This window comes from Candidatus Villigracilis proximus (assembly GCF_016717045.1).
Classification (GTDB): domain Bacteria; phylum Chloroflexota; class Anaerolineae; order Anaerolineales; family Villigracilaceae; genus Villigracilis; species Villigracilis proximus.
In genome coordinates this window covers 341,458-382,942 of sequence record NZ_JADJUO010000004.1, presented here as the reverse complement: position 1 = coordinate 382,942, position 41,485 = coordinate 341,458, and the positions used below count along the sequence as shown (strand labels likewise).

Below are 41,485 nucleotides of genomic sequence, written 5' to 3'. Positions count from 1 at the left end.
CCCAACATATGAAGCGAGAGTAAACAAGGTATAAGCAAGAGAGACACGTCTCTTTTCAACTTTATGTGCGGTAGATAATGCTTCTTGAAGTACCAGTAGCCGATTTTCCCCACTGAAATGTGGCGCAAGAATGGCAATTGCTCGAGCGCGATCGCCTTCATATTCAAATTCGCTGCTTTGTGCCGCAGAGAGCACTTCTTGCAGAACTTGTGCTTTCACGTCCTCGCCTAGATATGGCGCGATTTCCGAAAGAGCATACGCTTGTGAGACTTCATCGTGAATCTTTCTTACAGCACTCAGTGCTTCTTGAATGACTTGTATTTTTATTTCTTCGCTGAGGTAAGGAACTAGTGCTGTTAAAGCGCTAACGCGAGTAGGTAGTGCCTTGATGCTTTGAGCAGCCATAAGTGCTTCTTGAAGTGCTAATAGTTTTTCCTCCCCATCAAAGTGCAATGCGAGAGCAGACATAGCTCTTGCACGAGCATATTCATCTTTCATTTCTTTCGTAGCAGCAAACGACTCTTTATACACTTGTGGTTTTAATTCATTGGTGATGTATGGAGTAAGAGAAGATAAGGCACTAATTCGTTCATCTTTACTTTTTCGTATTTCAGAAAATAGCTCTTGAAGCACTTTTGTCTTAAGTTCTTCTGCAAGGTGAGGAGCAAGAGCAAGCAAGACAGGCGCGCGATTAGAAACAGATATCATTTCCTGTGCGACAGAAAGAACTTGTGTTCTTAGTTTGTCGGTAAGATATGGCGCGAAATCAGCTAGGACGCTGGCACGGGCATATTCATGATTGATTTCCAGGATAATGGAAAGTGCATGTTCTTTTATTTTGTTGTTAAAGTGTGGGGGAAGACGCTTCAGTATGTTGGCGCGGTTTGTTTCAGATTCGATTTCATGCGCAGTAGAGAGTATTTCCTGGAGAATTTCTGCTTTTAATTCCTCATTCAGATGTGGCACTATGCCTGATAAGGCGCTAGTCCGCATATATTTATCTTGAATTTTACGCGCAACAACTATCGCTTGTGTTTTGAGCTCTTCATTAAGATGTCGTGCGATATCTGACAAGGCGTTAGCACGTTCATATTCACTTTCGATCTCGCACACAGAAAAAAATATATCCTGAATTGCTACCGCTTTGAACTCACTGCTTAGGCAAGGCAGAAGAGCAACTATTGAGGTTGCACGTCCTGATACATCCTTGATTTTTTGTGCAATAGTAAATGCCTCCTGTGACAATGAAGGTGGTAAATCAGGTATGATCAACATTAGAGATTCTACCTGATCGATAGTATCTGATTTCTGCCGGATTATAGATAGGCATCGAGCGTAACTCCATAATCCTGTGTTTGCCAGCTCAGCCAATAACTCAGGCGGGATATTAGTCGCTAAAGAGTGAATGCTGTTCTCAATCAACATGCATCGAACAGCCAGCATATAGTCCTGCTTGCACTCGGCATACTCCCAAACATGAGTCAAATCATTTATATACCCTGCATATGTTTCTTCTTTTTTGTATCTTCTCTCTGCCCACTTGATGTGTTCGTCCCCTTCCGTAAGCATATTGAGTAGTTTTTTATATTCCCCTGCACCTGCAAGGTGTGCACTAAGGTACAAACGGGGATAATCCTGCTCGACCAGTTTTTCCCATTCGCCCATACATTCTTCTTCAAAGGCAGTCACTATGTGCCTGTGTGCTTCTGTCGTTTGCTCGGCAAGATCCCGCACCAAGTTTTCCCGTCTGGGATCCAGTTTGTCGAAATTTACTTTGCCAGTGATGAAGTCACGAAAACTTAGATGGTATGGTGAGTAGACCTTACTCTTTCCAACTGGCTTTTCGGTAATGAATGAACGCCATGATTGATTTAATAAGGAGTTACTTCACGCGGTGTAGCACTTACGTTTGTCCATTCAATCAATTGCTCAACTGTAATTGATTCCTGCGATGCGGCGAGTGTAGTTAATAGGGGTACATATAAGTTGTTCCAAGTTTCTTCCCCTTTTCCCCTTCCCCTGCGTCCATAGCGCCAATCATCCCAATAATCAGCGTAATATCCAATCAACCCCGTAGGTAAGTTTTCAAGGTCAAGTGGTGCGCGCGATCCATTCTCAATCTCCTTAATGATGTAGTGTAAATACATCCATACACCGAGGCTTTTTTCTTTCAAAGTCTGGATGAAGAATGCTTCGGAATATTCCTTTGAGCGGATCTGCATCGCAACTTCGGAGCGCTGCGCAACCGCACTCAAATAGGTTTGCATATCTAGAAGATTATCCGCACCCTGAGCTTCGAGTTTCACATTCAGTGCTTCAAAGTTTGGCAGTTTGGTATTGACTGGTCTTTGTGAGAGGATGAAGTACACGCCATCAGGCAGTACATTTGGCAAGCCGAAAACATTGCCTTCGGGGAAAGTCCCTGCTTCGTCAAGCGCGTCGCATACGATGACGATCTTCTCGCCGTTGGTCAACGTGCTTGCGGCAAGTCGCAACAGCCGTTCAAGGAAATCGGGAAAGACAGCGAGCTGGGTCAACGTATCGCGGTCTTTGTATGGATCGATCTGATAATGCGTCACAAGCTGCGAACCTAATGACTGTAAAGCGCGCTGCAAGTTTGCGTCCCCAGCAACCTGCTCAGCAAAGAGATGAAGATATCTTCTTTCCTTTACCAGATCTGCCATGAAGGAAGTCTTGCCCACGCCGGCATCTCCGATCAATAGGAATGCGCCTGATTTGCGGCTTGGGTCATTGAGGAAGGCATCCACTTTCGCAGTCAGCCAGTCACGACCGACGAATTCGTCCACCCGCACACGCTGAAACACCCCATCAGGCGGGACATAAAAATCGTTCAGCTTGTCAAAAGAGCCTGTGTAATAAGTGTTGTAGATATTTGAGACGCTGATTTGATTGCCATCGCCAAGGATGACATTCGAGTCTTTGATATCCCCTTCAATTTTGAACATGATTTTTTCGTATTCGCTTGCGATCTTCAACGCGGTTTCAAGTCCGCGAGTGAGCTCTTTTGTCAGCTTTTCGATCTCAGCTTCGAGTCTTGGCAGGCTGTCCAATGCGCGCGAGTCGAATAAGGCTTGAAAGGCTTGCTCGGTTTTGAGTTCGGCTTCAAGCCAGAGTAAGAAGTCTGATGCAGGTTTGGTGGCTCGTTTGCAAAAATCGGAGTGGGTGTCAAAGCCAATCGACTCGCCCCATGCTTGCGCCAGCAATGCCGGATCTGGGTGCTGGGTACGAATCAATAACTTTGAAATTTCGGGAACGGCTGCTTTACTTAGGAAAGATTGATCAAATAGAGACGCAGCATATTCAGGATGTTGACGTGCAAATGCGGCATACGCACGTGCCAATGCTTTTTGGAATGCCATTGTAGCAAGATCGCGCTTCAGCCAAGTCTTGAGACTCTTGACTGGGTCGAGTTGCTCAATAGTGTATGAGATGACAGCGTCTGCAACGCTTAGGAATAAGGTCGACAGCATTGATGTGATTTTTCCTGATAACAAAAACCGTCCACGCGATTTGCGTAGACGGTAGGATGTGTGTTAATATCTCCCTATCGACACGCGCTTCGATCGCGTTGTCTATTTGAAAGCCTCGTGGTTGCTGCCGCGGGGCTGATTTATTTAGTATAAGGCAAGTAAAGGAATTTTGGGGAAAATTAACGTCACAAATACCGGGAAAAAAACAGTCAGATTTTCAATTAAAACGGTGCTTCAATCACACTGAAGCACCATCAAAGTAAATCTTTAATGCACACGAATTAATCCTGTTCACTCGTGCACGTGTCGTTACATCCGCCTGAATTTTGCTACTCGATGCGCACCGTTTACATGCATCTTGGTTGGGTGGGTGGTCGTGAAATATCTTCCGCATCCACACGCACATAGCCGCCGGATTTTAGGTCGGCGAATCCCCGTGAAATTATTGAAATGTCTCACCGTTTTTACGGTCTACCTCCGTGAGCTTTGGCATCTGCGTATCTTGGTTGTAAACCAACCTGGGCGCGGTCGGCACGCGCTGTCCTTTGCGCTCCGCCTTGCGTTGCTCCGCCTTCTCGCGCTTGTCCTCCAGCATTTCCCCAAACTGTGCGCGGATTGAGATCAATACACCTGATGGGAAAGATAACAAACTAAATAAACCTATGGCCCAAATCACTGCCGGGGCACGCGTTTTCGTATACACTTCCAAAATCACATTTACAGACAAAGTGATCACAATGTAGAAAGTATATGTCCCAACTGCCAGCACAAAAGGTGCCTTCTCGTTTTCGTTCTTGTGGTTCTTATTCCATTGCCAAAAACGAATCGCCGTAGATACTGCTGTCACTCCAAGCACCTCAACAGTGAAAGCCGCCAACATCGCGATCCCGTCTGGGAAATTCATATTGTCGCGCGTATGTGTAAACGTCAGATAGGCGGGGATACTTGCCGTTGTATATGGTACAACGGCTGATAAAGCATCCAGCATCGCACGTTCTCCGCCGTTGATCGTATCGGATAACCAGCCAAATGCTCTTTCAAGTATGTTTGATTTCATCACGACCTCTCGTGTAGTAGAATCAAAAAAGGCATAAACGATATCCTTCGCTCGTGCCTCTCTTGTAGTAAGCCGTCATCCCATGCCCGGGATGACGGCTCTTTTATTTAAAAAAAACATCTTCTTGTTGTCTTTGCGCGTTTGTCCCTGCGCACCCTCACCGCATCATCACTCCTGCGCTTTAATTCACGCAGTATACGATCAACGGTTATTCTGTTTTTAAAGTTCTGATATTTTGAGAGTATCAGTAAGGTCTAAAAAATAAGCCCTCTGTAAGGGCTTGTTACTGAAACTCTGACAGTATCAGTATAAAACTAATAAAAGCATTGGTCAAGTGGCCAATGCTTTTATTTCAGGCTTCGTCTAGGATCGTTTTTGCTCATGCCTTTTGTCTTTTCGATATATTCTTCCACTGCCTTTTTCGGTATTAGCAAAGCACGCCCAAATCGGATGCCTTCAATTTTTTCTTGTAAACCAAATGACGAACAGACATAGCAGTAAAGCCCATTTTTCTGGCGGCTTCCTGGGTAGTCATAAACTCTGCAAGATCTGGCATTATATTTTGTATTATGGGGGAGAGGAAACGGCTTTTACGAAGGTTGATCATTCTTATTTGCTCCATGAAATAATCAGAGCCTTCGCAAAAAACACGTTATCAGAGAGGCGGTCCCGACGGGTCTCGAACCCGCGATCTCGGCCTTGACAGGGCCGCATGTTAGCCACTACACCACGGGACCAATTGCTGAGCGGTCGATAGTTTATCATGGTGATACAGTAATGTCAATACGCACCACCAGTGTAAAGTGCTGGATCTGTTGGCGTCTTTCCAGTACGGTCATGTATATATACCCAATCCCCTTCTACTGCCCAATTAAAAATCCAATGTGAATCGCCTACAGATAAATTTATACATCCGTGTGATTGTGGGTAACCAAAACGTGTGCGCCAGTAGGCGCCATGTAAAGCGCGCGCGCCATCGAAGTACATTGTCCACGGCACGTTATCTAAATAATAGAAATCAGCGGGATCATTATTACGCATCGTCTCAGTTTCTTTTTTCTGATAGATCTGAAACGTCCCCGGGGCGCGTCCAGAAAGGTTCGAGTCCACTGGCGATGACAGTTGCAAAAACAAGCTGATTGTTTTCATACACTGCCAGGGTTTGTTCGGCAAGGTCTACATCAATCCAGCGATTAGTAGTGACACCCGCTGGTATTGCTGTATTTATGATGATACGTGCCACTTTGCGGCCTTCCAGCCATTGGTTGGGACCAATCAGATACCATTCTTCATTGTCAACAATTTGCGTATCATAAATACTGACGGTTTCAAATGGATATATTTGCTGTCCGGTTTCGCTTGCGCCATAGCCGGGAGCTTGTAATACTGGAATCTGCTCAAAAGTCCAACCGAAAGATGTACGCGGTGTTGCAGAAAATTCAAGTCCTTGAAAATTTGATATTTCACCAACACGCGCCCCTTTGCCGGGTACCCATCCGCCATTTTGCATGAGATAGTAGATGCCGTTTAGGTCTACGCGATCAATATATGAAATATAAACAAAGCCAGGCGGAAACTGTTGTCCACCGGCCCCCTTTTCACCTGCGCTGCTATAAATTGGCACATAATCATCGTCAAGGTGGAAGTAACTATATGGAAGCTGAGTCAGACTTAGGTCGGGTTTTGAAGCGGGCAGGGGGCGTGGGGAACTGTAATGCCAAGGCGTGCGAGGTCGGTCAAATAGGAAGAAGGCCCCCAGGGCAGGCAATCATCCGGGGCCGACAAATAAATACCCGGCTCGCATATCACACCGCCGCTATCGGGCTCTGCAAACGGAGTCGGCTCCTGTGCATATGCAGCTTGTGGTGTGGATGATAGGATATAGAAAATAAAAAATAGCGTTGTGATTCTTTTCATGCCAAGAATTATAGCACGCGGGCGGCTTACTATTTTGCAAACTATAAGATGCCGAACTTGACACATTGAAAGCCATAATCTAAAATAGTACACGAAATGAAATAAGCGCCTATGTAAGATATTGATCAGGCGTTCAACATCCCTCAGGAGGGCTGGTTTGTCAAAAAATCGTACTCAACAAATGGTGGATCGCTTGCGTGAATTACAGGCATCATCGCCTGACATTGAAGCATCAGCAGTTGTCAGCGTGGATGGCCTTAGTATCGCGTCTGCTCTTCCTCAGGGTGTGGAAGAAGATCGTGTTTCTGCCATGTCTGCCGCCATGCTTTCATTAGGCGAGCGCATTGCAGGTGAATTAGGACGCGGTTCCCTTGAGCAGGTTTACATCAAGGGTTTAAAAGGATATGTTTTGTTAATGTCGGTCGGTGATGAAGCTGTTCTTACCGCACTGGCACGCGAGCAGGCCAAACTTGGTCTTATCTTCCTTGATATGCGTCGCGCCGCCGAAGATTTGGCGAAGTTGATTTAGTGGAGTTGTTATGAGCCCCCTTCAAAAAGCTGGTTTGTATTACCCGAATAAATTTGGCATGATTACCATCAAGTCGTTGGAAGAAGTGATGGGTAAGAATGGTTTGAACGCCATTTTGAATTTAGCAGGTTTGAATCATTACATCGAAAATTATCCTCCCGACAATCTCGACAAGGGTTTTGATTTTGCAGAACTTTCTGCGATCGGTTCTGCGTTGGAAGAAATGTATGGTCCGCGCGGCGGGCGTGGTTTGGCTCTTCGTGCCGGACGCGCCACTTTTTCTGATGCACTGCGGAATTTTGGAGCGTTGGCTGGTGCGGCGGATTTGGCCTTTGTGGTGCTCCCGCTTCAATCCAAACTGAGAATTGGTCTGCCGTCCTTTGCCAAGATCTTCTCCCAGTTGAGTGATCAGCAAACCACTGTGGAAGAAAAAGATACAGAATGGGTATGGACCATCCACAAGTGCCCATGCTGCTGGGGACGCACAGGCGCAGACAAACCCGTTTGTTTCGTCGCCACCGGTTTATTGCAGGAAAGCTTGAAATGGGTTTCCGGCGGTAATGAATTCCGTGTAAACGAATCCAAATGTATCGCACTTGGTGATACCGTTTGTGAATTCATCGTTCAAAAAGAACCAATTTCATAAACATAGCGAAGGTCTGGCGTGACAGACATCAAGTCAAAAATACTCATCATTGAAGACGACCTTGACGTGGCTGAAATGCTGAACGCCTATTTTCGCGTTCAAGGCTATGAAGTTTTCACCGTAAACTGGGGAGAGGACGGTGTGCGTTCCTGTCAAACCGTTCACCCTGATCTTGTTATTCTCGATATTCGTTTGCCCGATATTGATGGCTACGAAGTCGCCCGTCGCTTACGCAGTGACCGCCGCACATCTGAAATCCCAATCATCTTTTTAACTGAGAAACGTGATCGTTCAGACCGCCTGCAAGGCCTGGAAATTGGCGCAGATGATTACATCACCAAGCCTTTTGATGTGCAGGAGTTACGTCTGCGGGTTCGCAATGCGCTAAAACGTTTAAGTCAGGGTTCGTTGACCAATCCGGTCACTGGTTTGCCTGAAGGCGCGCTGGTGGACGAAAGACTTTCTGAAATACTGAACAAAGAGAGTAATTCGGCTGTCTTATTTGTTTCCATCGAAAATATGGATTCTTTCCGTGAAGCATATGGTTTTGTTGCGTCTGACGATGTCTTGCGTGCAATCAGTTTGATGATCGTAAATACAATGCGTGAAGTCAGCCGCCCCGAGGATTTTCTCGGCCATCTTACTGGAACAGATTTTATTATTGTTCTTCCCCCTTCCAATCTTGCAGCACTTGGTGAAAAACTTCGCTCCCGGCTTGCCCAATCCATGGAATATTTCTATCCGATCAAAGATCGGGAACAAATGGCAAAGCGCGTGGACCGTCTAAATACAAAGTTGGCAGAAATTTCCACATTCAAAGGTCAATTTTCAACAGTAGATCAGGCCAAAGCGGAGTTGGTGCGTCTTAAAAATAGGAGTTTGTTTGCGTATTACAGTCGTTACACCAACTTATAACGAAGCGGAGAACCTGCCAAAGCTGGTCTCCGCTTTATTTTCGCTTCCCCTTGATCTGCGCCTGCTGGTTGTTGATGACAATAGCCCCGATGGTACCGGACGTATTGCAGACGACTTTGCAGCCAAGTATCCGGAGCGTGTAAGCGTTTTACATCGTCCAGGGAAAATGGGCTTGCGTTCAGCGTATTTGAACGGCTTTCAACGGGTCATGGAGAGTAATGCACAAGCCATCGTCCAAATGGATGCAGATTTTTCCCACGACCCTTCAGTACTTGTAACCATGGCTGCGTTGATTGAATCCAACGATCTCGTGCTTGGCTCACGCTATATACCGGGCGGCTCAGTCGACGAACGCTGGCCGATGTGGCGCAAGAGTCTTTCAGCTTTTGGGAATTTTTATTCTCGTGCCATATTAAAGCTGCCTCTACATGATGTGACCACCGGATATCGCATGTGGCGGCGCGAAACCTTACTTCAGATGCCTTTGGAGCGTATTCAATCCAGTGGATATGTTTTTCAAGTTGAAATGGCATACCTTGCCTATTGCCTTGATTTTAAGATTGAAGAGACCCCCATTTATTTTCCAGACCGAAAATTTGGGAAATCAAAGATTTCATTCCGAATTCAATCAGAAGCCGCGCTTCGTGTCTGGCAGGTTTGGTGGGGATATCGTGACTTAAGACGTGTGGGACGAGCGGCTAGAGTCTAAATGATGGCTTCCTTCACAAGATCGAGATCCGTCTGCAATGGTTGTTAGTCCAAAGTAGAAATGTTGCCTTAATTTTCAAAAGTAAAAGTATCCACTTTGCACGCGGTGGAGATACTTATATATATTTCTGCTCTTCCAAATTGCCGATTACCGATTGTGACTATACCAATAGACTCATTGATGCAGTCATAATCAAATTATCAAACCAACAAAATGGAGTTCGCCATGCTTGAATATGTCAATCTTGATTTGGCTATGCAGCAAGAAGAGTATAAAAAACGATTAAGGCCGCTGCAACAACGTCTCTATGAACTGGAACATGCAGTCTTCGATGCACAGATTCCGGTCATGATTCTTTTCGAGGGGTGGGCAGCTACTGGCAAGGGACGTTTGATCAGTTTACTTGCGGAGCGATTGGATCCGCGCGGCTTTCGTGTTGTTCCGATCACACCGCCACGCACCGCCGAACTGCGCTATCCATGGATGTGGCGCTTTTGGCTCAAGATTCCTGCACGCGGACAAGTGGTTGCGTTTGATACATCGTGGTATCGCAGGGTGTTGATCGATCGCTTAAATAAAACAATCAAGAAGGAAGAGTTACGCGCCGCGTACCATGACATCGCCGAGTTTGAAGAGATGTTGTCAGCAGATGGGACGGTAATATTAAAATTCTGGCTGCACATCGGCGAAGCAGATCAGCATAAGCGCATCAAGAAATTGCGTAAAGACAAATTGACAGCCTGGCAGGTGGGAGAAGAAGATGTACTGCAAAACAAGCGCTACGAAAAATATGCGGGCTTTGTTGAAGATATGATCGCGCGTACCGATTCGCCTCACGCGCCCTGGACTATCGTCGAAGCAACCGATCGTTATTACATGCGCATCAAGGTGTTTGAAACAATCATCGCTTCGCTTGAAGCGCGCCTTGGGTTGCCCTCATCTTCGAAGGCCAAAGCCAAACACCGCCGTGCAACAAAAGAAATGAAAGGAGCCGTCAATGCTTGAGCGTCTTGATCTTACACAGGCAACTGAACGTGATGAATACGATAATCAGCTCAAGGTTTTACAGGCTGAGTTGCATGAGCTGGCCTTTCAAATCTACGCACAGAAACGCCCTGTGGTGATCGTCTTTGAGGGTATGGATGCGTCAGGCAAGGGTGGCACGATCAAGCGTCTGACCGAACGCATCGATCCGCGCGGCTATGTTGTCTGGCCGATCTCCGCACCGTCGGGTGAGGATAAAGAGCGTCACTACCTTTATCGTTTTTGGCGGCGATTGCCCGAGCAGGGACAGATTGCCATCTTTGATCGTTCCTGGTATGGACGGGTATTGGTTGAGCGCCTTGAAGGATATTGTACCGAGGAAGATTGGCGGCGCGCCTATAGCGAGATCAATCAGTTCGAGCGCCAACTCACAGATTTTGGCACAATCATTTTTAAATTCTGGATGCATATCAGCAAGCAGGAGCAGCTACGTCGCTTTCGCGAACGCGTACGGACAAACTACAAGACCTGGAAGATCACCGATGAAGATTGGCGCAACCGCGGCAAATGGGAGGATTACATCGCTGTTGCAGAGGAGATGCTGCTGAAGACAAGCACGCCCGATTCTCCCTGGACATTGGTGGAAGCCAACGATAAATATTTTGCACGCATCAAGTCCCTGCGTACAGTTGCTGAGAAATTACGGCAAGAGTTGAAGTAAAAAATAACTGAGCATACAGAAGCGCCGATTGCCAATATTTGGCAAAAGTTTTGACACCTTCAGGTCCCACAACTACGATTTCAACATCATAGGCAGTAAATTTTGAATAGTCCTGACGCAACTGCGCCATATGTTTTTGGCAGAACGGTCAAACAAATGTCCGATTAAAAATAAGCAGTATATTTTTACCGCCAATAAAATTTCTGAGATGAAAAGTTTTGCCAGAAAAATCAGATAAACTGAAATCAGGGGCTGGTTGATTAATCGATACGCGAGACATTAGATTTCCTATGAAGAGATGTTTTGAAATAAATATTTTATAGATCGCGATGCTTGAATGTACTGACAGCAGCCATCAATATAATTATCAAATAGATCACCGCATATCCCAACATCAATGGACTGGGCACAGAGGTCGAACTAAAGGGCGAGAATCCCAGCGCCGCAGAGACGGGAGACTGCATTTCAAAAGAAGCGCGCCGCCAGAGTGATTCGCTGGGAATGATCAAACTGGTGATGATCCCCACCTGCACTACAGTTTGATTTTGAATTGCCACACCGATCTGCTCGACCCAGCCGCCGATGAATGCCAACCCATATAAGCCAAACACCACCCCACCAGTTGCAAGTCCGGACATAAAACTGGAGCAAAAAAGTGAGAGGGTCATAATGAGTACAGATTCAAGATAGATCAGCGATAACCCTTTCAAGACATTGGGCGGCACGTACCCTGATTGAGTCCAAATGCTGAGTACAGTCCCGCCCGACATGAGCAGGGAATATAGCCCCAGCAAGATCGCAAAGCCGAGCCACTTGCCGAGCACAACATCAGAACGGCGTACAGGTTTTGTGACAATGGTTTGAATCGTACCGGAGTTGATCTCGCCAGATAATGTATCTGCGCCGAGCAACGCACCCATCGCAGCGGAAAGAAATGTGACTGCATACAAGCCTGCCAATAGCAGCATATTTGTCGCTTCGGTCACGATCATACGGGAGAGCATTTCGTTCGGTCTATCCACTCCATTAAGCCCGTTGATATACACCATGCGGAATCCGATAGTGAAGACTGCTAGAAATATCAAGCCAAGCGCCAGACCGGTCAATACGATTCTTTTCCGAACATTTTCACGGAAGGTCATGCGGGCGATGATCCAGATCTTTTTACGCGGTTGCAGGTCACTTCGATCTCGCTGAGTAAATGTGAGTTGAGAAAGACACTCGTGCCTTGCGCGCGCAGTTCGTGGATGATGTCGCGCACGAGTCTGCGCCCGACGGGATCGAGTCCCGATGTTGGTTCATCGAGGAATACCAGAGCAGGACGGTTTAGCAAGGCTTGCGCAAGTCCGACACGCTGCAACATGCCTTTGGAAAATGTACGCAGTTGTTTATAACGAAAATCTGAAAGCCCCACTTGTTCGAGCAATTCATCACGGCGGAGATTTAAGTTGCGCGAGTCCATGCCTAATAATTCGCCATGCAATTGAAGAAACTCGTGGGCGGTCAACCATTCTTGAAAGCGGAAATGTTCGGGAAGAAATCCGATCCGCGCGAGCGCAGTACGATCTCCAAGCGGTGCGCCGAGCAGCGATCCAGTTCCAGAGGTCGGAGTCACCAGCCCAAGCAGCATCTTAATGGAAGTGGTTTTTCCTGCGCCGTTTGGTCCGAGAAATCCGAATACCTCACCCTGCTCCACTTGCAGGGTGAGGCCTTTTACGGCGGCATATTTGCCAAATTCTTTTCTGAGGTTTTCTGTTTTGATAACGGTTGTCATATTTTGTTTCAGACCTGACAGGTTTCAATTTGTAACGAGTCCATTCGGATTCTGTGAATCAAATTCGCATTGGTCGATTAAGGTTCTGGAGAGACCTGTCAGGTCTTTATAAATTTTTACGGCAATGCGTTGACGAGGTCAAATGCGCGCGAGGCATCTGCGCCTGATCCACTGATGAAGTACACAACACCATCCTTGACCCATAACAATGCAAACTGCGGAGCGTATTCCGAATCGCTTTGAATAAGGGAACCGGTCACACCATCCACGCTGACATCGGAATAAGTGGCGGCATCACGCGGGAGCGGTACCACGAGGGTGGAAGTCCAGTCCACAGTATCTGCGAGCGCGGCAGCTTCTTCGCGGCTCATGCCTGAAAATTCGAGAGCGAGCTGGGCAAGTTCCGCCATATTCACATCGGCAGGGGCTTGAACGACGGGACTAGGGATTTGTCCGAAGACGAGACAATCTGTGTAGCGGGCATTCATCCCGCTTGAATATTCTCCGTTAAATTCATTGCTGTCAGCATTGAATTCCGGGCAGGTTCCAAATGTGGCGCTGACTGAGGCAGGGATGTTCATTGAGATTTCCGCGCCATCCATCGTTTCAGGAAGAACAAGATCGCTGCGTCCGGCTTCATCGAGTAAAGCCTGTATTTTTGCGCGGTCAATATTAATGGTGAAGGCAGACGAGTCGGAAACCATGATGGTAGAAGTGGTCATATCTTTTGGTAGACGCACATCAAACCCGGCGGCTTCGCTGGCTTCGGAAGCATTTGCAACGGTCACGGGTTCAGCCGCTTCTTTTATGATCTTAGTTGAGTCGGACATGAGTTCGCTCATTTTGTTGCCGAGCTTCGTTGCCGGTCAATGATTCCATACCGGACATATCAATCGGCAGGACGGCAACCTGTTGAACACGGAACAGGTTCAACAACTCACTCGCAAGGGCGCGGGTGGTCGGGAATGCCATCAACATGGCGAGCGCGAGAATGGCAACTGCGCCAACGCGCACGACGGGAAATGCGAAAAACTTTTTGAACATGGAAGTCTCCTTTTGTTTTAATAAATGATGAGGGGATTTGCCCCAGGCGGTTTTGACGGATGGAACAGGTTCATTATCTGGAGCGAGAAACGCCAACCGCTTTGCAGCGCGAAGATATTCCGCCTGTATTTGAATCTGGCGCGTTAGACATTCGGCGCATGATTCAAGATGCTGAAGTTGGTCGCGATCCAACTCGCCATCGAGAGCAGCGCGCAGTTCTCCTTCGGTCAAATGTTGTTTCATTCTTCCTCCTGGGCAAGCGCCCGATAACAGGCTTCAAATTCGCGTTCGGCTCTCAGCAGCAACGGTCCGATGGAGGTTGGCGAGAGATGAAGAGCGCTGGCAATTTCTTTGTAAGGCAGACCTGAATAACGCAAGACCAAAAGCTGGGATTGACGTTCGTTCATCTGCGCGAGCGCCTGACGGGCAAGCGCGGATTCCTCTTTTTGCGCAAACATTTCTGTCGGACGGGTTTCGGGCGCATCATCGAGAGCATATTTTCCTGCGGTTATTTCGTAATGCTCGCGGCGTTTGAAACTGCGAATCGAACGCAGCCCGAGATTGGTCGCAACCCGATACAACCAGCCGCCCAGTTGAAAATCTTTCTCTTCAATCGGAAGGCGCTGATACAGCCGCAGAAAAGTTTCCAGCGCAAGATCTTCTGCTTCCGCAGGATCAGCTACCAGTCGCTGCAAGATGCGGTACACATGCACATGTCTGTCTCACTCATATAACCCCACTCAAGTTATAAATGAGACAGACGCGAATCGTATCTATCTTAAAAAAATTACTTGCTTTCACACTTACTCAATTGGAATTTTCACAATCATCTGTTCCAATGGGGAATCGTATCGCTGGATTTGGCGGGGATCGGGTCGCGGGTGTAAGTGTATGCTTCGGTGTTGGCGTCAGTTATAATTTTCAGGTACATGGCGGCGTTATGAGTAGATGGAAAAATATTTACACACCGTACAAATCCCTGCTACTTAACTTCGATCACCCCCAACCTCATTGCCGCGAGCACGGCTTGTGCGCGGTTGGGTTGTTTCATTTTTTCAAGAATGTTTTTTGCATGACTTCGAATCGTTTCTTCGCTTACGCTTAATTGCAGAGCGATCTGGCGATAGGTATTTGGCGTTGCCATCCATTCGAGCACTTCATGTTCGCGCGGCGTCAACGAGATTGACGGTGTATGCTGCGGCTGCATTTTGCCGACAATTTTTTTCATCACATCAGGATGAAGATATGCTTCACCATGCACCACCGCATGAATGGCACGCACCAATTCAGCAGGTTCGATATGCTTAAGCACGTAGCCTTCAATGCCCGCAGCAACCAAATCGAAAACGCGATCATCTACTGCGGTTCCAGTTAACATCATTATTTTTATTCTGGGATTTGATTTTCGTAGCGCGAGCGCCATCTCCTGCCCATCCATTTCAGGCATGATGAGGTCAACGAGCACAATTTCTGGGATCAGGGATTTTGCCGCTTTCAAACCAACTCGTCCATTTTCCGCTTCACCAACCACCTCGATATCTGGTTCCAGACGAAGGACCATTGCCAACCCTTTGCGGACTACAGCATGGTCGTCAACGATGAGGATTCGAATCGGTTCAGGCATGGTGATGTCCAATAATTGGCAGGTGGATGATAATACGCGCGCCAGATCCAGGCTGACTGAGTATCTCGCAATCGCCGCCCAACGAACGCGCGCGTTCCTGCATACCGTGCCGTCCAAAATGCTCGCGGTTGACGCTGCGCGACAATGCGATGAAAGGATCGAAGCCTCTGCCTTCGTCCGAAATATTTAATAGCACCTGATCTTCAGTAACATTTAATGAGAGTCGTGCCAGATTTTCGCCTGAATGACGGGCAGAATTTGCCAATGCTTCCTGCGCCATGCGATAGATCGTCCTTCGTAATCCAGAGGACAGCGAATTGAAGTCGCCACTATTGTTGAAGATAATATTAAACGTCCGTGGGCGGCAGCAGCTATTGATGTAGTTCGTCAGATCTGCCATGAATAGTTCTATGGTCAATGCGGACGGCCACAGGTCAAAGATGGAGCGGCGCACTTCTTCATGAGCGCTGTTGGCGAGGGAGCGTAATTCCATGAGCTCAGTTTTCACATCCGCGGCTTGATGGGGGAGCATGGTGATGCAGGCGTCCAACGAGTAGACAATGCCGAAGAGCGATTGCGCGACGGTATCGTGGATGTCACGCGCAATGCGGTTGCGCTCGGTTTCGACGGCAAGGCTTCGGGCGCGGTCAATGCACAGGATGGTGGTACCAAGCGCCAGCGCGGCTTGATTCGCAACCGTCATCAGGGTACTCTCACGCTCGTTGGTGAGTCCAGATTCTTCGACGAGTAAAATGCCGACGGGGTGTTCCCTCAAATAAAGCGGAAGTACGAACCACTTATTTTGATTGAGCCAGTTATTGAGATCGGTATTTTTTACAAGGGTCTCCCCATTTGTTTTGAAAACAGTACGGTTGAGCAGCGCTTTGAATATTTGTCCGTTCTCGGATTTCAACGGGAGCGCCTGCGTTTTTGGAAATGATTCTTCGGCAGGGTACACCAGCCAGCCGCCGAGTTCCTCGCGTGAAGGATCAACCAATGCGACCACTGCTTTTGAAAACCCGAGATCGGTTGTGACTGCGCCAAGCACACGTTCCTGCACAGAGATGAGATCTGGCGCGGCTTGCAGCAATACGGTGAGGTCGTGGATGATCTCCAGTTGACGGTGCGCGGTTGAGAGATGTTCATGCTTTTGAGAAAGTTCATCCCGCGCGTTGGATAGATCTTCGCGCGCCCGATTAATATCTTTGAGCAATGTAGATGGATAGGCAAAGAGGATCGGGAACAACCAAATCCCCGCGAGCTGTGTCATTAATGCAATATTATCTGAGACTTGTATGGGGTGGAAATAATTACTAAACAAATATAACGGCGTAAATATCAGGGAGGTCAACAATGCTCCGCGCGCTTGAAAGAAAAATGCCCCCGCCAATAATGGGCTGAGGGCATAAAGGTAATATGGGCTGTGTGTGCCGCCGCTAACGGTAAGAATGAACGCGGAGAAGAGCAGGTCAATGCTCATTGTTTGGGAATAATCCAAAACAAGTTGATTCAGGCGGCGGTTGAAAATGGAAATAATTATATTAACAAAAATTGCAATGAGTAGAACGATCCAGGGAGATAAAACGCCCTTATTTTGATTCAATGTTAAAAGAGCGGGGAACAGTGAAGCCCAGCGAAAAACGACAAGAAATAAAAAAATGCGGTTTGTATGAAAAATGGATTTAATACTTTTGATCATGTCGGCTGAGACCTGGGGTTTGAAATTTTCAAGAATGTGATTATATCTGAATAATCGAACATCTCCCCGCGCGGGGGAGATGAAATCCCCTGTGTGCGGGATGGTCAAGTACGCGTCAGATCGGTATCATATTACAGTTCAAAGGAGGCAGTGATGACAGACGTTATTAAAGAAGATCAAGTGTTGGATTGCTCTGGAATGCTTTGTCCTGTGCCTGTGGTGAAAACATCCAAGGCGATGAAAGAACTTCAATCGGGACAGGTTTTGAAAATGGTTGCTACCGACCCTGGCGCCCCCCCAGACATGGAAGCATGGAGCCGTCAGACTGGCAATGAACTACTGCTCTCCACAACAGAAGGCGGAAAGTTCGTCTTCTTCCTCAAAAAGAAATAAAGCAATCTTTCCTTCTACTTTTAATAAAAGAGGTACATATGTCAAAATCTGATCCGAACGCTCCAAAAAGACTGGCGCTGATCGCCAGCAAAGGGACTCTCGACTGGGCTTACCCTCCATTTATTCTTGCCAGTGCGGCTGGCGCCATGGGCTGGGAAGTTGGCATTTTCTTTACTTTCTACGGGCTGACCCTGCTCAAGCCGAAACTGGATATTCATGTCTCTGCATTGGGCAACCCTGCCATGCCGATGAAAATGCCATTTGGCCCTGAAAGTTTTCAGAACATCAACTGGCCCATGCCAAATATTTTGATGGCAAATATGCCCGGCTTTGAAAATGTTGCCACTGGTTTGATGAAGCAGACCTTTGAAAATAAAGGCGTTGCTTCTGTTGAAGAACTGCGTCAAGCTTGTGTGGATATGGATGTGCGCATGATCGGCTGCCAGATGACAATGGATGTCTTTGGTTTCAAGCGCGAGGAATTCATCAAGGAATGCGAGATCGGCGGTGCCGCAACTTTCCTTGAGTTTGCTTCTGAGGCGGATGTTTCGCTGTTTGTGTAATTTTGTAAAACTGTAAAACAAGTAGATAGGTAAACACGAAAGCCTATCTGCTTGTTTTTCTTGTATCTCTGCTAAATTTCAATTCGGAGGGCAGTTATGTGGAAAACGAACAATCCTGATACCAGGAAAATTTTGTACGTTCAAACTCATGGGGAGAAAGACCCCGAACGTACTGCAACACCCTTTTTCCTCGCCACTGCAGGTGCAGCCATGGATAATGAAGTCCTCATTTATTTCACGATGAATGGCCCGCAATGCGTTGCAAAAGATAATGGCACCAAGATCATTATTCCGCGCAAGGGCGGGGATGGAAAAGAGTTGAAGTATTTCATCGATCAGGCTCTGGACATGGGCGTGCGTCTGCTCGTCTGCCAGCCTTCCCTTGACCTGCATGGCTACACCATGGACGATATGATCGAAGGTGTGGAGATGATCGGCGGCGCAGCGTTCAACGATCTGGCTTGCACGGCTGACGCGGTAATTGCTTTTTAAAGCACAAAGGACACTAAGTACACAAAGGTTTAAAAGATCTTCCTTAGTGCTCCTTTGTGACCTTCGTGTTTAATTGTTTTTCAGGAGTTTCCAATGCCTACGACAATCGAAAACTGGAATCCAGGCAAAGCGGAAAACCGTCACCCTGAAGTGACTTATGAAGAAAAGGAACGCCTTTTCCTTGAAGTCAAAAATGATATCCGCTTTAGTGACTTCCTTTATGGATGTTACGAATGCGGCATTTGTGTCGCTACTTGCCCCTCTGCGCGTTTTTATGATTACAGCCCGCGTGTGATCGCACAGGCCATGGCGCGTGAAGATGTTGAGCGCGTGTACGACATCCTCGCCGAGGATATTTGGAACTGCGCGCAATGCTTCTCGTGTGTGCGCTGTCCACGGCAAAATAACCCCGGCGGATTGGTCACCATCCTGCGCGAAGTCTCACTCAAGAATGGTTTGCAGGAAACAAAAGACGCTCTGCAAGGCTACAGCCGCGTGATCTACAAAGTCATGCTCAAAGGCAATCAAGTTTCGCCGGATATGCTCCAGCCTGATTTCTTCCCAGACTGGGGCCCGTGGGTTGGAGAATTCAGCGCGAACATGCAGATCTGGCGCAAAGCCATTCCCATGGACTCGATCCGCGGAGTCACCGACGCGGCCTGGCGTGTGGACCGCAAGACCCTGCTCGAACTTTATACCATCTGGTTTGAATCGGGCAACATGGACATCATCAAGGAACTCGACGAAGCCTTGTACGATCTGTTGACCGAAGTTATGCAGGAAGAGTTAGAGGAGGGGTAGCAAAGGAAATAGTAATTGGTGATTGAGAAAGCAAGTAATTACCTTTGACTTCTGCATTCGCCAATTACTTCCCTATTGGAGAATCGATATGACTGAACACTTAACCACCGTTGAACAGATCCTTGAACGAAAATCTCACCCTGTTGTTCGTGACGCATCCGTTGCGAAGACGGATGACATGCACGACCTTTTGTTTGAACTCGAAGCCAAAGGCGAGATCATCGTTCAGAGAGTCCCTGAGCCGTATGTGGAAATGACCACAAAATATGGCCGCAAGAAAAAGATTCCCATTGAACATACATGGCATCACAAATCCTGCGGACACTGCGGACATATCCCCGGCTACGCATCATCCATCCTCTGGCTTCACCGTCAGTTTGGTTTGGACTATCTCGACCCCACCGACCAAACCTCCTGCACGGGCTGGAATTACTACGCATCCGCCGCATCCAACGCGGCTGGACAAGCCTCGGTGATGGCGCGTAATTTCGCTGCCGCGTATGAGACTGGATACTTCCCGTTGATCCATTGCGGCACAAGTTATGGACATTACAAAGAGATTCGTGAGCAGCTTGTACATCACAAGGAACTGCGTGACGAAGTCCGCCGTATTCTGGGCAAGATGGGCAAACCGCTTGTCATTCCCGAAGAGATCGTCCATTACAGTGAATGGGTTCACGTCATGCGCGACCGAATTGCCGAACGGCAAACTCTCGACATGAGCATGATCACCGCCACCGTCCACCCAGCCTGTCACTATTACAAGATCGTCGCTGAAGACGCGATCTATGACCCCGATATCTACGGCGGACAGCGCACAGCCGTTGTGACAGCCATGCTCGAAACCATCGGCGTGAACGTCGCGGACTATTCCACATGGTTCGATTGCTGTGGATTTGGCTTCCGCCATGTTTTGGTACAGCGTGACTTCACCCGTTCTTTCTCCGTTTTGCGCAAGATCGAAACCATGAAGAACGAAGTCAACCCTGACTTAACCGTCACACACGATACAGGCTGTGTCACATCATTGGATAAGAGTCAGTTCGCCGCCAAAGCACACGACCGCAAAGTGGGCATCCCGGTTCTTTCCGACGCACAAGTTGCCGCCCTTTCCATGGGAGCCCATCCTTTCCGTGTGATCCAATTCCACTGGCATTCCACAGACTGGCGCCCCTTCCTCGATAAGCTTGGCGTCAACTGGCAGAAATATTGGGATGAATTTCAGGGCGATCTCGACCAGATCCGCGCGGGTACAAAATCTGGCATCACCTGGGAAGACGCAGATAAGCCGGTCAATTTGACGGCGAAATAAGAAAAGTAATTAGTAATTAGTAATTGGTTGATTGAATAAAAAATCTCTAATCTCCAATTACTATTTACCAATCACGCAACACTCGGAGGAAACATGACATCTGGAAAAGTATTGATCATCGGCGGTGGGCCATCAGGGCTTGAGGCGGCGCGTTGCGTGGCTGAACTCGGCGGGGAAGCCATTCTCATCGAAAAGCGTGAACGTCTCGGCGGCACACCTGACCGCGAAGGCTATGCCAAGTTGACTCATCACTGGCGCGACGCATCTGAAGCCATGGCCGAAATGGCCCAAGCTGTTACCAACAGCAAAAGTGTGGAAGTGAAGTACAGTGCCGAAGTGAAGGGAAATTTCCGGGAGCGCTGGCAACTTCACCGTTAAGATCGAAGCGGGCGGCGCAGCCGAATCCATCGAAGCGGGCGCGGTCATCGTCGCCACGGGCTTTCAGCATTTTGATCCAGGCCGCGCTACACAATACTACAACTACTATTCTTTTCCTGATGTGATCACATTGACCGATCTCGAAAAGATGTTGAAGGAACACAATGTGGTGCGCCCATCGAACGCCGAAACGCCGAAGAAGATCGCGTTCATTCAATGTGTGGGTTCGCGTGACCGCCAAATTGGAAATGAATATTGTTCGAAGGTTTGCTGCGGCATCGCCAGCAAACAAGCCATTGAGTTGCGCGAACAAATCCCCGATTCAAAAGTGATGATCTTTTATATTGACATGCGCATGTACGGCTATTGGGAAAATGAAATCTACTGGCCTGCGCAGGAAAAATATAAAGTCAATTATGTAAAAGGTCTCGTCAGCGAAGTGCTCAAAAAAGGCGACAAACTTTTGATCCGCGGCGAAGACACCACCATGAGCCGCCCGATGGAAGTGACCATGGATATGGTTGTGCTTTCGGTGGGCATGGAGCCGAGCGCGGGCACGCGTGCCGTGGCGCAGCTCATGGGCATTCAGCAAAACAAATACGGCTTCATCGAATCGGGCGGTGCTGGCGGCCTCGACCCCGTTGCAACATCTCGCGAAGGCATCTTCGTTGCGGGTGCGGCATCCGGCCCCTCCGACCTCGATGACTCCATTGCACAAGCCGGCCTCGCCGCCGCGCGCGCAGTCGCATCCGTCCGCAAAGTAATGGCGTAATGCAACCGCAACAGCCAAGTCACATCCTCAAACAAAGAACGGGGCCCGACGATCCCGTTCTGCAGGAGACGCTGGAAGAAGCGCTCTCTCAAGTTTCTGCGGATGATGTGATTTCCATCGCTGACGAATTATCAGCTCGACATGAACGCCTCTTTCTTAATCTGAAAGCTGATCCAGTCTCGTTGACATCCTCCTTCGCTGACGTCGCTGCCGCTGTCACTCACACGAAAGTGAATGCACGTGCATTGACAAATTATTTTGCACAAGGTGATTATAAAATTTTCAACGAACTGCTGAATGGAGAAGCGCCAGCACCTGTCCGCGTGGCGATATTCGTTGAAAAACTGAACGCACTTGATACACGCCTTGCAATGGAACTTGCCACTGGTCTTTTACATCATACCTCTCCCAAAGATCACTGGTTGTGGACGCGCTGGTTGTGGGATCCAACAACAGCCACTGGCATTCTTCCATTACTTGCTGGCAGCACGCACAACCTGCTCGCAGAAAATTTTGCCGATGGATATGCAAGAGTCGGTTCAGTCACAGCCATGAGCATGAAATTTGCCGAAGGCACAGGCTTATGGACAGACGAGTTGATCAGCGATGAAAAAAGAGCGCCCTTCGCCAACAGCGCATTTCTGGCATGTGCGTATAACGTCTATCTTTTCGGCACAACAAGCTGGAGATTGAGCCGCGAGTTCAATAACTTATTGCCTACTTTGCCAAACATGGCAAGACGGTTACTCGGATTGAAGAAGAGCGAAAGTTAGAAATTAGAGATTAGTAATTAGAGATTAGTAATTGAGTATTCAATCTCTAATCTCCAATTACTACTTACCAATTACCACGAACTAGGAGACCATCCTTCATGGCACCTAAGTTTGAAAAAGTAAAAGCAGTAGAAAAAGAACATGCCGTAGTAGACGGCGTGGATATTTCCGGTCACTGGAACCGCATGTTCGAACAGCGTGTGATCACCGAATACACGCCCGAACTGATCGAAAAGATCGCAGACCTGCCAAACGCGGAATCATTTGCCAACTGCTATCAGTGTGCCAAGTGCGTCTCCGTCTGTCCGGTGGATATTGTCGGCAATTACGGCCCGCGCAAGTTGTATCGCTACGCCCAAACGGGCATGGACTTAACCGAAGCGCCCGAACTTTGGCTCTGCACAACCTGCAAGAACTGCCTGCGCGTCTGTCCCAAAGAAGTGGACATGATCAAGATCATGCCTGCCGCCCGCGAAGAGGCAATTCTGCAAGGCAAATTTGTTCCTGCGGAATTACAACAGGCATTCGAGAACACCGCCAAGAGCGGCAACCCGCTCGGACAACCTCAGCGCAAACGCGACGCGTGGATCCAGTCCGCGGGCGTGCCTGTGCCGATCATCAAAGATTTGGGTCGCAAAGTGAGCGTGCTTTGGTATGTCGGCTCGTATCCGTCCTACCACCCGCGCGGCATTGACGCGGCGGCTGCGGCGGCTCGAATCTTCACCGCTCTCGGCATTGATTTTGCCATCCTCGGCAAAGAAGAAAAAGATGACGCCGACTCCCAGCGCCTGGCTGGAGAAAAGGGTCTCTTTGAGATGATGACCGAGCAGCAACATCGAGACTTTCAATAAATATGAATGGGACGAAATGGTCGTCACAGGTCCGCATGAGTTGAATGCCTTCAAGAACGTGTACCCGAAGTATGGCTTTGAACGCCCCGTCGTTCATTACTCCACTTTCCTTGCGCGTTATCTTGACCAACTCAAACCGTTGCTCAAACATCCAGTCAATAAAAAAATTACCTATCACGACCCATGCTATCTCGGACGTCACAACGGCGAATACGAAGCGCCACGCAAACTGCTCGAAGCCATCCCTGGCGTGGAGTTGGTTGAAATGCAGCGCAACCGCGAGAACGGTTATTGCTGCGGCGGCGGTGGCGGCGGCATGTGGATGGACTCCTTCACCGCCAAGCACACCACCATGCGTCTCTCCGAAAAACGCGCGATGGAAGCCGCGTCAACGGGCGCGAATGTGCTGGCAGTGGCTTGCCCGTTTGAAGTCTCACGCTTCACCGATGCGGTCAAATCCACGGGCAATGAGCATGTGGATGTGCTGGATATTTTGGAGTTGTTGGATAGGTCGATGAGGGGTGAATAGTAATGGGTTGAAGTTAAAGGTTGAGAGTCCCTGTAACTTACCAGCTTGCAACTTACCAATCTGAACCAACCGAAACACAGGAGACTTAATGAACATAGTGTAGCAATAAAACACATCCCCAGCACTGCCGATGACCTGCCTGTCAAAGGCAATAACGTGGACTTTGACTCGGTGGATTTCGTGCTCAACGAATTCGATGAGCAATCCATTGAGCAGGCGGTACTGGTGAAGGAAGCCGTCGGTGGGACGGTGACCGTGGTCGGGGTGGATATGATCGGGGAACTCGATGGGGTTCTCCATTTGGCGCTTGCCAAAGGCGCGGACAAAGCCGTGAAAATAACAGGTGATGACCCTGCTGCCGATTCACATCATGCAAGCCAAATGGCTGTCGGAAGCGATCAAAGGCATGTCGCCAAATATTGTCTTCGCGGGCGTGCAGGCTTCAAACGACCTCGATGGTCAAATCGGACCGATGATTGCGGCACATCTTGATATGCCATATATCGGCGGAGTCAGTTCGGTGGAAGTGGCGGGCGACTCAGCCACGATTAACAAGGAATTTGCTGGCGGAGTTGGTGCGAAGTATTCCGTCAGTTTGCCGATGGTTGTCGGTGTGCAAGCATCCACCAAGCCGCCGCGTTATGCACCCGTGAGCAAAGTCCGTCAGGTAGCGCAGACCGCAACAATTGACAAGGTTGCGCCATCGGGTGATGTCAGTTCGGGATTGACATTCAAGAAGATGGCTCCGCCCGTGGTGACAGGTCATGCCGAGATGATCGAAGGTTCGTCGAAGGAAGTGGCGAAGAAGATCGTCGAGCTGTTGAAGAGCAAGGGATTGGCGTAGAGCAGAGATTAGAGATACGGACGATGGGAGATTGCTTCGCAAGGAAATCGCCATTACTAATCTCAATACTCCACAAGGAGAAAACATGAGTAATGACATATTCGTAATCACCGAACACATGGATGGAAAATTTTCCGATGTGTCGTTTGAAATGGTTGGAAAAGCCAAAGAGTTGGCGTCTGCTTTGGGTGGGCAAGCAGTTGCGGTCGTAGTTGGAGGCGGAGTCTCATCCAATGCATTTGCTTCTGATTCCACAATCCATGTGGATGACGCGGCACTGAGTCAGTTCAATCCCGAAGCGTATGGGAAAGTCATCGAAGCGTTGGTCAAGGAAAAATCTCCGCGGCTGGTGATGTTCGGCTGGACGGCGACGGGCATGGATTTGGCGGCGTGGCTTTCAGCGAAACTTGGCGTGCCGTGCGCGGCGTATGTAAAAAATATCGGCGCGGATTTGACGATGAGTTGTCAGGCATACGGCGGCAAAATGGCTGCGGATGTTGCCGCAGAAGGCGATATGGCAATTGCGGCATGTCTCGCAGGCTCGTTCCCTGTGGAAGCGGGGCAAGGCTCAACGGCTGCAACGACGATTGCGTCACCTGTTGATTTGGGTTCGTTGAAAGTGAAATTCACCGAAGCGATCAAACCTGCTGGCGGCGATGTGGACATTACATCGCAGGTCAAACTGGTTTCGATTGGACGTGGTATCGGCGGCAAGGAAAATGTGGAACTCGCCGAAGAACTCGCGGGAAAAATCGGCGCAACGGTTTCCTGCTCCCGCCCCGTGGTGGATGCGGGCTGGCTGCCGCGCACTCGTCAGGTGGGTAAGTCGGGTCTCAAGGTCAAGCCGAAGTTGTATTTCATGCTCGGTATCTCTGGCGCGCCTGAACATCTCGAAGGCATGAAATCGGCTGAATTAATTATCGCCATCAACACCGATAAGAAAGCGCCGATTTTCAATGTGGCGCATTACGGTGCGACTGCGGATCTGTTTGAGGTTGCGGAAGCGATGTTCGAACTTCTTGTAAATGTCGATAAAGGTACACAAAGGGTTTCGATATTTGGTTCTCGACACCCTTGTGCTCCTTTGTCGAATTTCGTTTTCGCTCGTTTTCGGGAGGGTACGTTGCTCAATACGATTGAAAAAATTATCTTCATTGTGCTGGCGATCACAGCGGCGGGGTTTACGTTTCATGGGTTCAAGGTCATCATCGACTCGATTCGCAAAGGACGACCTGCGCCTGAGTTGAAGAATGTCCCAGCGAGTCTGCTCAAAGCGGGCGTGATGGTTGTATTCCAGCAGACCATTTTCAAAGCGCGTAAAGTTCTCAGCGCCATTCACATGGGACTGTTCTTCGGTCTCATCACCTATGCCGTCGTCAACCTTGTGGATGTGCTCGAAGGACTCATCCCAGGTTTTGATCTGGTCTATGGCGGCAAACATTTGCCCAACGCGCCCACTGGACTCATCAACGCCTTCAATCTCATCGCGGATGTGATGAGCGGATTTTTGTTAATTGCCATCACCACGTTTCTTGTGCGCCGTTTCATCGTCAAAGACAAGGCGCTCACCTTCCGCGATAATGTCCTGTTGAATCCAAAAGTCAAAGCGGGCGGGCAGGCGCGAGATTCGCTTACCGTGGGCGTGTTCGTCATCATGCACGTCAGTGCGCGCCTCATGAGTCAAGCCTTCCGTCTCACCGAAGGCGCTGACCCGTTCATGCCCATCGCAAGTTTTCTCAATTCCATTTTCGGCGCGTCTGAAACGGGCGTGCATGTTGCGTGGTGGATCAGCCTCGGCTGGGTGATGTTCATCATCCCGTATCTTTCACGCAGCAAGCACACGCACTTTTTCATGTCGCCCGTCAATCTCGGTTTGGCGAAACAGAATCCGCGCGGTCAACTCGACCCCGCGATTCCGCTCAAGGTCATCGAAGGTCAAAAGTTTGACCCTGGCGCGAAGGTCATTTACGATCTCGCCTGGACGCGCGTGATGGACGCCTATGCCTGCGTGCAATGCAATCGCTGTCAGGATGTCTGCCCTGCGAATTTTCAGGGGCGTCCGCTCTCGCCTTCGGCATTGGAAGTAAACAAGCGTTATCTTCTCAAGGAAGCGACTTTCGGCTCTCACCCCGACCGATTGCTGGTTCCGCTTACTGAAAGTGTTATCTCCCCTGAGGCTGTTTGGTCTTGCACAACCTGCTATGCCTGTGTCCGCGTGTGTCCCGTCGGCAATGAACCGATGGCAGACATCGTGGATATCCGCCGCCGCATGTTGATTGACGGCTATGAAATTGACAGCGGCGTGCAGAACGCGCTTCAATCTCTCGCCACCAACGGCAACTGGATGAGCAAAGGCAAACGTCTGCGCGGACGCTGGGCGAAGGAGATGGAATTCCCCGTCAAGAACGCGACCGAAGAACCCGTGGAGCATTTGTGGTTTGTCGGCGATACCGCTTCGTTCGATGAACGCGTCATTCCGAATACAAAAATGGTTGCACGGCTCTTCAAGCAAGGCGGCTTGGACTTCGGCATTATGTACCAGAACGAATCCAATTCAGGCAACGATGTCCGCCGCGTGGGTGAAGAAGGTCTGTTCGAGCAGTTGGTCGAGCAGAACATCGCGGCATTTGGCAAAGCGCAATTCAAGCAAATCGTCACCACCGACCCGCACTCGTTCAACACGCTCAAGAACGAGTATCCGCAATTTGGTGGGACGTTTGAAGTGAAGCATTACACCGTGACCTTGCTCAAGTTAATTGAAGAAGGCAAACTCACGATCAAGAATAAACTGTCGAATTACAAAGTCACCTTCCACGACCCGTGCTATCTCGGACGTTACAACGGCGGATTCACCGCTCCGCGCAAGTTGCTCGAATTGCTCGGCGTGGAATTCGTCGAAATGCCGCGCAACTGCGAGAACTCGTTCTGCTGCGGCGCAGGCGGCGGTCAAATTTGGATGGGCAAGGTTGCGCCTGGGGAACGCCCCGCTGAGAACCGAATCAAAGAAGCGTTGACCACCTTCGGCGAAGGTGCAAACGCGAAGACTCAACTCTTCATCGTCACCTGTCCCAAAGATATGGTCATGTATTCGGACGCGGTCAAGACCACAGGCAACGAAGGCAAGATCGAAGTCCGCGACATCATTCAACTGGTTGCGGAAGCTGTCGGTGTGGAAATGCCGCTCGAAGCAGAAGCAGTTGCGGCTTAAGAGAGAAGCGATACTCGATATTCGAAAATCGAATTATCGAGTATCGAGTATCGACCATGTGGAAATGTCCGTATTGCGAATTTGAAGGAAAAAGGTCCGAGGTTCATAATCACCTTGCTGAAAACCATGGTGACACGCTGGGTGTGCGCGTGGATGAATTTACGGGGCACACGTTCTATATCATTACCTGCCCTGTGTGCGGCGATAGTTATGAACAGGTTACGAAGAAGGCAAGACGTGACCCTGGTTTTGCACAAGAATATGAACATGAGATTCGATTGGTCGTTTTTGATTTACTTTTGTATCACCTTCAAGGTGAACACAATTTACCCTCGGTAGAGGGTCAACTAGGAGAATAAAATGGCAACAGTTCGTGGATGTAACATTCCTGAAGACCGTTATTACTGGGTAGAGAAACATGCCTGGGCACAGCTCGAGGCGGATGGTACAGTAAGAATTGGAATCACTGATGTGGCGCAAATTTGGCGCGGGGTATTTTGACCGCTACGCCAAAAGATGTGGGACGCGCTGTGCAAAAAGGAAAAGGCGCGGGGACATTGGAAAGCGGTAAGTGGGTGGGGCCAGTCACTTCGCCGATTTCAGGGGAGATCGTTGAAGTGAACGAGGCGGTGAAAGCCAAGCCTGCACTGCTCAATGAAGATCCATACGGTGCTGGCTGGTTCGTGCGCGTCAAGCCGACCGATTGGGCAGGCGAAAGCGCGTCTCTGCTGCAAGGGGAAGCGGCTGTGGCGGCATATCAGAAATTTATGGAAGAGCAAAACCTGAATTTCGAGTAATTAGAGATTGGAGATTGGTAATTACCAATCTCCAATTACCATTTACATGATCTTCCACGCCTGTGATATTCCCGAAGACCTGACCTACGACATCGAACACGATGTCTGGATTCGATTCGAGGGTGACATTGCTGTATTGGGCATGACCGATGTTGCTCAGACTCGCTGTGGGAAGTTTGCCGCGATCAGCTTTCGGGATGTTGGCAAGAAAGTAGCGCAAGGCAAGACTCTGGCGACGATTGAGAGCGCCAAGTGGGTGGGACCGTTCCCTGCTCCGTTTTCGTGTGAGATCGTAGAAACGAATGAAAACGGTTTCGCCAAAAATATTTTGCTGGCGAACAAAGAACCTTATGCCGATGGCTGGCTTGTAAAGGTGAGACCAACGAATTTTGAAAACGAACGCGCTCATCTGGTGACAGGTGACGAAGCCGTTGAAAAGTACAAGGCAAGAATTAAGGAATTGAAAGTCAATTGTCTCAGGTGCATTGATTGACCTGTTTACTTATTTACTTGTATACATTTCACATTAAGGAGAATTCCAATGTCCAAAAAAATTCGCTTGCTTTACATGGAAGGCGTATCCCCGCTGCGCTCGCAGACTGTTTATCATGCGGTTGGGTACGCAATGAATGAAAGTACACCGAACACCATCATCATGGTCTCGCCAAACGGGCCGTATGTGTCCATTGGCTACCATCAGGATATCCAAAAGGAAGTGGACTTGGACTACTGCGAAAAACATAACCTGCCTGTCTATCGCCGTGAAGTGGGCGGCGGCGCAGTGTTTTTGGATAACGGTCAATTGTTTACACAGTGGATTTTCCACAAGGAAGATTTACCCGTTTCTTTGGAAGAGCGTTTCAAATTGTATATTGACCCGCTTGTGGCAACGTATCAAGAGTTGGGAATCCCTGCCATTCTGCGCCCGATCAACGACATTCATGTCAACGGCAAGAAGATCGGCGGCACAGGCGCAGCACAGATGGGCATTGCGGAAATCCTCGTCGGCAGTTTGATGTACACCTTCGACAAGAAAACCATGTCGCAGGTGTTGAAAGTCCCCTCCGAGAAAATGCGTGACAAGATATTCGAATCACTCGAAGCGTACATGACCACGATGTCTGAGCAGCTCGGTTCCACGCCAGACCGCGCGATGGTCAAAGACTTGTATATGAAGAAAGTCTCCGAAGCGCTGGGCATGGAAGTCTACGAAGGCGAATGGACAGCCGAAGAGGAAGCAATGGCAAAAGAGATCGATGAGCGTTTCCTGTCTGATGAATGGCTGTATCAAAAGGGGCAGCTCAAACAGCAGGGCGTGAAAATTCATCAGGACGTACACATCGTCGAAGCGGCATTCAAGGCACAGGGCGGTTTGATCCGCATCATCGCCCGCTTGCGCGAAGGTCGCATTGACGACGTCACCATCTCTGGCGATTTCACTTTGTTGCCCGTCTTCGCTCTCGGTGCGCTCGAACAATCCCTGCGCGGTGTTTCTGCCACGCCAGAGAATCTCAAAGCCAAAATTGAAGAAGCGTACTATCGCCTCAACATTCAATCCCCTGGCGTCACGCCGGCTGATTTCACAACGGCAATTATGAACGCCGTGAATCCGCCGCAAGCCGCGTAACCAATTACTAATTACCATTTACCAATCACTAATGACTCAAAACTACGGCTTCCTAATCGACCAATCCAAATGCATCGGCTGTCACGCCTGTTCCACTGCGTGCAAGTCTGAGAATCAAGTGCCTGTTGGCGTAAATCGCACATGGGTCAAATATGTTGAAACAGGCGCGTACCCTGATGTGCGCCGCCATTTTCAAGTGACGCGCTGCAATCATTGCGTCAACCCGCCTTGCGTGCGCATCTGTCCTGTCACGGCCATGTATCAGCGTGATGATGGCATCGTTGAGTTTGACCCGAGCATTTGCATCGGCTGCAAATCCTGTATGCAAGCCTGTCCGTATGATTCGATTTATCTCGACCCCGAAACCAACACCGCCGCGAAATGCACCTTCTGCGCTCATCGTTTGGATGTGGGACTCGAACCCGCCTGCGTTGTCGTCTGTCCTGAACATGCCATCCTCGCTGGTGACTTGAACAACCCCGCTTCAGAAATAAGCCGAAAGCTGGCCACTTCGAAAGTGACAGTTCGCAAGCCTGAGCAGGGGACTGGCCCGAAGCTGTTCTACATCAACGGCAATGATTGGTCGCTTCATCCTTCTGCTGCACAAGCGCATGACTCATACATATGGGCAGATAGAATCACCGAGCAGAACGTTTCTGCGTATGAACATGGCGCGATTGCCTTGCCTGTCTTGAAATCCAAATCAGGCACGCCCATCCGCACCCCGCAGGAACAAGGCCGCCCGATGAATGGCCCCATTCAAATCGGTGGACGTGTTGCCGAGCAAATGGTGCAGACGGCCTACAATGCCCAGCACAACATCCAATGGCATTGGGAGTTGCCAGCTTATTTGGTCACCAAAAGCATCGCGGGCGGAATTTTCATGTTGTTGAGCCTCGGCACGATGTTCAACATCTTCAACTTCGATTCGGCGACCTTCCTCGCCGCAGGCTTCACCGCGATGGTCTTTATGCTCATCACGACCATCCTGCTTATCAAGGATTTGTCTCAACCGAAACGCTTCTTGAATATTTTGCTCCGCCCGCAGTGGAAATCATGGGTGGCGCGCGGCGCGTACATCATGGTCACATTCACGGCTGTGGCTGGGTTGTGGTGGCTGCTCGAAGCAGGCGCGTTCTGGAACATTCTGCCTGTAGAGTTTGTCGCAGGTATTCGCACCATAGCAGCGTGGATCGTCTTCCCGTTCGCTTTTGGAGTCGTCATCTACACTGCCTTCCTGCTCGGTCAAGCCGAAGGACGCGACATGTGGCAGAACAATTTACTGCCCTTCCAATTGCTGTCCCAATCCGCAATGGTGGCAAGCGGCGTGTTCCTTACTTTGAGCGTATTCGTGAATTTCTCTGCTAACCTGACTTCACTTCTCGCTACTCTTTTCCCCGTCAGCATCGCCGTCAACTTGCTGATGACTTTCGCAGGCAAACTCAACTCCTTCCCGACAGATACAGCCATGCTCGCCTCCCGCGAAATGACTCATGGACGTTTCCGCAATCATTACTGGTGGGGTGGAATTGTCCTCGGGCATATCATCCCGCTCGTATTGATGATCGCATTCGCGCCTGCGCTGCCCGTTGCAGTTCTCGCCGCATTGGTCGGCCTATTCTTTTATGAATACGCCTTCGTGATGGCGCCGCAGCATATTCCGAATTCGTAAAGAAAGTTGGAAGGTTGGAATGTTTGTAAGTTGAAAGTTGCGTTCTTTATAACTACGAACCTGTAACCTTCAACCTTTAAACCTGCAACTTTCAAACCTTCAACCTGAAACTTGACACCTGGAACCCGACACCTTATGAAAAAAGTCCCTCAAACTTCCGCAGGCACCGCCGTCCCGCAATTCGCGGACTCTGACCGCAAGCCCATCAAACTGACCGAAGTCGTCCACGAGGATGGGCGCATCAGCCAGTATCCCCCATCCGATGTGTGGGATGAATGGGTCGAATGGGACGGCAAGGAATGGCCGAAGAAAGTTGCCCGGCGTTACACACTTGTGCCAACCGTCTGCTTCAACTGCGAGTCGGCGTGTGGTTTGCTTGCGTATGTTGATAAAGATACTTATGAGATTCGTAAGTTCGAAGGCACCCCCGTCCACCCTGGCTCTCGTGGACGCAACTGCGCCAAGGGACCCGCAACTCATAATCAAGTCTATGACCCTGAAAGAATTTTTTATCCATTGAAGCGGGTGGGTAAACGCGGTGAAGGCAAATGGGAGCAAATTTCCTGGGAGCAGGCACTCTCTGAAATTGCCGAGAAAATGCGCGAGAGTAAACTGCGCCGCCCGAATGGAATTGTCTATCACGTGGGTCGCCCCGGCGAAGACGGATACACCAACCGCATCGTCCAAGCCTGGGGTATGGACGGTCACAACAGCCACACCAATATCTGTTCATCGTCTGCGCGTGCTGGCTATAACTTCTGGCTCGGGCAAGACCGTCCAAGCCCGGATTATGCCAACGCGCGAGTCATCCTTCTTATCTCAAGTCACCTCGAAACGGGACATTACTTCAACCCGCACGCCCAGCGCATCATCGAAGCCAAAACGGATGGCGCGAAACTCATCACCTTCGACCCGCGCCTGAGCAACACCGCATCCATGAGCGATGTATGGCTGCCGACATGGCCCGGCAGTGAAAATACCATTCTGCTTGCCATCGCCAATCATCTCATTCAAAACGATCTCTACGATAAAGAATTCATGCGCAAATGGGTCAATTGGAAAGAGACTCTAAATGCAGTTGTCAGTGGTCAGTTGACAGTGAACAGTAGCGAGTTAGCCGAAAAGATTCGCACTGCATTAGCAACACCCAAAGACCTTCGACCTTCGACTTTCGATAATGAATTATTCAACCTGTTCGACGCATTACTGAAAGACCTCTACTCCGAATACACCTTCGAACGCGCCTCGCAGGAATCCGAAGTTCCTATCGAACGCATCCAGGAAACGGCGCGTCTCGTTGCCAATTGCGAAGGCAAACTTGCCACACATGTTTGGCGCTCTGCGAGTGTTGGTAATCTCGGTGGATGGCAAGTGGCGCGCTGCCTGCTCTTCCTCAATGTGTTGACCGGCAGTATCGGTAACAAAGGCGGTACTTCGATGACAGGCTGGAATAAATTTGTCCCCAAGCCGTTCAAAGGCGCGCCCGCTCCAGAGACCTGGAACGAACTGCATTACCCCATCGAATATCCGCTCGCACATTATGAAATGTCCATTCTTTTGCCGCATATGCTCGAAGAAGGTCGCGGCGATATCGATGTTTATTTCACACGCGTCTACAACCCGATGTGGGTCAACCCCGATGGCTTCATGTGGCTCAAGGCGCTCAAGAGATGAATCAAAAATTAAATGTTATGTGGCACTCACGCCCACATGGAATGAGACCGCATGGTTCGCTGATTATGTTCTGCCCACAGGTCACGGCCCCGAACGCCACGACCTGATGAGTCAGGAAACGCACGCAGGACAGTGGATCGCATTCCGTCAGCCTGTGCGCCGCGTCGCGATGGAACGCGCCGGCATGAAAGTGGACTTCACCTATCAAGCCAACCCCGGCGAGGTTTGGGAAGAGAATGAGTTCTGGATTCAGCTCTCTGCAAAAATGGATCCCGACGGTTCGCTCGGCATTCGTCAGTGGTTCGAGAGCCCGTATCGCAAGGGTGAGATCATCACCGTGGATGAATACTATCAATGGATTTTTGAAAACTCCGTGCCGGGTCTGCCTGAAGCGGCTGCAAAGGAAGGATTGACTCCATTGGCATACATGCGCAAGTATGGAGTCTTTGAAGTTAAGAAAGAGAATTATTCTCCCTTCGACAAAACGCTTCATACTACGCCTGAAACTGGTCTGACCACCGACGAGCATGATCGTGCCCGAGACGCTTCCGGCGCTGTCCTCGGCTTAATGGTGGATGGATTACCCAAAGCAGGCTTCGATACGCCATCCAAGAAACTCGAATTCTTTAGCGACACGCTCTCTGATTGGGGCTGGCCTGAAAAGAAAACGTCATCCCGTGGACGGTGAAGAGTCACGTCCACCCTGATTTCATCGACCGTGAAAAAGGCGAGATGATCCTTCTCCCTAATTTCCGTTTGCCGACATTGATTCACACGCGTTCAGCAAATGCAAAATGGCTGGTGGAAATCTCGCACAAGAATCCCATTTGGATGAATCCCGAAGACGCCAAACGCAACGGACTTGAAACAGGCGACCTTGCCAAAGTGGAAACCGAAATTGGTCACTTCGTGGATTCGGTTTGGGTGACGGAAGGAATCAAGCCTGGTATCATCGCCATCAGCCACCACTTGGGACGTTGGCGTTTGCAGGAAGATAAAGGCGTGAGCAAAGGGTCATCCAATCTCGTGGAACTGCACGACGATGGCAAAGGCGGATTCCTCATGCGCGTCATCCACGGCGCGAAGGCATGGAAATCCTCTGACCCGGATACGAGCCGCATCTGGTGGAGCAATGTTGGCGTGAATCAAAATCTTGCTCATGCGGTGCATCCCGACCCGATTAGCGGAGTCCACTGCTGGCTGCAAAAGGTGTTCAGCATCCGCAAAGCTGAAGCAGGCGAACAAGCTGGTGATCTCTTTGTGGATACGAACAAGTCCATGGAGAAATATCGTGAGTGGCTCGCACTGACGCGCCCCGCAGACAAAGTCAGTCCTGATGGCAATCGCCGTCCGCTTTGGCTGCCACGTCCATTGAAACCTGTTAAGGAAGCATACAAATTAAAATTAAAGAAGTAAACTTGAACTCTGACAGGTTTTTTGGTTGCCACTGGCGCGACCCTTTCCATTGCGTTCAGTCAATCGAATGTTCATCATGCGATCATATTGTTAAATACGCTGTTGGTCTTGTGGTTTCTTTTTATTGAAGCGCGGCGGTATCGTTATTATGAGTTGTGGAGTTATCGTGTGCGTTTGATGGAAACGGATTTTTATGCGGCTATGCTGGTGCCGCCGTTTCATCCCTCGCCAGATTGGGCGGAGAATCTCGCGGAAAGTTTGCTTACCCCCAGTTTTCCCATTTCAGTGTGGGAGGCTTTTGGGCGCCGCTTGCGCCGAAATTATTATTGGATATTTCTAATTCTTTATGCTTCGTGGGTGGCGAAGATTTGGCTGTACCCTGCTTCGCCGATAAATGCTGAGGAGTTTATTCGCCGCGCTTCGGTTGGGCCAATTTCAGGTGAGATTATGATCGGGCTGGGGCTTTTGTTTTATACATTCCTGACGATCTTTGCAATTGCCACGATCAATATGACGCGCGCGACGGGCGAGGTGCTTCCGCGCTTTGGCGATGAAACGGCAACCGCCGCGCCATCTGAGCAGGGTAAACCGAGAGGCTTGCGCGCGCTGATCGCCCCCCGTCAACGCCGCCGTCAGCTTTTGGCGTTGATCATCACCGGCAATGCAGAGGCAGTTTCCAACCGGATTCTTTCGGATCTCAAACGTGGTGTGACAGCCATCAATGGCAAGGGCATGTATACGGGCACAGATCGCACGATTCTTATGTGTGCGTTGACCGTCACTGAGGTACATAACTTAAAAACGGCTGTTGCAAAAGAAGATCCACAGGCATTTGTGATCGTTTCCCCTGCACAGGAAATATTGGGGCGCGGATTTAATCAGCTTGAAGAATAGCTGACTCTTTTAGAATTATGTTTATGGAAATCTCCAAAGAAGAAAATAATCCTCGAAGATCTTGAATTTTCATAAAAATTCTCTACTTATAATCAACTGTTTTCACCACAAAGAGTGCTGGATTTCATTTTTTCTTCACGTTCATTGTGATTCATTTTTGGTATTTATACAGTAGACAGATAAAGAAGCATAAGAATTTTATGCTTCTTTTAAAGTTCAATATTTTCCTTCCAATCGCTGAATAAAATTCCCCGTAATTTCTCTTCTTCAAAATTCCAATCCCGTTCAGGAGTCGATTGTAAAATGACCTCCTGAATTACATCGTCCGAAAGCCAGAAACTCCCCCGCACACCATAACCATCCATCTGAACTTCATCATAACGAATAAATGCGCGTGCCGAAATTTTCAAGGTACGCATTGGTTCAGGGATGGAGTTTGTTTTATGCAGCGCCAGGTAATCAGGTGAAGCAAGTTCCTGCGCCTCTTCCTCGGCGGCCTGCCATTCTTCAGGCGTCAACTCGCCAGTTTCCAATTCCCGCCCCATTGACGTGGCAAACGACTCGATCAACAAATCCGTAACCTGCTCCATCGAAACATTCAACGCCAGGTCCTTCATCGTGATGATTCTTTGGCGCAACGCCTTCTGTGCCAGCAACCGAAACGACGGCCACGGAGTCTGCCAGACGGCCGTCATCGCTTCGTAATCAAAGTCAAACAAAATATTCCCGACCACGATCGCGGCATCTTCGATCCGCCCGCCACCCGTGCCTGCAATGCGCCTGCCATTCACTTCGATCTCATTCGTCTCGCGCAACTCCGCACTTAAGCCAAGTCCGCGCAGTGTGTTGACAGGTGCGGCAAGCGCCGAAGAATAAATATCCTTCAGCATCACAGGCAAATGCGTGTGATGAAAAATACATTGATAAAAAATCTGGTTCTCATCCAGATAAGTTGCGCCGCCACCCAACCGACGCCGATACACAGGCAATCCGCGCCGCGCACATTCAGACGGGTCAAATATGCTCTCGAAAACTTGATGATACCCAAGACACAAATACGGCTCACTCGGACGACAAAGCACGATCGTATCCTGTGCTTCATCGTCCATTCTTTCAGCAAGCGCATGATAAATTGCCTGAGTCTGCCACGGCGGGACAGCGCCCAGATTGATCAGCCGAATCGGTTTCATGGACAGCTTCGCCGCCTCATCCTTAACTGGAAGCTGCTACTGCGCCGCAGAAATGGACTTCGCCCAAACTTCATCCAACCGCATCTGCCCGCGGATGATGGTCACATCTTCGGCATTCGGCACGAACGGATAATCGCGATATTCCTCGCTCGGGCGGTACGACCCATACGGACGGTTGCAAGCCATCACGCCGTGACGGTCAGGGCAGCCGTTGGTCATAAACGGCAAACCTGAATTAATGGCTTCATCCAGCATGGTTTCGGGAGCATCTAATTTTGAGAGTCCGCCTGCTTCGTTGTAGGTGATCGCCGCTGGAGACAGCTCATAATTTTCGATCAAATATTTGACAAGCTGCACACGGCGGTGACGGTCAAGCGGCTGGCGCGGCAGGTCTTGTGTAGCGGTGCCCGGTTCTGGATTGAACGCGAACAAATACCCGGCGATCTGTTCCTCTCTCAATTGGAAGAACAAATTGAAAAGGTCGCGATCCGTTTCGCCCAAGCCAACAATAACATGACAGTTGACATTCATTGGCCCGAACATCTTGCGAGCCATGCGGATGATCTCCCAGTGATAATCCCATTTATGCGGGCCGCGAGTCTTCTTGCCACGCGCCTCGTCGAAGATTTCTTCTGTTGCGCCATCCAAGCCAATGCCAATAATGTCCACACCCGCATCGCGGATCTCTATAAGTTTCGCTTCATTCAAAAGCGTTGCACTGACCAATGCCGCAATTGGAACCTGCGGAGCTTTTTCATGCACACGGCGGATAATTTCCATCATGTCGGCATTGGCACGGTGATCTTGAACCTGAGAAACGCATACGCGCCCAACTTCCTTTTTGGCTTCGCGCTCGGCAATTTTCTCTGCGATGAGGTCTGTGGAATACAAAGGCCAGCCTACGCGAATGAAAGTATTGTCTTCGGGCATTCCTGGTCTCTCACGCGCCAATCCGCAATAGGTGCAGTTGGCGTAACAACCTTCGGGATAATTTTGAAGCAAATTAATACAATCGCAGGCTGCGCGTTCAATGCGACCCGGCTTCAATCCAAGCTCAATTGCCGCCGCCATACTAATGCGGACATAATCCGGGCTGATCTGAAAATGCTCTGCCTGCTGGTCTGCTGGAATGGTTACTTTTGCCATGATAACTCCCTGAAAAAATAAACACAAAGGGCACCAAGGTCACGAAGGTAAAACCCTTAAGCGAAACCGCATTTCACTTTATGTACTTTGTGTCCTTCGTGTTTGAAGAATTTACCAAGTCACCCCGCAGCAGGCATTTACGAACTGCGGACGCAGCCCAGCCTGGCGGGCATATTCAACAATATCATTGGCAGGGAATGCAATGCCGTTCAAACCGGCATCCACCGCCAGACGATCAATTTCAACTTTCATATCTCCCATCGGACGGGCGCAACCCAACATCACAGGTGTGGACGGGAGTGCCTTACGCGTCTTTTGGAAGAATGCGCCGATCTCACTCAGGGACGGAGGAGTGACGTTCGCCATTGCTGTTTTTGACATCGACATCAACACCACCAATGCCAACAGCTTCGGTGGATGGCGGATGATCATCTCAAGCGCGCGGTCTTCGCCGAGCATTTTTCCGTAGTGCAGCCCCATGACAATATGCGGCACCATCGGAACTTTATATTTTTCCAGCCACGAAAGCGCATCTTCATAATCTTCCGGGTCGGCATCGAGATGATAGACCTCGTGAATGGTGTCGCGATGACCGATGATATCGATCATTGCACCGTCCACATCCACTTCGCCGAGTGCGGCGCAGGTTTCTTCATCAGGCAAACCTACATGCACGCGGACGGCCATTCCCAATTCTGTACGAACCCGTTTCATATCATCTATGTGGGAAAGAAGCGGAACACGTCCCTTCGGGTCACTGCCGCCAGAGACCAACACGCCGCGTGTGCCCTGCCCTGCCAGTGATTCGCACAGGTCATACAACGAGCCATCGAAGCGGCGCAGATCGGTCATGCCGCGCAATACTTTTGTGTTGCAATGTTCGCAACTCAGCGCACAGGCTGTACCTGTAATGCTGATCGAGACAAATTCCTCCGCACCCTGATTGTCATGTTCGTCGGTTTTGTAGCCGCGAAAACCAGGGGTGTGGAAGATGATCTCGTTGGAATTAGGAAGCGGCAGGGTCATAAGGGTTGGCGTTTTCGAGAGTTCCCACCAAAACAGCATTTGCGATGGCTTTGAGTGTCGTCTCTTGAATCGTTTCGAGAGGGAGGCCGTTGAAATCTTTTTCGCGGCGTTGATAGACCTTTGCCAGCGTAGCGGATACTTTTTCAGGTTGGCTTGCGTGCCAGCGCAATGCGCCTTCCATTTCAGCCACGGCCGATTCTTCAGCGAAGAAATCTCCACCGATGTAAACAGCTTTGAGCGTTTCGCCCGCCATGGCTACACGGATATCGAGCAGGCCAACAGGGGTCTTGAATTTTGCGCCGCCGAATTTATCTTCTACGGTGGAGGTCTGATAGATCCATTCGTCGCTGAGATATTTTTCGGCTTCGGTTTTGGAAATAGCCTGGAGTTCGTCTGCTGTATATTGTCCGGGTATCAGCTCAAGGTTAAGAGTCGAGGCGTAATTTCTTGCGATGGCCTGCCGAACATCTTCGAGAGGAATATCCCGCCCCAGTTCGCGGCGCACAGTCGTTATCCGCTCAGTGATGGCAGATACCAGTTTGTCGGAGATCTTTTTCCAGCGGCGTGTTGAGCACTTGCAGCATGAGTTTCACATCCAGATCGACAAGCGTGCTGGCGTGGAAAAGCAGGCTGCCGGAGTGGGCGCGATGAATGCCTGTGCCGACGATCTTTCTGCCGTTGACCATGATGTCGTTCTTGTTGTGGAATTGCGCGTTGACGCCCAGTTCGTTCAAGCCTTTGATGATGCCTTCGGAAAGAGTGGACATCAAATCGCGTGCGCGGCTGTATGTGTCTTCGGCGTGCCCCGGAAGCATGAGCGCCAGCCCTAGTTGCCCCTCCCCCATGATGATCGCGCCGCCGCCGGTGGGACGACGATTGACGGTGATGTTGTTCTCTTTGCAGAAATCAAGACGCAGTTCGTTTTGAATATTCTGGAAACGTCCGACCAGCCCGCAATGAGATTTATATGTGTAAAGGCGCAGCGTGGGAACAGACTCGCCTGTGCCAACGCGCTCACCGATCACCTCATCGGCGCTGAGGCCGAAGGAAGCAGTGACATTATCCTGAATGATCAAGCGCAGATCCATCAGTCGATCCAACCTTGCTGACGATAGCGTTTGAGTTCGGAGTCAACCCATGCGGGCAGTTCATCTACATTTACCATTTGCGCGGATTCGTTTTCCCAATTGCTGGGCTTGATGACAACCAGCCAGCCGTTGGTGTAGGTTTCCTGATTGACCAGTGCGGGGTTGCGGACGGTGAGGTCATTGCGTTCGACGATCTCGCCGCTGATGGGGAAGTCAGGTCGCCTGTCATTTTGGCGGCCTCGAGCGTGCCAAAGAGATTCGCCGCGTTCCACTTTGGTGCCTGCGGGCTGCAAAGAGACATAAGCCAGATCGCCCAATGCGGCCAGACCAAGCGCGTCCATGCCGATGGTGACATTTCCTGTGACATGGTCAAAGGATGCCCACATGTGATTCTCTCGTCCGTAGAAACGATCTGCGGGGATGGAGTATAGATCTGTGCCAATTTTAAATTCTTGTGTGTTGCTCATATTTTCTCCAAATGTTGAAGTTTAGATGGTTGGCTATTATAAAAATATTTGGCTCAAATGCGAATTACGCAAATGACGCGATTTTTTTCGTAGAAGCGGGCAATCTTCGCGCTATTCGCGTTCAGAATTTCTACTTTTACATATGAGCCAAATATTTATGGCGTTGGTTCGGGGCCTAACTCTTCTTCAATTCCGCCGATCTGCCGTAGAAGTTCGAGCGTTTCCATTGCTTCCGATTCGCTCAATACGCTGATCGCAAAGCCAACATGGATGATGCAGTATTCGCCGACTTTTGCTTCAGGCACATAGTCCAGGCAGGCTTCGCGGAAGATTCCGCCAAAGTCCACTCTTGCCATATGCAGTCCGCCTTTTTCATAGGTTTCAACAATTTTTCCGGGTACGCCTAAACACATTTCAATCTCACAATCGAAAAAATAGAATAACCACTGCACCCGGGCATCC

At 49.6% G+C, this 41,485-nt stretch carries 46 protein-coding genes, 1 tRNA gene and 2 pseudogenes; 27 read left to right on the top strand and 22 right to left on the bottom strand.

Translation table 11 applies throughout. The features are described from left to right. The 8 genes and pseudogenes from IPL71_RS06310 to IPL71_RS06280 form a co-directional block, all read right to left on the bottom strand. Window positions 1-1,734: pseudogene (locus IPL71_RS06310) on the bottom strand (hypothetical protein); the annotation flags it as partial. Window positions 1,735-1,871: 137 nt separating this feature from the next. Then, complete coding sequence (locus tag IPL71_RS06305) at window positions 1,872-3,491, bottom strand: ATP-binding protein (protein WP_345319913.1); 1,620 nt, start codon at window positions 3,489-3,491, stop codon at window positions 1,872-1,874. 442 nt (window positions 3,492-3,933) lie between these two features. Continuing rightward, window positions 3,934-4,548, bottom strand: coding sequence for a hypothetical protein (locus IPL71_RS06300; protein ID WP_345319912.1), 615 nt, complete (start codon window positions 4,546-4,548; stop codon window positions 3,934-3,936). Window positions 4,549-4,975: 427 nt separating this feature from the next. Next, complete coding sequence (locus IPL71_RS06295) at window positions 4,976-5,155, bottom strand: hypothetical protein (RefSeq protein ID WP_345319910.1); 180 nt, start codon at window positions 5,153-5,155, stop codon at window positions 4,976-4,978. Window positions 5,156-5,212: 57 nt separating this feature from the next. Continuing rightward, a tRNA-Asp gene (locus tag IPL71_RS06290) sits at window positions 5,213-5,285 on the bottom strand. 43 nt (window positions 5,286-5,328) lie between these two features. Further along, a complete protein-coding gene (locus tag IPL71_RS25790) occupies window positions 5,329-5,589 on the bottom strand; it encodes a L,D-transpeptidase (protein WP_514130740.1) in 261 nt (86 codons plus the stop codon). Between the two features lie 4 nt (window positions 5,590-5,593). Next, window positions 5,594-6,172 carry a L,D-transpeptidase family protein gene (locus IPL71_RS06285; protein ID WP_345319908.1) on the bottom strand — a complete coding sequence of 193 codons (579 nt, stop codon included), beginning with the start codon at window positions 6,170-6,172 and terminating at the stop codon, window positions 5,594-5,596. Window positions 6,173-6,219: 47 nt separating this feature from the next. Next, window positions 6,220-6,465 (bottom strand): hypothetical protein, encoded by a 246-nt coding sequence (locus IPL71_RS06280; protein WP_345319906.1) that lies wholly within the window; start codon window positions 6,463-6,465, stop codon window positions 6,220-6,222. Window positions 6,466-6,646: 181 nt separating this feature from the next. Between IPL71_RS06280 and IPL71_RS06275 the strand changes: the two genes are divergently transcribed. From IPL71_RS06275 to IPL71_RS06250, 6 genes are all read left to right on the top strand, one after another. Continuing rightward, a complete protein-coding gene (locus IPL71_RS06275) occupies window positions 6,647-6,994 on the top strand; it encodes a roadblock/LC7 domain-containing protein (RefSeq protein ID WP_345319936.1) in 348 nt (115 codons plus the stop codon). 10 nt (window positions 6,995-7,004) lie between these two features. Further along, window positions 7,005-7,640, top strand: coding sequence for a V4R domain-containing protein (locus IPL71_RS06270; RefSeq protein WP_345319904.1), 636 nt, complete (start codon window positions 7,005-7,007; stop codon window positions 7,638-7,640). A gap of 18 nt (window positions 7,641-7,658) precedes the next feature. Beyond that, a complete protein-coding gene (locus tag IPL71_RS06265; protein WP_345319902.1) occupies window positions 7,659-8,555 on the top strand; it encodes a GGDEF domain-containing response regulator in 897 nt (298 codons plus the stop codon). Then, window positions 8,524-9,264, top strand: coding sequence for a polyprenol monophosphomannose synthase (locus IPL71_RS06260; protein WP_345319900.1), 741 nt, complete (start codon window positions 8,524-8,526; stop codon window positions 9,262-9,264). Before IPL71_RS06265 ends, IPL71_RS06260 begins: the two co-directional genes overlap by 32 nt. 225 nt (window positions 9,265-9,489) lie before the next feature. Beyond that, on the top strand, window positions 9,490-10,269 hold the full coding sequence (locus tag IPL71_RS06255; RefSeq protein WP_345319898.1) for a polyphosphate kinase 2 family protein: 780 nt from the start codon (window positions 9,490-9,492) through the stop codon (window positions 10,267-10,269). Beyond that, entirely contained in the window at window positions 10,262-10,969 is a 708-nt protein-coding gene (locus IPL71_RS06250) for a polyphosphate kinase 2 family protein (protein WP_345319896.1), read from the top strand. Before IPL71_RS06255 ends, IPL71_RS06250 begins: the two co-directional genes overlap by 8 nt. 317 nt (window positions 10,970-11,286) lie before the next feature. On the opposite strand, the gene IPL71_RS06245 is transcribed toward IPL71_RS06250, so the two are convergent. The 7 genes from IPL71_RS06245 to IPL71_RS06215 form a co-directional block, all read right to left on the bottom strand. Further along, window positions 11,287-12,111: an ABC transporter permease gene (locus tag IPL71_RS06245; protein ID WP_345319894.1), complete on the bottom strand. Its 825-nt coding sequence runs from the start codon at window positions 12,109-12,111 to the stop codon at window positions 11,287-11,289. Then, window positions 12,108-12,743, bottom strand: a complete 636-nt coding sequence (locus IPL71_RS06240; RefSeq protein WP_345319892.1) for an ABC transporter ATP-binding protein — start codon at window positions 12,741-12,743, stop codon at window positions 12,108-12,110. Before IPL71_RS06240 ends, IPL71_RS06245 begins: the two co-directional genes overlap by 4 nt. A 116-nt stretch (window positions 12,744-12,859) precedes the next feature. Beyond that, a complete protein-coding gene (locus tag IPL71_RS06235; RefSeq protein ID WP_345319890.1) occupies window positions 12,860-13,573 on the bottom strand; it encodes a hypothetical protein in 714 nt (237 codons plus the stop codon). Next, window positions 13,557-14,030 (bottom strand): anti-sigma factor family protein, encoded by a 474-nt coding sequence (locus IPL71_RS06230; protein WP_345319888.1) that lies wholly within the window; start codon window positions 14,028-14,030, stop codon window positions 13,557-13,559. Before IPL71_RS06230 ends, IPL71_RS06235 begins: the two co-directional genes overlap by 17 nt. Continuing rightward, a complete protein-coding gene (locus tag IPL71_RS06225) occupies window positions 14,027-14,494 on the bottom strand; it encodes a sigma-70 family RNA polymerase sigma factor (RefSeq protein WP_345319886.1) in 468 nt (155 codons plus the stop codon). Before IPL71_RS06225 ends, IPL71_RS06230 begins: the two co-directional genes overlap by 4 nt. Before the next feature lie 275 nt (window positions 14,495-14,769). Further along, the gene (locus tag IPL71_RS06220) at window positions 14,770-15,411 is read right to left on the bottom strand and encodes a response regulator (RefSeq protein ID WP_345319884.1); all 642 of its coding nucleotides are present in this window, start codon (window positions 15,409-15,411) and stop codon (window positions 14,770-14,772) included. Continuing rightward, entirely contained in the window at window positions 15,404-17,110 is a 1,707-nt protein-coding gene (locus IPL71_RS06215; protein WP_345319882.1) for a sensor histidine kinase, read from the bottom strand. The genes IPL71_RS06220 and IPL71_RS06215 overlap by 8 nt, the downstream gene beginning before the upstream one ends. A gap of 153 nt (window positions 17,111-17,263) precedes the next feature. Here IPL71_RS06215 and IPL71_RS06210 point away from each other — a divergent pair, with 153 nt between their 5' ends. From IPL71_RS06210 to IPL71_RS06110, 21 genes and pseudogenes are all read left to right on the top strand, one after another. Continuing rightward, window positions 17,264-17,503 (top strand): sulfurtransferase TusA family protein, encoded by a 240-nt coding sequence (locus tag IPL71_RS06210; protein ID WP_345319880.1) that lies wholly within the window; start codon window positions 17,264-17,266, stop codon window positions 17,501-17,503. A 38-nt stretch (window positions 17,504-17,541) separates the two neighbouring features. Next, window positions 17,542-18,066: a sulfur carrier protein DsrE2 gene (dsrE2, locus tag IPL71_RS06205; RefSeq protein ID WP_345319878.1), complete on the top strand. Its 525-nt coding sequence runs from the start codon at window positions 17,542-17,544 to the stop codon at window positions 18,064-18,066. A gap of 132 nt (window positions 18,067-18,198) precedes the next feature. Continuing rightward, window positions 18,199-18,558 carry a DsrE family protein gene (locus IPL71_RS06200; protein WP_345319876.1) on the top strand — a complete coding sequence of 120 codons (360 nt, stop codon included), beginning with the start codon at window positions 18,199-18,201 and terminating at the stop codon, window positions 18,556-18,558. Window positions 18,559-18,651: 93 nt separating this feature from the next. Continuing rightward, window positions 18,652-19,359: a 4Fe-4S dicluster domain-containing protein gene (locus IPL71_RS06195; protein ID WP_345319874.1), complete on the top strand. Its 708-nt coding sequence runs from the start codon at window positions 18,652-18,654 to the stop codon at window positions 19,357-19,359. An 88-nt stretch (window positions 19,360-19,447) separates the two neighbouring features. Then, entirely contained in the window at window positions 19,448-20,671 is a 1,224-nt protein-coding gene (locus tag IPL71_RS06190; protein WP_345319872.1) for a heterodisulfide reductase-related iron-sulfur binding cluster, read from the top strand. Between the two features lie 93 nt (window positions 20,672-20,764). After that, window positions 20,765-21,049 (top strand): FAD-dependent oxidoreductase, encoded by a 285-nt coding sequence (locus tag IPL71_RS06185; protein ID WP_345319870.1) that lies wholly within the window; start codon window positions 20,765-20,767, stop codon window positions 21,047-21,049. A gap of 130 nt (window positions 21,050-21,179) precedes the next feature. Next, complete coding sequence (locus tag IPL71_RS06180; protein ID WP_345319868.1) at window positions 21,180-21,821, top strand: hypothetical protein; 642 nt, start codon at window positions 21,180-21,182, stop codon at window positions 21,819-21,821. Continuing rightward, the gene (locus IPL71_RS06175; protein ID WP_345319866.1) at window positions 21,821-22,594 is read left to right on the top strand and encodes a hypothetical protein; all 774 of its coding nucleotides are present in this window, start codon (window positions 21,821-21,823) and stop codon (window positions 22,592-22,594) included. The genes IPL71_RS06180 and IPL71_RS06175 overlap by 1 nt, the downstream gene beginning before the upstream one ends. Before the next feature lie 98 nt (window positions 22,595-22,692). Further along, window positions 22,693-23,445 carry a 4Fe-4S dicluster domain-containing protein gene (locus IPL71_RS06170; protein ID WP_345319864.1) on the top strand — a complete coding sequence of 251 codons (753 nt, stop codon included), beginning with the start codon at window positions 22,693-22,695 and terminating at the stop codon, window positions 23,443-23,445. Window positions 23,446-23,461: 16 nt separating this feature from the next. Beyond that, on the top strand, window positions 23,462-23,974 hold the full coding sequence (locus IPL71_RS06165; RefSeq protein WP_345319862.1) for a (Fe-S)-binding protein: 513 nt from the start codon (window positions 23,462-23,464) through the stop codon (window positions 23,972-23,974). 45 nt (window positions 23,975-24,019) lie between these two features. Next, window positions 24,020-24,466, top strand: coding sequence for a hypothetical protein (locus IPL71_RS06160; protein ID WP_345319860.1), 447 nt, complete (start codon window positions 24,020-24,022; stop codon window positions 24,464-24,466). Continuing rightward, window positions 24,381-24,818 (top strand): electron transfer flavoprotein subunit beta/FixA family protein, encoded by a 438-nt coding sequence (locus tag IPL71_RS06155; RefSeq protein ID WP_345319934.1) that lies wholly within the window; start codon window positions 24,381-24,383, stop codon window positions 24,816-24,818. Before IPL71_RS06160 ends, IPL71_RS06155 begins: the two co-directional genes overlap by 86 nt. An 85-nt stretch (window positions 24,819-24,903) precedes the next feature. Next, the gene (locus tag IPL71_RS06150) at window positions 24,904-28,026 is read left to right on the top strand and encodes an FAD-binding protein (RefSeq protein WP_345319858.1); all 3,123 of its coding nucleotides are present in this window, start codon (window positions 24,904-24,906) and stop codon (window positions 28,024-28,026) included. Between the two features lie 56 nt (window positions 28,027-28,082). Further along, window positions 28,083-28,385 (top strand): hypothetical protein, encoded by a 303-nt coding sequence (locus IPL71_RS06145; protein ID WP_345319855.1) that lies wholly within the window; start codon window positions 28,083-28,085, stop codon window positions 28,383-28,385. A 1-nt stretch (window position 28,386) separates the two neighbouring features. Beyond that, window positions 28,387-28,527 carry a biotin/lipoyl attachment domain-containing protein gene (locus IPL71_RS06140; protein ID WP_345319853.1) on the top strand — a complete coding sequence of 47 codons (141 nt, stop codon included), beginning with the start codon at window positions 28,387-28,389 and terminating at the stop codon, window positions 28,525-28,527. Beyond that, window positions 28,524-28,823 (top strand): glycine cleavage system protein H, encoded by a 300-nt coding sequence (locus IPL71_RS06135; RefSeq protein ID WP_345319851.1) that lies wholly within the window; start codon window positions 28,524-28,526, stop codon window positions 28,821-28,823. Before IPL71_RS06140 ends, IPL71_RS06135 begins: the two co-directional genes overlap by 4 nt. Before the next feature lie 7 nt (window positions 28,824-28,830). Then, a complete protein-coding gene (locus IPL71_RS06130; RefSeq protein ID WP_345319849.1) occupies window positions 28,831-29,316 on the top strand; it encodes a biotin/lipoyl attachment domain-containing protein in 486 nt (161 codons plus the stop codon). Window positions 29,317-29,364: 48 nt separating this feature from the next. Beyond that, entirely contained in the window at window positions 29,365-30,450 is a 1,086-nt protein-coding gene (locus IPL71_RS06125) for a lipoyl protein ligase domain-containing protein (RefSeq protein WP_345319847.1), read from the top strand. A gap of 31 nt (window positions 30,451-30,481) precedes the next feature. After that, window positions 30,482-32,122, top strand: coding sequence for a 4Fe-4S dicluster domain-containing protein (locus IPL71_RS06120; RefSeq protein WP_345319845.1), 1,641 nt, complete (start codon window positions 30,482-30,484; stop codon window positions 32,120-32,122). Window positions 32,123-32,257: 135 nt separating this feature from the next. After that, window positions 32,258-35,212, top strand: a pseudogene (locus IPL71_RS06115) (molybdopterin-dependent oxidoreductase). A 21-nt stretch (window positions 35,213-35,233) separates the two neighbouring features. Further along, a complete protein-coding gene (locus IPL71_RS06110; RefSeq protein ID WP_345319843.1) occupies window positions 35,234-36,106 on the top strand; it encodes a DUF2270 domain-containing protein in 873 nt (290 codons plus the stop codon). A 209-nt stretch (window positions 36,107-36,315) separates the two neighbouring features. On the opposite strand, the gene IPL71_RS06105 is transcribed toward IPL71_RS06110, so the two are convergent. From IPL71_RS06105 to IPL71_RS06075, 7 genes are all read right to left on the bottom strand, one after another. Then, window positions 36,316-37,296: a lipoate--protein ligase family protein gene (locus tag IPL71_RS06105; protein WP_345319841.1), complete on the bottom strand. Its 981-nt coding sequence runs from the start codon at window positions 37,294-37,296 to the stop codon at window positions 36,316-36,318. Between the two features lie 36 nt (window positions 37,297-37,332). Next, window positions 37,333-38,442 (bottom strand): radical SAM protein, encoded by a 1,110-nt coding sequence (locus IPL71_RS06100; RefSeq protein WP_345319839.1) that lies wholly within the window; start codon window positions 38,440-38,442, stop codon window positions 37,333-37,335. 111 nt (window positions 38,443-38,553) lie between these two features. Then, window positions 38,554-39,468 (bottom strand): LipS1 family lipoyl synthase, encoded by a 915-nt coding sequence (gene lipS1, locus IPL71_RS06095; RefSeq protein WP_345319837.1) that lies wholly within the window; start codon window positions 39,466-39,468, stop codon window positions 38,554-38,556. Further along, a complete protein-coding gene (locus tag IPL71_RS06090) occupies window positions 39,449-39,973 on the bottom strand; it encodes a hypothetical protein (RefSeq protein ID WP_345319835.1) in 525 nt (174 codons plus the stop codon). Before IPL71_RS06090 ends, lipS1 begins: the two co-directional genes overlap by 20 nt. Before the next feature lie 13 nt (window positions 39,974-39,986). Further along, window positions 39,987-40,556: a lipoate--protein ligase family protein gene (locus IPL71_RS06085; protein WP_345319833.1), complete on the bottom strand. Its 570-nt coding sequence runs from the start codon at window positions 40,554-40,556 to the stop codon at window positions 39,987-39,989. Continuing rightward, the gene (locus IPL71_RS06080) at window positions 40,556-41,023 is read right to left on the bottom strand and encodes a glycine cleavage system protein H (protein WP_345319831.1); all 468 of its coding nucleotides are present in this window, start codon (window positions 41,021-41,023) and stop codon (window positions 40,556-40,558) included. The genes IPL71_RS06085 and IPL71_RS06080 overlap by 1 nt, the downstream gene beginning before the upstream one ends. A gap of 155 nt (window positions 41,024-41,178) precedes the next feature. Then, window positions 41,179-41,436 carry a HypC/HybG/HupF family hydrogenase formation chaperone gene (locus IPL71_RS06075; protein ID WP_345319829.1) on the bottom strand — a complete coding sequence of 86 codons (258 nt, stop codon included), beginning with the start codon at window positions 41,434-41,436 and terminating at the stop codon, window positions 41,179-41,181. Between the last annotated feature and the right edge of the window lie 49 nt (window positions 41,437-41,485).

Bases quoted from the DNA above. Each gene is read 5' to 3' on its own strand.
- IPL71_RS06305 (WP_345319913.1), bottom strand. From the start codon at position 3,491: ATGCTGTCGACCTTATTCCTAAGCGTTGCAGACGCTGTCATCTCATAC.
- IPL71_RS06300 (WP_345319912.1), bottom strand. From the start codon at position 4,548: ATGAAATCAAACATACTTGAAAGAGCATTTGGCTGGTTATCCGATACG.
- IPL71_RS06295 (WP_345319910.1), bottom strand. From the start codon at position 5,155: ATGATCAACCTTCGTAAAAGCCGTTTCCTCTCCCCCATAATACAAAAT.
- IPL71_RS25790 (WP_514130740.1), bottom strand. From the start codon at position 5,589: ATGCGTAATAATGATCCCGCTGATTTCTATTATTTAGATAACGTGCCG.
- IPL71_RS06280 (WP_345319906.1), bottom strand. From the start codon at position 6,465: ATGAAAAGAATCACAACGCTATTTTTTATTTTCTATATCCTATCATCC.
- IPL71_RS06275 (WP_345319936.1), top strand. From the start codon at position 6,647: ATGGTGGATCGCTTGCGTGAATTACAGGCATCATCGCCTGACATTGAA.
- IPL71_RS06270 (WP_345319904.1), top strand. From the start codon at position 7,005: ATGAGCCCCCTTCAAAAAGCTGGTTTGTATTACCCGAATAAATTTGGC.
- IPL71_RS06255 (WP_345319898.1), top strand. From the start codon at position 9,490: ATGCTTGAATATGTCAATCTTGATTTGGCTATGCAGCAAGAAGAGTAT.
- IPL71_RS06250 (WP_345319896.1), top strand. From the start codon at position 10,262: ATGCTTGAGCGTCTTGATCTTACACAGGCAACTGAACGTGATGAATAC.
- IPL71_RS06245 (WP_345319894.1), bottom strand. From the start codon at position 12,111: ATGACCTTCCGTGAAAATGTTCGGAAAAGAATCGTATTGACCGGTCTG.
- IPL71_RS06240 (WP_345319892.1), bottom strand. From the start codon at position 12,743: ATGACAACCGTTATCAAAACAGAAAACCTCAGAAAAGAATTTGGCAAA.
- IPL71_RS06235 (WP_345319890.1), bottom strand. From the start codon at position 13,573: ATGTCCGACTCAACTAAGATCATAAAAGAAGCGGCTGAACCCGTGACC.
- IPL71_RS06230 (WP_345319888.1), bottom strand. From the start codon at position 14,030: ATGAAACAACATTTGACCGAAGGAGAACTGCGCGCTGCTCTCGATGGC.
- IPL71_RS06220 (WP_345319884.1), bottom strand. From the start codon at position 15,411: ATGCCTGAACCGATTCGAATCCTCATCGTTGACGACCATGCTGTAGTC.
- IPL71_RS06215 (WP_345319882.1), bottom strand. From the start codon at position 17,110: ATGATCAAAAGTATTAAATCCATTTTTCATACAAACCGCATTTTTTTA.
- IPL71_RS06210 (WP_345319880.1), top strand. From the start codon at position 17,264: ATGACAGACGTTATTAAAGAAGATCAAGTGTTGGATTGCTCTGGAATG.
- dsrE2 (WP_345319878.1), top strand. From the start codon at position 17,542: ATGTCAAAATCTGATCCGAACGCTCCAAAAAGACTGGCGCTGATCGCC.
- IPL71_RS06195 (WP_345319874.1), top strand. From the start codon at position 18,652: ATGCCTACGACAATCGAAAACTGGAATCCAGGCAAAGCGGAAAACCGT.
- IPL71_RS06190 (WP_345319872.1), top strand. From the start codon at position 19,448: ATGACTGAACACTTAACCACCGTTGAACAGATCCTTGAACGAAAATCT.
- IPL71_RS06185 (WP_345319870.1), top strand. From the start codon at position 20,765: ATGACATCTGGAAAAGTATTGATCATCGGCGGTGGGCCATCAGGGCTT.
- IPL71_RS06175 (WP_345319866.1), top strand. From the start codon at position 21,821: ATGCAACCGCAACAGCCAAGTCACATCCTCAAACAAAGAACGGGGCCC.
- IPL71_RS06170 (WP_345319864.1), top strand. From the start codon at position 22,693: ATGGCACCTAAGTTTGAAAAAGTAAAAGCAGTAGAAAAAGAACATGCC.
- IPL71_RS06165 (WP_345319862.1), top strand. From the start codon at position 23,462: ATGGTCGTCACAGGTCCGCATGAGTTGAATGCCTTCAAGAACGTGTAC.
- IPL71_RS06155 (WP_345319934.1), top strand. From the start codon at position 24,381: ATGTCGCCAAATATTGTCTTCGCGGGCGTGCAGGCTTCAAACGACCTC.
- IPL71_RS06150 (WP_345319858.1), top strand. From the start codon at position 24,904: ATGAGTAATGACATATTCGTAATCACCGAACACATGGATGGAAAATTT.
- IPL71_RS06145 (WP_345319855.1), top strand. From the start codon at position 28,083: ATGTGGAAATGTCCGTATTGCGAATTTGAAGGAAAAAGGTCCGAGGTT.
- IPL71_RS06140 (WP_345319853.1), top strand. From the start codon at position 28,387: ATGGCAACAGTTCGTGGATGTAACATTCCTGAAGACCGTTATTACTGG.
- IPL71_RS06125 (WP_345319847.1), top strand. From the start codon at position 29,365: ATGTCCAAAAAAATTCGCTTGCTTTACATGGAAGGCGTATCCCCGCTG.
- IPL71_RS06120 (WP_345319845.1), top strand. From the start codon at position 30,482: ATGACTCAAAACTACGGCTTCCTAATCGACCAATCCAAATGCATCGGC.
- IPL71_RS06105 (WP_345319841.1), bottom strand. From the start codon at position 37,296: ATGAAACCGATTCGGCTGATCAATCTGGGCGCTGTCCCGCCGTGGCAG.
- IPL71_RS06100 (WP_345319839.1), bottom strand. From the start codon at position 38,442: ATGGCAAAAGTAACCATTCCAGCAGACCAGCAGGCAGAGCATTTTCAG.
- lipS1 (WP_345319837.1), bottom strand. From the start codon at position 39,468: ATGACCCTGCCGCTTCCTAATTCCAACGAGATCATCTTCCACACCCCT.
- IPL71_RS06085 (WP_345319833.1), bottom strand. From the start codon at position 40,556: ATGGATCTGCGCTTGATCATTCAGGATAATGTCACTGCTTCCTTCGGC.
- IPL71_RS06080 (WP_345319831.1), bottom strand. From the start codon at position 41,023: ATGAGCAACACACAAGAATTTAAAATTGGCACAGATCTATACTCCATC.
- IPL71_RS06075 (WP_345319829.1), bottom strand. From the start codon at position 41,436: ATGTGTTTAGGCGTACCCGGAAAAATTGTTGAAACCTATGAAAAAGGC.